The sequence below is a fragment of the Mycolicibacterium iranicum genome (assembly GCF_002101705.1).
Classification (GTDB): Bacteria; Actinomycetota; Actinomycetes; order Mycobacteriales; family Mycobacteriaceae; genus Mycobacterium; species Mycobacterium iranicum.
This window is the reverse complement of record NZ_LQPC01000031.1, coordinates 57,153-113,980: the sequence shown is the minus strand read 5'-3', so window position 1 is coordinate 113,980 and position 56,828 is coordinate 57,153. Positions and strand designations below refer to the sequence as shown.

Annotated in this window: 54 protein-coding genes and 2 tRNA genes (2 of these 56 cut by a window edge); 37 read left to right on the top strand and 19 right to left on the bottom strand. The window is 65.8% G+C overall.

Annotated features, from left to right (window positions below):
* The 4 genes in view from gltB to AWC12_RS16515 are tightly spaced (at most 27 nt apart) and all read left to right on the top strand, a layout consistent with a single transcriptional unit that may run on beyond the window.
* Positions 1-1,856, top strand: partial view of a glutamate synthase large subunit gene (gene gltB, locus AWC12_RS16530; protein WP_110808671.1) — the 3' end only. 2,686 nt of this gene lie to the left of the window's left edge; the window shows 1,856 of its 4,542 coding nt (coding positions 2,687-4,542); the start codon falls outside the window, past its left edge; its stop codon occupies positions 1,854-1,856.
* The gene (locus AWC12_RS16525; protein WP_085175593.1) at positions 1,849-3,357 is read left to right on the top strand and encodes a glutamate synthase subunit beta; all 1,509 of its coding nucleotides are present in this window, start codon (positions 1,849-1,851) and stop codon (positions 3,355-3,357) included. The genes gltB and AWC12_RS16525 overlap by 8 nt, the downstream gene beginning before the upstream one ends.
* Positions 3,358-3,384: 27 nt before the next feature.
* Positions 3,385-4,803, top strand: a complete 1,419-nt coding sequence (gene pyk / locus AWC12_RS16520; protein ID WP_024444318.1) for a pyruvate kinase — start codon at positions 3,385-3,387, stop codon at positions 4,801-4,803.
* A gap of 19 nt (positions 4,804-4,822) precedes the next feature.
* Entirely contained in the window at positions 4,823-5,683 is an 861-nt protein-coding gene (locus AWC12_RS16515) for an acyl-CoA thioesterase (protein ID WP_024444319.1), read from the top strand.
* Positions 5,684-5,689: 6 nt separating this feature from the next.
* Here AWC12_RS16515 and AWC12_RS16510 read toward each other — a convergent pair whose 3' ends face one another.
* The 6 genes from AWC12_RS16510 to AWC12_RS16485 form a co-directional block, all read right to left on the bottom strand.
* Positions 5,690-6,163 (bottom strand): DUF4190 domain-containing protein, encoded by a 474-nt coding sequence (locus AWC12_RS16510; RefSeq protein WP_024444320.1) that lies wholly within the window; start codon positions 6,161-6,163, stop codon positions 5,690-5,692.
* Positions 6,160-7,635 (bottom strand): ATP-binding cassette domain-containing protein, encoded by a 1,476-nt coding sequence (locus AWC12_RS16505; RefSeq protein ID WP_085175756.1) that lies wholly within the window; start codon positions 7,633-7,635, stop codon positions 6,160-6,162. The genes AWC12_RS16510 and AWC12_RS16505 overlap by 4 nt, the downstream gene beginning before the upstream one ends.
* A complete protein-coding gene (gene cydD / locus AWC12_RS16500) occupies positions 7,622-9,184 on the bottom strand; it encodes a thiol reductant ABC exporter subunit CydD (RefSeq protein ID WP_024444322.1) in 1,563 nt (520 codons plus the stop codon). The genes AWC12_RS16505 and cydD overlap by 14 nt, the downstream gene beginning before the upstream one ends.
* A gap of 53 nt (positions 9,185-9,237) precedes the next feature.
* Complete coding sequence (cydB, locus tag AWC12_RS16495) at positions 9,238-10,278, bottom strand: cytochrome d ubiquinol oxidase subunit II (protein WP_085175591.1); 1,041 nt, start codon at positions 10,276-10,278, stop codon at positions 9,238-9,240.
* Positions 10,279-10,287: 9 nt separating this feature from the next.
* Positions 10,288-11,757, bottom strand: coding sequence for a cytochrome ubiquinol oxidase subunit I (locus tag AWC12_RS16490; protein ID WP_085175589.1), 1,470 nt, complete (start codon positions 11,755-11,757; stop codon positions 10,288-10,290).
* Positions 11,758-11,851: 94 nt separating this feature from the next.
* The gene (locus AWC12_RS16485; RefSeq protein ID WP_024444325.1) at positions 11,852-12,427 is read right to left on the bottom strand and encodes an HdeD family acid-resistance protein; all 576 of its coding nucleotides are present in this window, start codon (positions 12,425-12,427) and stop codon (positions 11,852-11,854) included.
* Positions 12,428-12,624: 197 nt separating this feature from the next.
* Between AWC12_RS16485 and AWC12_RS16480 the strand changes: the two genes are divergently transcribed.
* From AWC12_RS16480 to AWC12_RS16450, 7 genes are read left to right on the top strand one after another with little or no spacing between them, the layout of a single operon-like run.
* Entirely contained in the window at positions 12,625-13,545 is a 921-nt protein-coding gene (locus tag AWC12_RS16480) for an ABC transporter substrate-binding protein (protein WP_085175587.1), read from the top strand.
* Positions 13,546-13,561: 16 nt separating this feature from the next.
* Positions 13,562-14,488, top strand: coding sequence for an amino acid ABC transporter permease (locus tag AWC12_RS16475; protein WP_085175585.1), 927 nt, complete (start codon positions 13,562-13,564; stop codon positions 14,486-14,488).
* A gap of 37 nt (positions 14,489-14,525) precedes the next feature.
* The gene (locus tag AWC12_RS16470) at positions 14,526-15,278 is read left to right on the top strand and encodes an amino acid ABC transporter ATP-binding protein (RefSeq protein WP_085175583.1); all 753 of its coding nucleotides are present in this window, start codon (positions 14,526-14,528) and stop codon (positions 15,276-15,278) included.
* Positions 15,275-16,390, top strand: a complete 1,116-nt coding sequence (gene macS / locus AWC12_RS16465) for a MacS family sensor histidine kinase (protein WP_234814050.1) — start codon at positions 15,275-15,277, stop codon at positions 16,388-16,390. The genes AWC12_RS16470 and macS overlap by 4 nt, the downstream gene beginning before the upstream one ends.
* Positions 16,366-17,019 carry a response regulator gene (locus AWC12_RS16460; protein WP_085175581.1) on the top strand — a complete coding sequence of 218 codons (654 nt, stop codon included), beginning with the start codon at positions 16,366-16,368 and terminating at the stop codon, positions 17,017-17,019. The genes macS and AWC12_RS16460 overlap by 25 nt, the downstream gene beginning before the upstream one ends.
* A gap of 44 nt (positions 17,020-17,063) precedes the next feature.
* Complete coding sequence (locus AWC12_RS16455; protein ID WP_085175579.1) at positions 17,064-18,875, top strand: DUF2339 domain-containing protein; 1,812 nt, start codon at positions 17,064-17,066, stop codon at positions 18,873-18,875.
* Between the two features lie 42 nt (positions 18,876-18,917).
* Positions 18,918-19,421: a Dps family protein gene (locus AWC12_RS16450; RefSeq protein ID WP_085175577.1), complete on the top strand. Its 504-nt coding sequence runs from the start codon at positions 18,918-18,920 to the stop codon at positions 19,419-19,421.
* Here AWC12_RS16450 and AWC12_RS16445 read toward each other — a convergent pair.
* Positions 19,396-20,670: an adenylate/guanylate cyclase domain-containing protein gene (locus tag AWC12_RS16445; protein ID WP_085175575.1), complete on the bottom strand. Its 1,275-nt coding sequence runs from the start codon at positions 20,668-20,670 to the stop codon at positions 19,396-19,398. The two genes, AWC12_RS16450 and AWC12_RS16445, sit on opposite strands and share 26 nt — an antisense overlap.
* A gap of 39 nt (positions 20,671-20,709) precedes the next feature.
* On the opposite strand from AWC12_RS16445, the gene AWC12_RS31915 reads away from it, so the two are divergent.
* Both AWC12_RS31915 and AWC12_RS16440 read left to right on the top strand, forming a co-directional pair.
* Positions 20,710-21,069, top strand: a complete 360-nt coding sequence (locus AWC12_RS31915) for a nitrilase-related carbon-nitrogen hydrolase (RefSeq protein ID WP_272937891.1) — start codon at positions 20,710-20,712, stop codon at positions 21,067-21,069.
* Positions 20,967-21,506, top strand: coding sequence for a nitrilase-related carbon-nitrogen hydrolase (locus tag AWC12_RS16440; protein WP_272937890.1), 540 nt, complete (start codon positions 20,967-20,969; stop codon positions 21,504-21,506). The genes AWC12_RS31915 and AWC12_RS16440 overlap by 103 nt, the downstream gene beginning before the upstream one ends.
* A gap of 9 nt (positions 21,507-21,515) precedes the next feature.
* Here the strand turns inward: AWC12_RS16440 and AWC12_RS16435 are convergent, their stop codons facing one another.
* Together AWC12_RS16435 and AWC12_RS16430 are read right to left on the bottom strand one after the other, a co-directional pair.
* Positions 21,516-21,725: a hypothetical protein gene (locus AWC12_RS16435; RefSeq protein ID WP_133057348.1), complete on the bottom strand. Its 210-nt coding sequence runs from the start codon at positions 21,723-21,725 to the stop codon at positions 21,516-21,518.
* Between the two features lie 93 nt (positions 21,726-21,818).
* Positions 21,819-21,895, bottom strand: a tRNA-Leu gene (locus tag AWC12_RS16430).
* Positions 21,896-21,985: 90 nt separating this feature from the next.
* Between AWC12_RS16430 and AWC12_RS16425 the strand changes: the two genes are divergently transcribed.
* The 6 genes from AWC12_RS16425 to AWC12_RS16400 all read left to right on the top strand — a co-directional run bounded on the left by AWC12_RS16425 (position 21,986) and on the right by AWC12_RS16400 (position 27,926).
* Positions 21,986-22,645 (top strand): two-component system response regulator PdtaR, encoded by a 660-nt coding sequence (locus AWC12_RS16425; RefSeq protein ID WP_085175572.1) that lies wholly within the window; start codon positions 21,986-21,988, stop codon positions 22,643-22,645.
* 213 nt (positions 22,646-22,858) lie between these two features.
* Positions 22,859-24,070: a branched-chain amino acid ABC transporter substrate-binding protein gene (locus AWC12_RS16420; protein ID WP_085175570.1), complete on the top strand. Its 1,212-nt coding sequence runs from the start codon at positions 22,859-22,861 to the stop codon at positions 24,068-24,070.
* Between the two features lie 92 nt (positions 24,071-24,162).
* Positions 24,163-25,173 (top strand): branched-chain amino acid ABC transporter permease, encoded by a 1,011-nt coding sequence (locus AWC12_RS16415; RefSeq protein ID WP_085175568.1) that lies wholly within the window; start codon positions 24,163-24,165, stop codon positions 25,171-25,173.
* Positions 25,170-26,327, top strand: a complete 1,158-nt coding sequence (locus AWC12_RS16410) for a branched-chain amino acid ABC transporter permease (RefSeq protein ID WP_085175566.1) — start codon at positions 25,170-25,172, stop codon at positions 26,325-26,327. Before AWC12_RS16415 ends, AWC12_RS16410 begins: the two co-directional genes overlap by 4 nt.
* Complete coding sequence (locus AWC12_RS16405; protein ID WP_085175564.1) at positions 26,324-27,199, top strand: ABC transporter ATP-binding protein; 876 nt, start codon at positions 26,324-26,326, stop codon at positions 27,197-27,199. Before AWC12_RS16410 ends, AWC12_RS16405 begins: the two co-directional genes overlap by 4 nt.
* Positions 27,186-27,926, top strand: coding sequence for an ABC transporter ATP-binding protein (locus AWC12_RS16400; RefSeq protein ID WP_085175562.1), 741 nt, complete (start codon positions 27,186-27,188; stop codon positions 27,924-27,926). Before AWC12_RS16405 ends, AWC12_RS16400 begins: the two co-directional genes overlap by 14 nt.
* A gap of 88 nt (positions 27,927-28,014) precedes the next feature.
* Here the strand turns inward: AWC12_RS16400 and AWC12_RS16395 are convergent, their stop codons facing one another.
* The 3 genes from AWC12_RS16395 to AWC12_RS16385 all read right to left on the bottom strand — a co-directional run bounded on the left by AWC12_RS16395 (position 28,015) and on the right by AWC12_RS16385 (position 29,960).
* Entirely contained in the window at positions 28,015-28,242 is a 228-nt protein-coding gene (locus AWC12_RS16395) for a DUF167 domain-containing protein (protein WP_085175560.1), read from the bottom strand.
* Between the two features lie 87 nt (positions 28,243-28,329).
* Complete coding sequence (locus tag AWC12_RS16390; protein ID WP_085175558.1) at positions 28,330-29,529, bottom strand: lipid-transfer protein; 1,200 nt, start codon at positions 29,527-29,529, stop codon at positions 28,330-28,332.
* Positions 29,526-29,960 (bottom strand): Zn-ribbon domain-containing OB-fold protein, encoded by a 435-nt coding sequence (locus tag AWC12_RS16385; RefSeq protein WP_085175556.1) that lies wholly within the window; start codon positions 29,958-29,960, stop codon positions 29,526-29,528. Before AWC12_RS16385 ends, AWC12_RS16390 begins: the two co-directional genes overlap by 4 nt.
* Before the next feature lie 85 nt (positions 29,961-30,045).
* Between AWC12_RS16385 and AWC12_RS16380 the strand changes: the two genes are divergently transcribed.
* Positions 30,046-30,477, top strand: coding sequence for a hypothetical protein (locus AWC12_RS16380; RefSeq protein WP_234814049.1), 432 nt, complete (start codon positions 30,046-30,048; stop codon positions 30,475-30,477).
* Positions 30,477-30,914 carry a hypothetical protein gene (locus AWC12_RS16375; RefSeq protein WP_085175554.1) on the top strand — a complete coding sequence of 146 codons (438 nt, stop codon included), beginning with the start codon at positions 30,477-30,479 and terminating at the stop codon, positions 30,912-30,914. The genes AWC12_RS16380 and AWC12_RS16375 overlap by 1 nt, the downstream gene beginning before the upstream one ends.
* Position 30,915: 1 nt before the next feature.
* On the opposite strand, the gene AWC12_RS16370 is transcribed toward AWC12_RS16375, so the two are convergent.
* Positions 30,916-31,590: an alpha/beta fold hydrolase gene (locus AWC12_RS16370; protein ID WP_024444347.1), complete on the bottom strand. Its 675-nt coding sequence runs from the start codon at positions 31,588-31,590 to the stop codon at positions 30,916-30,918.
* A gap of 128 nt (positions 31,591-31,718) precedes the next feature.
* On the opposite strand from AWC12_RS16370, the gene AWC12_RS16365 reads away from it, so the two are divergent.
* A complete protein-coding gene (locus tag AWC12_RS16365) occupies positions 31,719-32,600 on the top strand; it encodes a LysR family transcriptional regulator (protein ID WP_024444348.1) in 882 nt (293 codons plus the stop codon).
* A 49-nt stretch (positions 32,601-32,649) separates the two neighbouring features.
* The gene (polA, locus tag AWC12_RS16360; RefSeq protein WP_024444349.1) at positions 32,650-35,379 is read left to right on the top strand and encodes a DNA polymerase I; all 2,730 of its coding nucleotides are present in this window, start codon (positions 32,650-32,652) and stop codon (positions 35,377-35,379) included.
* On the opposite strand, the gene AWC12_RS16355 is transcribed toward polA, so the two are convergent.
* Positions 35,376-36,560 carry a PrsW family intramembrane metalloprotease gene (locus tag AWC12_RS16355; protein ID WP_024444350.1) on the bottom strand — a complete coding sequence of 395 codons (1,185 nt, stop codon included), beginning with the start codon at positions 36,558-36,560 and terminating at the stop codon, positions 35,376-35,378. The genes polA and AWC12_RS16355 overlap by 4 nt on opposite strands.
* A gap of 152 nt (positions 36,561-36,712) precedes the next feature.
* Between AWC12_RS16355 and rpsA the strand changes: the two genes are divergently transcribed.
* Positions 36,713-38,164 (top strand): 30S ribosomal protein S1, encoded by a 1,452-nt coding sequence (gene rpsA, locus AWC12_RS16350; RefSeq protein ID WP_024444351.1) that lies wholly within the window; start codon positions 36,713-36,715, stop codon positions 38,162-38,164.
* 90 nt (positions 38,165-38,254) lie between these two features.
* A complete protein-coding gene (gene coaE, locus AWC12_RS16345) occupies positions 38,255-39,436 on the top strand; it encodes a dephospho-CoA kinase (protein WP_024444352.1) in 1,182 nt (393 codons plus the stop codon).
* On the opposite strand, the gene AWC12_RS16340 is transcribed toward coaE, so the two are convergent.
* Complete coding sequence (locus AWC12_RS16340; protein ID WP_085175552.1) at positions 39,433-39,984, bottom strand: hypothetical protein; 552 nt, start codon at positions 39,982-39,984, stop codon at positions 39,433-39,435. The genes coaE and AWC12_RS16340 overlap by 4 nt on opposite strands.
* 9 nt (positions 39,985-39,993) lie before the next feature.
* The gene (locus AWC12_RS16335; protein ID WP_085175550.1) at positions 39,994-40,500 is read right to left on the bottom strand and encodes a ribonuclease FAU-1 family protein; all 507 of its coding nucleotides are present in this window, start codon (positions 40,498-40,500) and stop codon (positions 39,994-39,996) included.
* Positions 40,501-40,572: 72 nt separating this feature from the next.
* Here AWC12_RS16335 and uvrB point away from each other — a divergent pair, with 72 nt between their 5' ends.
* The 7 genes from uvrB (at position 40,573) to AWC12_RS16300 (ending at position 47,002) form a co-directional block, all read left to right on the top strand.
* Entirely contained in the window at positions 40,573-42,732 is a 2,160-nt protein-coding gene (gene uvrB / locus AWC12_RS16330; RefSeq protein WP_024444355.1) for an excinuclease ABC subunit UvrB, read from the top strand.
* 39 nt (positions 42,733-42,771) lie between these two features.
* The gene (locus AWC12_RS16325; protein ID WP_085175548.1) at positions 42,772-44,184 is read left to right on the top strand and encodes an MFS transporter; all 1,413 of its coding nucleotides are present in this window, start codon (positions 42,772-42,774) and stop codon (positions 44,182-44,184) included.
* Positions 44,185-44,232: 48 nt separating this feature from the next.
* Positions 44,233-44,303, top strand: a tRNA-Cys gene (locus AWC12_RS16320).
* Between the two features lie 173 nt (positions 44,304-44,476).
* Positions 44,477-44,803, top strand: coding sequence for a DMT family transporter (locus AWC12_RS16315; RefSeq protein WP_085175546.1), 327 nt, complete (start codon positions 44,477-44,479; stop codon positions 44,801-44,803).
* On the top strand, positions 44,800-45,123 hold the full coding sequence (locus AWC12_RS16310) for a DMT family transporter (protein WP_036463706.1): 324 nt from the start codon (positions 44,800-44,802) through the stop codon (positions 45,121-45,123). The genes AWC12_RS16315 and AWC12_RS16310 overlap by 4 nt, the downstream gene beginning before the upstream one ends.
* 129 nt (positions 45,124-45,252) lie before the next feature.
* On the top strand, positions 45,253-45,930 hold the full coding sequence (locus AWC12_RS16305; RefSeq protein ID WP_036463709.1) for a cutinase family protein: 678 nt from the start codon (positions 45,253-45,255) through the stop codon (positions 45,928-45,930).
* 628 nt (positions 45,931-46,558) lie between these two features.
* On the top strand, positions 46,559-47,002 hold the full coding sequence (locus tag AWC12_RS16300) for a universal stress protein (RefSeq protein WP_085175544.1): 444 nt from the start codon (positions 46,559-46,561) through the stop codon (positions 47,000-47,002).
* A gap of 58 nt (positions 47,003-47,060) precedes the next feature.
* On the opposite strand, the gene AWC12_RS16295 is transcribed toward AWC12_RS16300, so the two are convergent.
* Both AWC12_RS16295 and AWC12_RS16290 read right to left on the bottom strand, forming a co-directional pair.
* Positions 47,061-47,945 carry a fructose bisphosphate aldolase gene (locus tag AWC12_RS16295; protein WP_085175542.1) on the bottom strand — a complete coding sequence of 295 codons (885 nt, stop codon included), beginning with the start codon at positions 47,943-47,945 and terminating at the stop codon, positions 47,061-47,063.
* 34 nt (positions 47,946-47,979) lie between these two features.
* On the bottom strand, positions 47,980-48,657 hold the full coding sequence (locus tag AWC12_RS16290) for an MBL fold metallo-hydrolase (RefSeq protein ID WP_085175540.1): 678 nt from the start codon (positions 48,655-48,657) through the stop codon (positions 47,980-47,982).
* 131 nt (positions 48,658-48,788) lie between these two features.
* Between AWC12_RS16290 and uvrA the strand changes: the two genes are divergently transcribed.
* Together uvrA and AWC12_RS16280 are read left to right on the top strand one after the other, a co-directional pair.
* On the top strand, positions 48,789-51,695 hold the full coding sequence (gene uvrA, locus AWC12_RS16285) for an excinuclease ABC subunit UvrA (RefSeq protein ID WP_024444377.1): 2,907 nt from the start codon (positions 48,789-48,791) through the stop codon (positions 51,693-51,695).
* A gap of 16 nt (positions 51,696-51,711) precedes the next feature.
* Positions 51,712-52,206 (top strand): GNAT family N-acetyltransferase, encoded by a 495-nt coding sequence (locus AWC12_RS16280; RefSeq protein WP_327084756.1) that lies wholly within the window; start codon positions 51,712-51,714, stop codon positions 52,204-52,206.
* On the opposite strand, the gene AWC12_RS16275 is transcribed toward AWC12_RS16280, so the two are convergent.
* Positions 52,203-53,378 (bottom strand): winged helix DNA-binding domain-containing protein, encoded by a 1,176-nt coding sequence (locus AWC12_RS16275; protein ID WP_085175752.1) that lies wholly within the window; start codon positions 53,376-53,378, stop codon positions 52,203-52,205. The genes AWC12_RS16280 and AWC12_RS16275 overlap by 4 nt on opposite strands.
* Before the next feature lie 155 nt (positions 53,379-53,533).
* Here AWC12_RS16275 and AWC12_RS16270 point away from each other — a divergent pair, with 155 nt between their 5' ends.
* The 3 genes in view from AWC12_RS16270 to AWC12_RS16260 are tightly spaced (at most 4 nt apart) and all read left to right on the top strand, a layout consistent with a single transcriptional unit that may run on beyond the window.
* Positions 53,534-54,034: a lipoprotein LpqH gene (locus AWC12_RS16270; RefSeq protein ID WP_085175536.1), complete on the top strand. Its 501-nt coding sequence runs from the start codon at positions 53,534-53,536 to the stop codon at positions 54,032-54,034.
* Positions 54,035-54,038: 4 nt separating this feature from the next.
* Complete coding sequence (locus AWC12_RS16265; protein ID WP_234814048.1) at positions 54,039-55,739, top strand: hypothetical protein; 1,701 nt, start codon at positions 54,039-54,041, stop codon at positions 55,737-55,739.
* Positions 55,721-56,828: the 5' portion of a CHAT domain-containing protein gene (locus tag AWC12_RS16260; protein WP_085175534.1), read on the top strand. The gene runs 104 nt beyond the window's last position; 1,108 of the gene's 1,212 nt are visible here — the first part of the coding sequence; its start codon is at positions 55,721-55,723; the stop codon falls past the right edge of the window. Before AWC12_RS16265 ends, AWC12_RS16260 begins: the two co-directional genes overlap by 19 nt.

Here is a 56,828-nt window from a genome sequence, read left to right as displayed (position 1 = left end):
CCGCCGAAGCCCACGAGACGATGGCGATCGCCATGAATAATCTGGGCGGGCGATCCAACAGCGGCGAGGGCGGCGAGGACACCGACCGGCTCTACGATCCGAAGCGCCGCAGCGCCGTCAAACAAGTTGCCTCGGGGCGCTTCGGTGTCACCAGCGACTACCTCGTCAACGCCAGCGACATCCAGATCAAGATGGCTCAGGGCGCCAAACCCGGTGAGGGGGGCCAACTTCCGGGCTACAAGGTGTATCCCAACATTGCCAAGACCCGGCATTCCACCCCGGGCGTCGGATTGATCTCGCCGCCGCCGCACCACGACATCTACTCGATCGAGGATCTCGCGCAGCTGATCCACGACCTGAAGAACGCGAACGCCGACGCGCGTATCCATGTCAAGCTCGTCAGCTCGGTCGGCGTCGGCACCGTGGCCGCGGGTGTCTCCAAGGCCCACGCCGACGTCGTGCTGATCTCGGGTTATGACGGCGGCACCGGCGCCGCGCCGCTGACCAGCCTCAAGCACGCAGGCGCGCCGTGGGAGATCGGTCTTGCCGACACCCAGCAGACGCTCGTGCTCAACGGCCTGCGGGACCGCATCACCGTTCAGTGCGACGGCGGTATGCGCACCGCACGCGACGTCATGGTGGCGATGCTGCTCGGCGCCGAGGAATACGGTTTCGCAACCGCGCCCCTGGTGGTGGCGGGCTGCATCATGATGCGTGTCTGCCACCTCGACACGTGCCCGGTCGGCGTCGCCACTCAGAATCCGGAACTGCGAGCACGGTTCAACGGCAAGCCGGAGTTCGTCGAGAACTTCTTCCGCTTCATCGCCGAGGATATTCGTAAGTATCTGGCAGAACTGGGTTTTCGCAGCATCGACGAGGCCGTCGGCCACGCCGAGGTCCTCGACACGGCCAGCGGAGTCGCGCACTGGAAAAGCAAGGGACTCGATCTGAGCCCGATCTTCGCGGTGCCGGCGGTGAACGCGCAGCGCGTCCGCACCCGAGACCAGAACCACGGATTGGATCAGGCTCTGGATCGCACGCTGATCCAACTCGCCGAAGGCGCCCTCGAGGACGCACATCCGGTGCGCCTGGAACTGCCGGTGCGCAATGTCAACCGCACCGTCGGCACCCTGCTCGGCAGCGAGGTGACGCGTCGCTACGGCGCGCAGGGTATGCCGGAGGACACCATCCACGTCACCCTCACGGGATCGGCGGGCCAATCGATCGGTGCCTTTCTACCGCCCGGCATCACGCTCGAACTCATTGGGGATGCGAACGACTATGTGGGCAAGGGACTCTCGGGCGGCAAGATAATCGTCAAGCCCCAGGACGACGTGCTGTTTCTTCCCGAGGACAACGTGATCGCAGGCAACACGCTGCTCTTCGGTGCCACCTCTGGTGAGCTGTACCTGCGCGGTCGGGTGGGGGAGCGGTTCGCGGCACGCAACTCCGGCGCGTTGACCGTCGTCGAGGGCGTCGGGGATCACGCCTGCGAGTACATGACAGGCGGGCGGGTCGTGGTGCTCGGCAAGGTTGGCCGCAACATGGCCGCCGGGATGTCGGGTGGTATCGCGTTCGTGCTCGGCCTGAACCCGCAGCGAGTGAACACCGACATGGTGGAGCTTCAGCGCCTCGAACCCGAGGACCTGCTGTGGCTGCGCGAGGTCGTCGCCCAGCACGCCAAATACACCGGCAGCACTGTGGCCACGTCGTTGCTGTCTGATTGGCCAAGGCGCAGTGCGCAATTCACCAAGGTCATGCCGCGCGACTACGAACGCGTGCTGCAGGCCACCCGGATGGCCAAAGCCGAAGGCCGGGACGTCGACTCAGCGATCATGGAGGCAAGCCGTGGCTGATCCGCATGGATTTCTCGAAGTGGCCAGGGTGGAAGCCACGAAGCGCCCTGTTGACGAACGGGTCGGCGACTGGCGGGAGGTCTACGAACGCCAAGATCCCCATGAACGTGCCGGCGAGGTATCGCAGCAGGCCCGGCGCTGCATGGACTGCGGAATCCCGTTCTGCCACTCCGGCACTGCCGGTTGCCCGCTGGGCAACCTGATTCCCGAGTGGAACGACCTGGTGCGGCGCGGCCGCTGGGATGCCGCCAGTGACCGTCTGCATGCCACCAATAATTTCCCGGAGTTCACCGGCAGGCTCTGTCCTGCCCCGTGCGAGGCGGCGTGCGTGCTGTCCATCGCCGAGGACCACACCGGTGGCAGCGTCACGATCAAGCGGATCGAACAGACCATCGCCGACCAGGCCTGGATGGACGGCATCGTCGAACCTCAGCCCGCCGCGATCTCCACGGGCAAGAAGGTCGCGATCGTCGGCTCGGGCCCGGCGGGACTTGCTGCAGCGCAACAGCTCACCCGCGCCGGTCACGACGTGACGGTCTATGAGCGAGACGACCGTATCGGTGGACTGATGCGATACGGCATCCCCGAGTACAAGTTGGAGAAGTCCTACCTGAACCAGCGACTCGCTCAGATGCGCGCGGAGGGAACGCGTTTCGTCACTGAAACCGAGGTGGGCGTCGACCTTCCCGTCGAGCAGTTGAGGGCTCAGCACGACGCGGTCGTGCTGGCGGTCGGTGCGCTGCGGGCGCGGGACAACGACGTGCCCGGCCGCGACCTCAAGGGCGTCTATCTGGCGATGGAACACCTCGTGCCGGCCAACAAGGAATGCGAAGGTGACGGCGCCAGCGACATCTCGGCCGCAGGCAAACACGTCGTGATCATCGGCGGCGGCGACACCGGTGCGGACTGCCTCGGCACCGCGCACCGGCAGGGTGCTGCCTCGGTGACCCAGCTGGACTACAACCCTGAGCCGCCCGAGTACCGCGACGACTCCCGCTCGCCGTGGCCGATGTGGCCGGTGGTGTTACGTACCCGGCTCTCACCTGCCCACGCCGAGGGTGGCCAGCGCCGGTACGAGGTTGCTGTGCAGAGCTTCCTCGGGGACGAGCAAGGGAATCTGCGGGCCATGGTGATCGCCGAGGTTCAGGTCGAACGCGACGACGCCGGGCGCAGACGTATCGTGCCCGTCGGGCAGTCGCTGGAGATCCCGTGCGATCTTGCCCTGCTCGCGATCGGCTTCGAGGGCGTCGAGCACATGGCGCTGCTCGACAAGTTGGGCCTGACACTGAATCGGCGCGGCACCGTGTCGTGCGGCTCGGACTGGCAGACCGACGCGCCCGGGGTCTTCGTGTGTGGAGACGCACATCGCGGCGCCTCGCTGATCGTGTGGGCGATCGCAGAAGGCCGCAGCGCTGCGCACGCCGTCGACACGTACCTGATGGGTGAATCCGATCTCCCGGCCCCGGTGCGGCCGGGAGCCCTACCGCTGGCCGTCGTCTGAATCGATTAACGACTATGCTCAGGAGTCGTGACTAGACGCGGAAAAATCGTCTGTACGCTTGGCCCCGCAACCGCCTCGGACAACGCTGTCAAGCAGCTGGTGGAGTCCGGAATGGACGTTGCCCGGCTGAACTTCAGCCATGGGGACTACCCCGACCACGAAGCGAACTACAAGCGCGTCCGCTCGGCGTCCGACGCGACCGGAAGGGCCGTCGGGATCCTCGCCGACCTGCAGGGACCGAAGATCCGGCTTGGTCGCTTCGCCGACGGTCCCACCGAGTGGGTCAATGGTGAGACGGTGCGGATCACCGTCGAAGACTTCGAGGGCACCCACGACCGCGTGTCGACCACCTACAAGCGGTTGGCCCAGGACGCCAAGCCCGGTGACCGCGTCCTCGTCGACGACGGCAACGTCGGCCTGGTGGTCGAGCACATCGACGGCAGCGACGTGGTCTGCACCGTCACCGAGGGCGGCAAGGTCAGCAACAACAAAGGCATGTCGCTGCCCGGCATGAACGTCTCGGCGCCTGCGCTCTCGGAGAAGGACATCGACGATCTCGAGTTTGCGCTGCGCCTCGGCGTCGACCTGGTTGCGCTGTCCTTCGTGCGGTCACCCGCCGACGTCGAGCTGGTGCACGAGGTGATGGACCGGGTGGGACGACGGGTGCCCGTCATCGCGAAGCTGGAGAAGCCGGAGGCGATCGACAATCTGGAGGCCATCGTGCTGGCCTTCGACGCGATCATGGTCGCTCGCGGCGATCTCGGCGTCGAGCTACCGCTCGAAGAGGTGCCGCTGGTGCAGAAGCGTGCCATCCAAATGGCAAGGGAGAACGCCAAACCCGTCATCGTCGCGACTCAGATGCTGGAGTCGATGATCGAGAATTCCCGCCCGACCCGCGCCGAGGCGTCCGACGTCGCCAACGCGGTGCTCGACGGCGCCGATGCGGTGATGCTGTCGGGGGAGACCTCGGTCGGCAAGTTTCCGTTCGAGACGGTGCGGACCATGGCCCGCATCGTCAGCGCGGTCGAAGAGAACTCGGTGGCCGCGCCGCCGTTGACGCACACCCCGCGGACCAAGCGCGGTGTCATCTCCTACGCCGCACGCGACATCGGCGAGCGTCTCGATGCCAAGGCGCTGGTCGCGTTCACCCAATCCGGCGACACGGTCCGCCGTCTGGCCCGGCTGCATACGCCGCTGCCGGTGCTGGCGTTCACGTCGCTGCCCGAGGTGCGCAGCCAGCTCGCGTTGACCTGGGGGACCGAGACGTTCATCGTGCCGCACATCGAGACCACGGACGGCATGATCCGGCAGGTCGACAAGTCGATGCTCGAGCTCGGTCGTTACAAGCGCGGAGACCTGGTGGTCATCGTCGCAGGCGCCCCGCCGGGCACAGTAGGGTCGACGAATCTGATCCACGTCCACCGCATCGGGGAGGACGACGTCTAGACCTCAGGAGGGGCCGCAGTTGCCAGGGCACGCAGATTTCGACGAGCTCCTGGCGATCCTCGACCTGGAACGTGTCGACGACCGCACCTTCATCGGAGTTCATCCGAGCAAGAACCCGGTCAGAACCTTCGGCGGGCAGATGATGGCCCAGGCGTTCGTGGCGGCCAGCCGCAGCCTGAACCACCCCACGGCGCCGAGCGCGCTGTCGGTGCATTTCATCGCGGGCGGCGACCCAGAGCAGGACCTTGAGTTCCACGTGGTGCGGCTGCGCGACGAACGCCGGTTTGCCAATCGTCGTGTCGACGTCGTGCAGAACGGTCAGCTCCTGACGACTGCGTTGGTCTCGTACCTGTCCGGCGGTGCAGGACTCGAACACGGCGTCGAGCCGCCCATGATCGACGACCCGGAGGCCGTGCCACCGATCGATCATCTGCTGCGCGGGTACGAGGAGATCGTTCCGCTCTTCGTCAACGCGCTGCGGCCGATCGAATGGCGCTACACCAACGATCCGGCATGGATCATGCGCGACAAGGGCGGCAAGCTCACCCACAACCGGGTATGGATGACGGCCCAGGGCGTCATGCCCGACGACCAGGTGCTCCACGCCGCCGCACTGGTCTACTCGTCGGACACCACGATCCTGGATTCGATCATCACCACCCACGGTCTGTCGTGGGGCCATGACCGGATCTTTGCGGTCACCACCAATCACACGGTGTGGTTCCACCGCCCGATCAGGTTCGACGACTGGGTGCTCTACTCGACCACGTCACCGGTCGCCGCGGAATCTCGTGGCCTCGGCACAGGTCACTTCTTCGACCGGGCCGGTCAGCCGCTGGCCACCGTCGTGCAAGAGGGGATCGTCAAGCACTTCCCGTGACAGGGCCTAAGGTGTCGGCGTGACGGTGATGGAGAACTCGTCCTCCACCCGCTGGGTGAACTCTTCAGCGCACTGCTGCACGGCAGCCTGGTCGGAACCGGCCCTGTTGACGCAGTCGATGTAATCGGTGCCGCCGACTTCTTTGAAGAGCGCGACACCGAAAACGCCGACGACGACGAACGCGGCGATCGAGACGATGATGCTGAGGAATCCGAGCACGATGCCGGCCATCGCGACGCCACCATTGGTGGCTTCGCCGCGCTTGACGCGGCCCCGCCCCAAGAAGCCGAGGACGACGGCGACGATGCCGAGGACCACGCCGCCGAACAAAGTGAACAGCGAAATGATGGCGACGACAAGCGAAGCCGTCCCCAGTCCGTTCTTCGGGGCGACCGGGACGGGGGGCGGGTAACCGCCGTACGGCTGCGGCGGATAGCCGCCCGGATAAGTGCCAGGAGGAGGGGGCGGCGGTTCGCTCATGCCGGTGAGATTACCTCTACGGACACGTTTTCCGGCGGGTGATGAGTCGCAACGACGACAGTTCGTTCCGTTCCGAACAACGCACCGGGCGTCAGTAGCTGGGCCATGATCTCGTCGGCGTCGGAGGCATCGAGATGCTCGGTCGGTTCGTCGAGAAGCACCGTTTGGGCGGTCGAGGTCAACGCGCGTGCAAGCAGTAGCCGTCGTCGCTGACCGGCTGACACCGCGGCGGCCCCACCGACGAGCACCGTCGACAGTCCCTCAGGCTGCTGGTCGAGCCATTCCCCGAGGCCGGCGCGCTGCAAAGCGTCCACGAGTTCGTCGTCGGTGGCGTCACCGCGGGCTACCAGCAGGTTGTCGCGGACCGTGGTGGAGAACAGATGTGCGTCTTCGGCGAAGAAGACTCCCGGGGTGCGCATGAGCAGTGTGGTCTTGCCGCAGCCGGAGGGTCCGACGACGGCGACGCGGTCGCCGGGTTGCAGGTTCAGCGGTGTGACGGCGGGCCTGCGGTCGTCGTCGACAGGCTCGGTCAGTGTGAGCAGACGCTGTGCGGCGATGCGGCCGCGGATCAGCGCGATCGCGGCGCCGGGCAACGCGGAGGTGGCTTCGAAGGCGGCGAGCGGCACCAGCATCAGGATCGCGACCGTAGTGGGGGCGACGCTGTCGGACAGCGCGATTCCGGCCAGCGCTGCGCCGAGGACGCTCACCCCGATCGCCGCGGTGGGCGCTGCCGCCGCGATAGCCGCCGGCGCGGCGGCCCGGTCGATCGCGCGGCCCCAGCGGCGTTGCTCGTCGGCTGCGGCGGCGATGACGCCGGACAGGCGCCCGCTGACACGAAGCTCGGGCGCGTGCTCGAGGGCGAGCAGCGCAGCGGCGTCACGGCGCGAATGATGTTCAACCGCAACATTTTCAGCAGCCAGCGCAGCCCGCGCGGCCATTGCGGGTGCGGCGACGCCGGCGACCGTCATGCACAGCGCCAGCACGGCCCCCGCCGCGGGGGAGATGACGGCGACCGTCGCGACGGCGCACACTCCGAGGGCCGCCGCGACGCCGATCGGCACCACGGCACGCACGAGAACGTCGGCGAGTTCGTCGACGCCGTTGCCTACCCGTGCGACGAGATCGCCGCTGCTGCGCCACATCACGGCATCGTCTGATCCGGTGGCCAGCCGGGTGAAGAGTCGTTCGCGCGCACCGGCTGCTGCACGCAGCGCCGTGTCGTGGGAGACCAGCCGTTCGCAGTAGCCGAGAAGTCCGCGTGAGATTCCCAGAGCACGCACGGTGACGGCGGCGACGGTCAGGGTCAATACGGGCGGCATCTCCCATGCGCGGGTGATCAGCCAGGCCGACACCGCGGTCAGGGCGAGTGCGCTGCCGAGCGACAGCGCGCCGAGTGCGACGGCGAGTGCGACACGCGAAACCTTCGGCCGCATAAGCGACCACGCCAGCAGGAGCGGATCACGGCGCGACACGGACACCCCCCATGTCCACAACTGTGTCGCCGATCGCCAGCACCCGGTCGCGGTGACCGACGACAAGTACGGTGTCCCCGCGGTCGGCGCGCCTGGCGATGGCGTCGAGCACCCGCGCCTCGGTGGGCCCGTCGAGATGGGCGGTGGGCTCGTCGAGCAGCAGGAGTGACGCCGTGGAGCCCAGTACGCGGGCGAGGCCGAGCCGTTGCCGCTGTCCCAGGGACAGCCCGACGCCGCCGCGGCCGATCGTTGTCTGCAGGCCGTCTGGCAAGGTGGCCAGCACCTCGTCGAAGCATGCGGCGCGGCAGGCATCTTCGAGGTCTGACAGGGGGCCGAACAGTTCCAGGTTCTCCTGCACCGTGCCGGGAATGAGCACCGGCCGCTGAGCCAGCCACGCGACCCTGGTCCACCATTGCCGAGGGTCCAATTCCGACACGTCGACCCCGTTGACCGCGACATTGCCCGAAACGGGGGGACCGAGGCCCAGGATTGCCTGCAGCAGAGTCGACTTGCCGACCCCGTTGGGTCCGGTGAGCACCGTGACCCGGCCGGGTGAGGCCGTCAGTGACGGATCGTCGACACGAACGGTCAGCGGGCCATCCGGCGCGGGACGGGTCCCTGCCGGGGCTGGCTCCTGCGTGTCGATGAACCGGAAAGCCGCCTGCACGGCGGTCTTTCCGTCCTGAGCGGAATGGAATGCGGCGCCGACCCTGCGCAGCGGCCAGAACACCTCGGGAGCCAGGAGCAGGGCGGTGAGCCCAGCGGCCAGCGTCATATCGCCGTAGACCAACCGCATTCCCACGCCGACGGCGACAAGGGCCACCCCGAGGGTTGCCAGAAGCTCGAGCACCAGCGCGGACAGGAAGGCGATACGCATTGTCGCCATCGCAGAACGGCGATGTGCTGCACCGAGTTCGGCGATGCGGGCGGCGGCGCCCTCGGTGCGGCCGAGGGCCCGCAGGGTCGGCAATCCGGCCACGAGATCGAGCAACCGGGACTGCAGCGTGGCCATCGCGGTCAGCGCCGCTGCGGACCGGTCCGCGGTGGCCATCCCGATCAGGATCATGAAGATCGGGATGAGGGGCAGTGCGATGGCGACGATGACGGCGGATCGCCAGTCGTAGAGCGCGATGACCACCGCTGTTGCCGGGGTGAGGATCGCGGCCAGCGACAGCGACGGTAGGTAGGTGGTGAAGTAGACCCGAAGGCCGTCGAGCCCGCGAGTGACGACGACGGCAGCGTCGTCGCGTTGCGCGGCGAGCTCGCGGGGCGGCAGCGATGTCGCCGTGGTCAGCACCTGGTCGGTGAGGTCGGCGATGACCGCGCTGGCTCCGCGCTGCGCGAGCGTGCCCTGCTTCCAGTGCACCAGGGTGCGGACCGTCCAGAGCGCCAGCAGGATCACCAGGGATCCGCCGAGTGCAGCGACGCTGCGCGAAGCCGGGTCGGTCACGACGCGAGCGACGACGGACGCGAGCACCACCGCCGCGGCGATCGTGCATGCCGCGATCAGGACGCCGCAGGCCGTCGTGGCGACGAGAAACCGACGCATCGCCGTCGAGGCCCGCCACAACCGCGGGTCGATCGGGGCGTTCGTGCGGTCTGTCAGGGCACTCGCCTCGACAAACCGATCGATGCGGGAATGGCATCCGCGCTGACGCGCTTACGGAACACCCAGTACGACCACGCCTGGTAGCCGAGCACCAGCGGAAGCAACGCCAGCGACGCCCACGTCATGATCTTGAGGGTGTACGGCGTGGACGACCCGTTGTAGATGGTCACGCTCCAGTCGGGATTCAACGTCGAGGGCAGGAGATTCGGGTACATCGAACCGAAGATCAGCACGGCGACGGCGGCGATGACGACGACCATCGACACGAACGCGATTCCCTCACGGGTCTCGCGCCACATCAGCGCTACCGCAACCAGCAGCGCGACAACCGCCGCGGCGAGCGCCAGCCACGTCCATGTCTGGCCGTAGGCGAGCTGGGTCCACAGGCCGAATCCTCCTGCCAGGGCGATCACGGGGACCGAGAGCAGCCGGCCGACGCGGAAAGAGTCCCCGTGCAGGGCGCCGGAGGTCTTGAGCGCCAGATAGACCGAACCGTAGAACAGGAACAGCGAGGCCGTGGCCAGCCCGCCGAGCAGTGTGTAGGGGCTCAGCACGTCGCCGATACCCGGGTGGGCGATGCCGTCGGCGTCGATCGGCAAGCCCCGCAACAGGATTGCGAAGGCCACGCCCCACAGGATCGCGGGAAGCCAGGAGCCCAACGCGATGCCGATGTCGGCCCAGCGGCGCCACTGCGGATCGTTGATCTTGCCGCGCCACTCGATGCCGACGATGCGCAGGATCATGCCGAAAAGGATTGCCAGCAGCGGCAGATACAGCGCGGAGAACAACGTGGCGTACCAGTTCGGAAATGCCGCGAACATGGCGGCGCCGGCGGTGATCAGCCACACCTCGTTGGCGTCCCACACCGGGCCGATGGTGTTGAGCACCGCGCGGCGCCGGTTGTCAGGATCGCCAGGGCCGCGCGACCCCATCGGCGCCATCAGCATGCCGACGCCGAAATCGAATCCTTCCAACACCAGAAAGCCGAGGAACAGCACGGCGATCAGGAGAAACCAGATTTCCTGGAGTGCCATGACGATCTCCTAGTACGCGAACGAAAGTGGGGCGACATCGTCCTTGTCGGGCGGTGCCGGCGGTGCTGGTTCGGAGTCGTGCTCCAGCGGGCCTTCGACGACGTAGCGCCGCATCAGGTACAACCACACAACTGCAAGGGCTCCGTAAAGGAGGGTGAACACCGCCAGCGAGAACATCACCGTGCCCGCCGCATGGTTGGACACGCCTTCCTGCACGGTCATCCGCACCATCGGGTCGCCTGTCGGGTTGGGTACGACCACCCAGGGCTGGCGCCCCATCTCGGTGAAGATCCAGCCCGCGGAGTTCGCGAGGAACGGCGTCGGGATGGCGAGGATGCCGGCCAGCCCGTACCACCGGTGGTCGGGGATGCGGCCCCGGCGGGTCAGCCACAGCGTGACGAGTGCGAAAGCTACCGGGACGAGCAGCAATCCAATCATGGCGCGGAACGCCCAGTATGTGACGAACAGGTTGGGCCGGTAGTCGCCGGGACCGAACTTCTGCTCGTACTCCCGCTGAAGGTCCTGCACGCCCTGTAATGTGACGCCGCTGAACTTGCTCTCGGCGAGAAACGGCAGCACGTAGGGCACTTCGATGAGGTGGGTGACGCTGTCGCAATTGTTGTGCGTGCCGACAGTCAGGATCGAAAAATCGGGGTCGGTTTCGGTGTGGCACAACGATTCTGCAGAGGCCATCTTCATCGGCTGCTGGACGAACATCAGCTTGCCCTGGATGTCGCCGGTGAAGAACAGGCCGCCGGCGGCGACGAGTGCGACGAGGCTGCCCAGGACAGCGGCGGGCCGGTACATCGATGTCGCGTCGGGCGGCGCGGCGTCGCCGGGGTTGCGGCGACGCTCGCGCACCATCAGCCAGGCCGAGATGCCGGCCACGAACGCCCCCGCGGTGAGCAGTGCTCCGGCGATCGCGTGGAAAAAGGCCCACACGGCAGTGTTGTTCGTCAGCAGGGCGCCGAAGTCGACGAGTTCGGCGCGGCCGGTCTCCGGGTTGTACCTGGCTCCGACCGGGTGCTGCATGAACGAGTTGGCTGCGATGATGAAGTAAGCCGAAGCATTCACGCCGAACGCGACGATCCAGATACAAGCCAGGTGCACCGCCCTGGGCAACCGGCTCCAGCCGAAGATCCACAAGCCGATGAACGTGGATTCGAAGAAGAACGCGATCAGTCCTTCGAAGGCCAGGGGGGCGCCGAAGATGTCGCCGACGAACTTGGAGTATTCGCTCCAGTTCATCCCGAACTGAAATTCCTGGACGATGCCGGTGGCCACGCCGATCGCGAAGTTGATCAGGAAGAGCTTGCCGAAGAATTTGGTCAGCCGATACCAGGCGGTGTTGCCGGTGACATGCCAGATCGTCTGCATGACGGCGATCAACGGCGCCAGTCCGATGGTCAGCGGGACGAAGATGAAGTGGTAGACGGTGGTGATTCCGAACTGCCACCGAGACACATCCAGTGCGTCCATGTGTCACTCCCAGGCGTTGACGAAGCGATCTCCTCCGCTTCTACGACACAGTGTAGTAGCTTTCTGGGCGCCCATCGCTAGAGACTTTGGACACTTACTCAGGCGCCGGTGTGCGCCGGAGGTCTTTGCTCGCAGAACGGATACCGAACGCGGAGATGACCTCGAAGATGCCGAGGACGACCAGCCAGATGCCGACGACCATGGTCAAAGTCTCGATCGAGTCGAAGGGTGAGGCCAGCATGATCACGCCGGCGATCAGGCTGATCACGCCGATGAAGATCTCCCAGGCGCGCCCCGGCAGGTTCGGATCGCTGATGGCCGAGACCGCGGTTGCGACACCCCGGAAGATGAAGCCGATCCCAATCCAAATGGCCAATAGGAGAATGGCATTTCCGAAATTGCGGAAGCACATCACGGCCAGAATGAGCGCTGCGGCTCCGCTGAGGAACAACAGCACCCGCCCGCCCGCCGATACGTGGAGGGCGAACGCGAAGATCACCTGCGAGATCCCGGTGATCAACAGGTATGCGGCGAAGAAGATGGCCGCGACGAAGACGCTGATGGCGGGCCAGAACCACACCATCGCACCGAGAATGATCGCGAGTATCCCGGACAGCAGTGCTGACTTCCAGAGATGCTGCAACATGGTTGGGGGAGCAGCGGTTTCCATGCGCGAAGTCTGACATACCCGCGACACGCCCCGGCAGATTTCGCAGTACGGCTGTGGGGTCTCAATCGTGTCGTTAATGTCTCGTTACCGGCGCTGCGCGCCGGATCATCGGTCGTTAACGTTCCTGGCTGGGATACCTGGTTTGGGGAACTCAGCCGGAAGCGCGGACGACCCGAGAAGAAAGTAGAGGCAAAGCAGTGTTGGGTGGAATCCAAGACCGTCGGACGAAGGTCTGGCGCATTGTTGCGGTCTTCGCCGCCACAGGTGCCATGGCGCTGTCCGGCTGTTCGAGCAGCTCGGAAGCACCGAGCGAAGAGGGATCCCCGACCGCGGCAGCACCCGCGGAGAAGGTCGACGAGATTGCGAACACCGTTCCGGAGGCAATCAAGTCCACAGGCACGCTCGTCGTCGGCGTCAACGTGCCCTACGCCCCGAACGAGTTCAAGGATCCGTCGGGCAAGCTCGTCGGCTTCGACGTCGATCTGATGAACGCCGTCGCCGGAACGCTCGGTCTGACCGCCGAATACCGCGAGGCCGACTTCGCCAAGATCATCCCGTCGATCCAAGGTGGCACGTTCAACGTCGGTATGTCGTCGTTCACCGACACCAAGGAGCGCGAGGAGCAGGTCGACTTCGTCACCTACTTCTCGGCAGGCACCCTGTGGGCTCAACCTGCGGGAGGCGACATCAACCCCGAGGACGCCTGCGGCAAGAAGGTCGCCGTCCAGGCGACGACCTACCAGGAGACCGACGAGCTTCCCGCGCGCAGCAAGAAGTGCACCGACGAGGGCAAGCCCGCCATCGAGATCGTTCCCTTCGACAGCCAGGACGCGGCCACCAACGCGGTGGTACTGGGTCAGGCCGATGCGATGTCCGCGGATTCGCCGGTCACGCTGTATGCGATCAAACAGACCAACGGCAAGCTCGCTCAGGCTGGTGAGACGTTCGACGCCGCACCCTACGGGTGGCCGGTGCAGAAGGGTTCACCGCTGGCGCAGTCGCTGCTGCAGGCGCTGGAGCACTTGATCGAGACCGGCAAGTACAAAGAGATCGCGGCCAACTGGGGCCTCGAAGAAGGCATGATCGACAAGCCGGTGATCAACGGCGCGATCTCCTAGAGCGACGTCGACCCTCATGAGTGATGCCGGTACGCCGCCACCGTCCGATCCGCCGCAGTCCATCGACGCTGTCCCGCTGCGCCATCCGTGGCGGTGGGTGGCGGCGACCGTCATCATCGTCCTCGTCGGGCTGTTCCTCTACGGGGCGGCCACCAACCCGGCCTACGGGTGGTCCACATTCGGCGAGTACCTCTTCAACGAGCGAATCTTGTTGGGAGTCTTCAACACACTTCAGCTGACGATCTACTCGATGATCATCGGCATCGTGCTGGGCGTCGTTCTCACCGTGATGCGGCTGTCCGACAACCCGGTGCTCAGTTCCGTGGCGTGGGTTTTCCTCTGGATTTTCCGCGGCACGCCGATCTACGTGCAGCTGGCGTTCTGGGGCCTGTTTCCGACGATCTACCAGAACATTCAGCTGGGTGTGCCGTTCGGCCCGTCGTTCTTCCACCTCGATCTGCAGGACTTTTCGATTCCTTTCGTGCTCGCGGTGATCGGCCTGGGCCTCAACGAGGCGGCCTACATGGCCGAGATCGTGCGTGCCGGCATCATGTCGGTCCCCGAAGGCCAGATGGAAGCCTCGACGGCGCTGGGCATGTCGTGGGGCAAGGCGATGCGCCGAACCGTCTTGCCGCAGGCGATGCGCGTGATCATCCCGCCGACGGGCAACGAGCTGATCAGCCTGTTGAAGACGACGTCACTGGTCACGGCCGTGCCCTACGCATTCGACGTGTACAGCATCGCCACCCGCGAGATAGCGGCACGTATCTTCGAACCTGTGCCGCTGCTCCTGGTCGCCGCGACCTGGTATCTGATCATCACGAGCATCCTGATGGTCGGGCAGTTCTATCTGGAGCGGTACTTCTCGCGGGGCGCCTCACGCAAGCTGACATCCAAGCAACTAGAAGCGCTGGCGCTGGCACAGAAACCCGCGGCAGGGTGAAAGGGCGCACACGGTGAGCGATACCAACGGGCGGCCGATGGTCAAGGCAGAGCTGGTCTGCAAGGACTTCGGTGCGTTGAAGGTGCTCAAGGGCATCACGCTGGAGGTACAGCAGGGGCAGGTGCTGGTGCTGGTCGGGCCTTCGGGCTCCGGCAAATCCACGTTCCTGCGGTGCATCAACCATCTCGAGACCGTCAGCGCCGGTCGGCTCTATGTCGACGGATCCCTTGTCGGCTACCAAGAGCGCGGCACCAAGCTTCACGAGATGAAGCCGCGTGACGTCGCCAGGCAGCGCCGCGATGTCGGCATGGTGTTCCAGCACTTCAACCTGTTTCCGCACCGCACCGCGTTGGGCAATGTCATCGAAGCTCCGGTCCAGGTGAAGGGGATCAAAAAAGCCAAGGCCATTGAGCAAGGCAAGGAGTTGCTGGCTCAGGTTGGGTTGGCGGACAAGGCGGAGGCCTATCCCGCGCAGCTTTCGGGTGGCCAGCAGCAGCGCGTCGCAATCGCCCGCGCGCTGGCGATGGAGCCGAAGCTGATGCTGTTCGACGAGCCGACGTCCGCGCTGGATCCCGAACTCGTCGGAGAAGTGCTGGCCGTCATGAAAAAGCTTGCCTCCCAGGGCATGACGATGGTCGTCGTCACGCACGAGATGGGTTTCGCGCGCGAAGTCGCCGACGAGCTGGTGTTCATGGACGGAGGCGTCGTGGTCGAGCGGGGCAACCCTCGCGAGATCATGGCCAATCCTCAACACGAACGGACGAAGGCGTTTCTCTCCAAGGTGATGTGACACCTGATCCGGTCACGCCGCTGTGGCGGGCCGCTCAGGTGTTCCGTCTGCTCAGCTGTGTCTACGCCTTCGGATTCCATCTGGCGATCAACCCGGACCTGGAGTCCCCGGTGGCCGGATGGCTGTTGTTCGGGGTGCTGATCGCGTGGAGTGCGGCGTGCGCGGTGGCTTACCTGCGGGGTTTCGGGCGCAGGCCCGGCTGGGTGCTTGCCGAGATAAGCGTCGTCGTGGCCCTGATGCTGTCAACCGAGTTCGTCGCATCCGATCAGTGGGCGCTCGACAACCAGTCCTGGCCCACGACGCTGTGGGCGACCAACGCCACGATCTCGGCGGCGATCCTGTCGGGTCCCGTCACAGGAATGCTGGCGGGTCTGGTCATCGTCGCCGCCAGTGCCGTACTCAAGGGGTACGTCAGCATCGACCTCGGGCGCAACGCCACGGTGGTGATCGAGCTGGCCGTGGGTCTCGCCGTCGGGATGGCCGCGCAGACCGCGCGCCGCGCACACGCCGAGCTCGAGCGCGCCGCTCGGTTGTCGGCGTCGATGGAGGAACGCGAGCGGCTTTCCCGTCAGGTGCACGACGGCGCAATCCAGGTGCTGGCGCTGGTGGCCCGCCGCGGACGCGAGATCGGCGGCGACACCGCGCAACTGGCCGAGCTGGCCGGCCAGCAGGAGCGAGCACTGCGTCGTCTCGTCAGCGCCGCCGATGCGACGCCGAGGGGCGATACGACGTCGGACATCGGTGCGATGTTGCGGCGCCGTGCGTCCGACCGGGTGTCGGTGAGCGTTCCTGCCGAGCCGGTGCTGCTGAACGCCGCGGTTGCCGAGGAGTTCTTCGCCGCGGTGACCAACGCCCTCGACAACGCGGAGGCGCATGCCGGGCCGGACGCCCACGCGTATGTTCTCCTCGAGGATCTCGGTGACTCCGTGACGGTGAGCGTGCGTGACGACGGTGTCGGCATCCCCGAGGGACGGCTGGAGGCTGCCGTGCGCGAGGGTCGGGTGGGCGTGGCGAAATCGATTGTCGGACGGATGAATTGGTTGGGCGGCCGGGCTGAGCTGAGCACCGGGCCGGGAATGGGGACGGAATGGGAGCTGACCGTACCTCGGTGATGGTCGTCGACGACCATCCGATCTGGCGTGATGCGGTGGCGCGCGACCTCGCCGACGACGGGTTCGATGTGGTCGCCACCGCCGACGGCGTCGCTTCGGCCAAACGGCGGGCGGCGGTGGTCAAACCCGACGTGGTGCTGATGGACATGCGGTTGGGCGACGGGGACGGCGCGCAGGCGACCACCGAGGTGCTCGCGGTGTCCCCGTCGTCACGCATCCTGGTGCTGTCGGCGTCCGACGAGCGCGACGACGTCCTCGAAGCAGTCAAAGCCGGCGCGACCGGATACCTGGTGAAGAGCGCGTCGAAGCAAGAACTCGGCGACGCGGTGCGGGCGACCGCGCAGGGCCGTGCCGTGTTCACGCCGGGGCTGGCGGGGCTCGTGCTGGGGGAGTTCCGCCGCATCGAGCGCGACGCTCCGGCCGGTTCGGAGGGGCCGACCCTGACCGAGCGGGAGACGGAGATCCTGCGCTACGTCGCGAAAGGCCTCACAGCCAAGCAGATCGCGTCGCGGCTGTCGCTGAGCCATCGCACCGTCGAGAACCATGTACAGGCCACGTTCCGCAAACTGCAGATCGGCAATCGGGTGGAGCTGGCCCGCTACGCCATCGAACACGGACTGGACGAGTAGTAGTACTCATCCGTTTGCCGCAGATCTGCTGCGACGATGCTGGTATGACCGAACCGCACACTGCCGTCATCACCCGGCTCTCCGCGGACTTCGCCGCGATCTCGCAACAGCTCGCACGGGTGTCCGCGGATCTGGTCGAGCTCGACCGCATCCTCGCGGACCGACCCCCGGCCGCACCTGTGGCACCGCCGGTGCAGGTGCCACAACCGGTGCGCCCGCCCGTCATGCCGTACTGGCCGCAGCAGTACGCACCGCAACCTGCACCGTTCCGGCCCTACCCGACGCCGCCCGTGCCGAAGCCGCCCAAGGAGCGATCGGAGGGCTGGATCGGCAAGCTGCTGGCCGTCGCCGGTGTGGCCGTCACACTCATCGGCGTCGTCCTGCTGCTGGTGCTGGCCGCCCAGGCCGGAATCCTGCGGCCGGAGTTCCGGGTCGCCGCGGGTGCAGTGCTCGCCGGGGCGCTGGTGGCCGCGGGATGGTGGCTCAACAGTCGTCCGGGCGGACGGGTCGGCGCTATCGCTCTGGTCGCCACAGGCATCGCCGCGGCCTATATGGACGTCATCGCCGTCACCACCATTTACGAATGGGTGTCCGCACCGGTCGGCCTGATCGTCGCCGCCGTGATCGCCGGTGCGGGCCTGACATTGGCGCGCCGCTGGGACTCCCAGCATCTCGGCCTGTTGGTGCTGGTGCCGCTGATCGGTTTGGCTCCCATTGTCGCCGACGGAATCACGCTGCTGCTCATCGGTTTCATGCTGGCGCTGGCGGCGGTGTCGATGCCCGTACAGCTCGGCAAGGACTGGATCTGGCTGCACGCCGCGCGCATCTGCGCAGCGGTCCTGCCACTGATGGTGGCTCTGGCGGCTCGGTACTTCGACAACCGCGACGACCTGCTGCTGGCCGGAGCCTGCGCGATCGCGGCCGTCATTGCTGTTGTTGCGGCGTTGATCCTGTTGCCGGGCACCAAGAATCGCGTTGCCATGGCGCTGCTGACCGCCTTCGGCATGGTGCCGGTGCTGTCGGTGAACCTGGCGGTCGACCGTGTCGTCGCGTCGTTGATGGCCGCGACGGTGGCCGCAGCGCTGCTGGCGATCGTGCTCGTCGGTGACAGGCTGCCGGGTGTGCCCGGCGCGGTGCGGCACGTCTTTGCGGCGACATCGGCGGTGGCGGCGCTGATCGCTGTGACAGCCGCGTTCGACGGCCGGATCGCAGGGCCGATGTTGCTGGCCATGGCGGTGGTGGTTGCGGTGGCCGGCCGCCACGACGTCGTCGCGCGGTGGGCTGCGATCGGCTTCGGACTCGTCGGTGCCGCGGCGCACCTGACCTACTCGCCGCCGGGGGCGTTGCTCGAGGCCACCCGCACCGGTACTGCCGCCGGCATCTCGACGCTGGTGTCGAGCGTCCTGCTCGCCGCTGCGGCCGTGGCCATCGTGTGGGCGTGGGACCGCACCGAGAGTGCGCTGTGGGTGGGAGCCGCCGTGGTGATCGTCTACGCCGTGACATCGTTCACGGTTACTGCCGGGATGTTGATCAGCGCGGAATCTGGAGGTTCGGACGGCGGCTTCTACGCCGGACACATGGCCGCGACCATCATCTGGATTGCGATGGCGGCTGCGCTGTTCGTCTATGCCGCGCGACGGCCACGCGACGACCGCTCCGTGCCGATCGGTGGTGGGCTGGGGCTGGTGGCAGCGGCGATGGCCAAGCTGTTCCTGTTCGATCTCGGCACCCTCGACGGCATCTTCCGGGTCGCGGTGTTCATCGTCGTCGGACTGATCCTGCTGGGCATGGGCGCCGGATATGCGCGACTGCTGGACAAGCAGGACAAGCAGGCTGTGACTAGCCACATGGAATAGCCTGGCGTAATCTGGACTCAATCCAGATTAGGAGGCGTTGACATGAGCATGGCAACCACAACGAATGCACGACGCGCAGAAGCAGAGGTCGCAGGATTCCAGGCCTCACCGGAACTCAGCGGAGCACTCCAGCGGGTGCTGGTCGATCTGATCGAACTGCACATCCAGGGCAAGCAGGCGCATTGGAACGTCGTCGGAACGAACTTCCGGGACCTGCACCTGCAACTCGACGAGGTCGTGGACTTCGCCCGAGAGGCCAGTGACACCGTCGCCGAACGGATGCGGGCGCTCGACGCTGTCCCGGATGGCCGCTCGGACACCGTCGCCGCCACCACGTCGCTGCCGCAGTTCCCCGCCTACGAGCACAGCACCAGTGACGTCGTCGACCTGATCACCGTTCGCATCTACGCCACCGTGGACACCTTGCGGACCGTCCACGACTCGGTCGACGCCGAGGATCCGAGCACCGCGGACATCTTGCACCAGCTGATCGACGGGCTGGAGAAGCTGGCCTGGCTCCTCAAGTCGGAGAACCGAAAGGTGTGATCGCCTCGGCCCGTTGCCCCACGAGGTACCAGGTGTGCATCGGGCCCTTGCCCTTGACGTCGACCACGCCTCGCTCCTCGAACTCGAAAGCATGGCGAAGACGTTCATACACGTTGTCCGGCACCTGAATTCGGCCTTCGACGTCCGTCGTCTCCATCCTCGCCGCGACGTTGACGGCGTCACCCCAGACGTCGTAGAAGAACTTCTTCGCGCCGACGACACCGGCGACGACGGGGCCGGTGGCCATGCCGATGCGCAGTGGAACATCGCGCCCCTGAGGATCTTTCAGGCCTGCGACCGCCTCGGCCATGTCGAGAGCCAGCCGCGCGAGGGCCTCGATGTGGTCGGCGCGGGGGATCGGCACACCGCTGACGACCATGTACGAGTCGCCGCTGGTCTTCACCTTTTCCAGCCCGTGCCGGTCCACCAGCGCGTCCAGGTCGGTGTAGAGCCGATCCAGGAACCGGACCAGTTCGGCGGGGGCGGTATCGCTGGCACGCTTGGTGTAGCCCGCGATGTCGGCGAACAGGATCGACGCGTCCTCGTACTTGTCGGCGATGACGGTGCGGGTCGGTTCCTTGAGTCGGTCGGCGATGGTAGCCGGAAGGATGTTGGCCAGCAGGCGTTCTGAGCGTTCGTACTCTGCCTCCATGGCCGCCTCGGCGCGGTCGATCTCGCGAAGCGTGTACCAGATCGTCAGAACCAGCATCGTCGCCGACGAGACCACGGCGCTGATGAAGCCTGCGGTCAGCGTCCAGGGCGGGCCGAGGCCTCGGTCCTCGGGAACGGTCACCTCGAGAAGGATGGTGATCACCACACCGATCGCTGCAATGGATGCGGCCAGGGCGATGCGCTCGATACCGAGCACCAGGACCGCGAGCGATGACGCGACGATGAAGTAGAACTGCAGTCCGGACCCGGTGCCGATGGTGTAGCAGATGAACGTCACCGACACATAGGCGAACGTCACGAAGGTCAGCGGAGCGACGAGTTCACCCAGCGGGCACAGCCGAGGGATCCATAGAAACACCAGGCCGCACATGATGTTGACGGCGCCGAGCCACCACAACTGGCCTCCGAGTGTCAGCTGAAAAGCGCCGAACGCCGCGGAGACGGCGGCCGCGATCCAGCTGGCGATCATCAGCACGCGCAGTCGACGGCCGACACGGTCGTCGCGGTGCCGGTCTGGTGACCATGTCTGACCGTCCGCGGTCACCTCGGGAACGCAGGCGGGCCGAACGTTGAGCACGCCCGAGCCTATCGCCGAAGGCCCGACTAGCCTGGTCGAATGACACGTATCGCGTGCTGCCAGCTCGATCCGGTGCTGGGCGATCTCGATGCCAACAGCGGGCTCATCGAGTCTGCTGTTGCCGATGCGGTGGGCGCAGGCGCCGACATTGTGGTGTTGCCGGAGCTGGCGACGTCGGGCTACATGTTCGCCGACGGCGACGAGGCCCGCGTGGCATCCTTGCCCGCGACTGATCCGCGGTTCGCGAAATGGTCTGGTGCGGTGAGTGATTCGTTGGCCGTCTTAGGCTTCAGCGAATGGGTGAGGATGGAAACCTGTACAACAGTGCGGCGGTCATCGATTCCGGCGGACCGATTGCGATCTACCGCAAGACACACCTGTGGGATCGGGAGAGATTGATCTTCACGCCGGGATCGCAGCGCCCGCCCGTGCTGAACACACGTCACGGTGTGATCGCCGTGATGGTCTGCTACGACCTCGAGTTCGGCGAGTTGACCCGGCAGGTCGCCGTAGGCGGTGCCGAGTTGATCGTGGCGCCGGTGAACTGGCCGCTGTTCCCGCGACCGGAGGGCGAGCGGCCCGGCGAGGTGATCACCGCGATGTCGACGGCGCGATTGAACCGGGTGGCCATCGCGGCATGTGACCGCTCAGGTGTCGAGCGCGGGCAGGAATGGACGGGCGGCACGGCGATCGTGGATCAGAACGGGTGGGTCGTCGCGTCCGTGGGTTCAGGTGTCGGGATGGCCGTGGCCGATGTCGACCTCGCGCTCAGTCGCGACAAGAAGCTCACCGAGCACGTCGATCTGCTGGCCGACCGCAGGCTCGACCTGTACTAGATCGGGCGCTCAGGGTTGGCACTCCAGAATGCTGGCTTCGATCACCTGCATCGCAGGCTCCCGGGCCTCGGCCACCGTCTCCGTGCGGATGCAGTCGACAAGTTCCTGCCGGTCATTCGAGTGCTCAAATTCCAAGTAGAGCCAGGACCCCAGAATCGCGCCGGAAACGACGACGACGAGTGCCATCGCGAAAATCGCCATCTTGAGCTGATACGTCACCGTCTCGCCCTCCTCCCTGGTGGAGACCGTAGCTCCGGGGAGAATGCTATTGCTGAGGAGAAACTGAGCGTTGCGCGTCAAAGCGATGAGATGTGGTGCCCTCGGTGAGATTCGAACTCACACTGGACGGGTTTTGAATCCGTTTCCTCTGCCAGTTGGGATACGAGGGCGTTCGCGGCAACCTTAGGTGGCGCGGCCTATCACCATAGAGGATGGCCCCGCGCTCGCCCCTATCGCCTGCTGCCTTCACAATGTCTTCCATGTCTTCCGCGTCTTCCGGGTCTTCTGCTCCCGCGTCGCCGTCCGACGCCGCTGCCACGCCGCATCGCGTCCTCATCGCCGAGGACGAGGCCCTCATCCGGCTCGATCTGGCCGAGATGCTGCGCGAGGAGGGCTACGAGATCGTCGGCGAGGCCGGGGACGGCCAGGAGGCGGTCGACCTCGCCGAGTCGCTGCGCCCCGACCTGGTGATCATGGACGTCAAGATGCCGCGTCGCGACGGCATCGACGCCGCCTCGGAGATCGCGAGCAAGCGGATCGCGCCGATCGTCATCCTCACCGCGTTCAGTCAGCGCGAACTGGTGGAGAAAGCCCGCGACGCCGGCGCGATGGCCTACCTGGTCAAACCGTTCAGCATCACCGATCTCATTCCAGCGATCGAGGTCGCCGTCAGCCGCTTCAGTGAGATCGCCGAGCTGGAGAGAGAGGTCGCATCGCTGTCCGACCGCCTGGAGACCCGCAAGCTCGTCGAGCGCGCCAAGGGTTTGCTGCAGTCGAAGCAGAACATGTCAGAACCCGAGGCGTTCAAATGGATCCAGCGCGCCGCGATGGACCGCCGCACCACGATGAAGCGGGTGGCCGAGGTCGTCCTCGAGACCCTTGACCCGCCGGCCGGCACGCCCGACGCCGCGCCGAAATAACGGCGCTTTGCGGCACCGCCCGTTAAGTCTGCGTTTCCGCAGCCGACTTTTGACCGGCTCAGCTCGCTCAACCACGCGACGCGTGTTCCAACACCACGCGATCAGCCTGTGGGTTGGCTATGGTCGTCGGCGAAGCATCGGCGATGTGGTCGCACTCGGACCCCGGACGGACACCCGACGATGCCGAGCAAAACACTGAACCGGAGGTGGGACGTGCGCAGTCGTGTGGCTCGCAAGGCATTTGCTCTCGGTGGTGCTGGTCTGATTGCGCTGGCTGTTGCCGGCTGCAATCAGGGCGCGCCCGAAGAGGAAGCAGCGCAGAGCAATCTCAGCATCGTCGAGAAAGTACAGATCGACGAGAACGGCGCCGAAGTCGCCGCGAGCACGGGTGCAGCACCCGCAGACCCCGCCGGCGACGGCAAGGCCACCTGCCCGCCGGTGTCCATCGCCATGGCCGGCGCGCTCAACGGACCGGACGCAGCGCTCGGCATCAACATCAAGAACGGCGTGCAGCTGGCGATCGACAAGCACAACGACAACAACCCGGGCTGCCAGGTGCAGCTCAAGCCGTTCGACACCGAAGGCGACCCGCAGAAGGCCACCGCGATCGCTCCGCAGATCGTCGACGACCAGTACACGATCGGTCTCGTCGGCCCGGCATTCTCGGGTGAGACCAAGGCCACCGGCGGCGTCTTCGACCAGGCCGGCCTCGTGTCGACCACCGCGTCGGCCACCAACGTCACGCTGTCGGAGAACGGCTGGAAGACCTTCTTCCGCGGTCTCGCCAACGACGGCGTCCAGGGCCCGTCGGTCGCGAACTACCTCAAGAACACGCTGCAGCACAAGAAGGTCTGCGTCGTGGACGACAGCACCGACTACGGCCTGGGCCTGGCGCAAGCCGTCCGCGACACCCTCGGTCCCGTCGCCGACTCGGCCTGCAACATCTCGGTGAAGAAGGGTGACAAGGACTTCTCCGCCGCGGTGACGCAGATCAAGGGAGCGGCACCGGATTCGGTGTTCTTCGGCGGCTACTACGCCGAGGCCGCGCCGCTCGTCCAGCAGCTGCGCGACGGCGGCTACGAAGGCACCTTCGCAAGTGCGGACGGCACCAAGGACCCCGAGTTCGTCAAGCAGGCCGGCGAGTCCTCCAAGGGCGCTGTGCTGGCCTGCCCCTGCGGGCCCGCCACCGGCACGTTCGCCGAGGAGTACAAGGAGAAGTTCGGCCAGGACGCCGGCACGTACAGCGCCGAGGGCTATGACCTGGGCACCATCCTGCTCAAGGGCATCGACTCCGGCGCCATCACCCGCCCGGCCCTGCTCGACTTCGTCCGCAACTACAAGGGCCAGGGTGTGGCTCGCGAGTACCAGTGGACACCGGAAGGCGAGCTGACCACGACGTTGATCTGGATCTACGACGTTCAGTGACATCTGATGCGAAACGCGTCCGAGAGTGTTGGCTCGGACGCGTTTCGTTTCTCCCCTCAACCCCGCCCCACCCCTGAGGAGCTCTCCACCGGATGAATCTGGCCGCAAACATCAACTTCAACGTCGGGGCGCTGGTCGACAGCTTCTGGCAGTTGACGATCGACGGCCTGTCGTGGGGAGCGATCTACGCGCTGGTCGCTGTCGGGTACACCCTCGTGTTCGGTGTGCTGCGGCTGATCAACTTCGCGCACTCCGAGATCTTCATGCTCGGCATGTTCGGTGCGTATTTCGCGCTCGACATGATCCTGGGCTTCACCCCGAGCGGCAATGCCTACAACAAAGGTGTCGCGCTGACGATCCTGTACCTGGGTATAGCGATGCTTTTCGCGATGCTTGTGTCGGGCAGCGCAGCCGTCGGACTTGAGTTCATCGCCTACCGGCCGCTGCGCAAACGCAATGCACGTGCACTGACCTTTCTCATCACCGCGATCGGCATGTCGTTCGTGCTGCAGCAGTTCGTGCTCTTCATCCTGCCGAAGATCATTTCCGGCTACGGCGGACCCAACGCCCAACAACCAATCGTGCTGGTGCAGCCCAAGACCCAGTTCGAAATCTTCGGGGTCGCGATCTCCAACATCACCATCGTCATCGTGGCCTCGGCTCTGGTACTCGCGGTGCTGACGGATCTCGCGATCAACCGCACCAAGTTCGGACGCGGAATCCGCGCCGTCGCCCAGGATCCGACGACGGCGACGCTGATGGGCGTCTCGCGGGAACGAATCATCATGACGACGTTCCTGATCGGCGGTCTGCTGGCCGGTGCCGCGGCGCTGCTGTACACGCTCAAGGTGCCGCAGGGAATCATCTACTCGGGCGGATTCCTGTTGGGAATCAAGGCGTTTTCGGCGGCGGTGCTCGGTGGCATCGGAAACCTACGCGGCGCTCTGCTCGGCGGACTGTTGCTCGGCGTGATGGAAAACTACGGGCAGGCGGTCTTCGGCACCCAGTGGCGTGACGTGGTCGCTTTCGTCCTGCTGGTGCTAGTCCTGCTGATCCGTCCGACCGGCATCCTCGGTGAGAGCCTCGGGAAGGCACGCGCATGACGGCCACGTGGAACAAAGTGATGGCGTGGTGGGACGGGCTGAGCCGTCCCCAGAAGTGGGTGTTCGGGGTCATCCTGTTCACCGGTGTGGCGCTGTCGCCGCTGTTCACCCCCGGCTTCATCGACACCCCCGGCATCAGCTTCGGCGGCACGATGGCGCAGTTCGCGATGATTGCGATCATCGCGATCGGGCTGAATGTCGTTGTGGGGCAGGCCGGCCTGCTGGACCTGGGTTACGTCGGGTTCTATGCCGTGGGTGCCTACACGGTCGCGCTGCTCACCAGTCCGGAGAGTCCGTGGAATCAGATGAGCCCCAGCGGCTTCTTCAGCACGCCGTGGGCGTGGCTGTCGTGTGTGCCGCTTGCCATGGCCTTCACGGCGCTGACCGGCCTCATTCTCGGCTTCCCGACGCTGCGGTTGCGCGGTGACTATCTGGCCATCGTCACCTTGGGCTTCGGCGAGATCATCCGGCTCATGGCCGACAATCTCGCCGACATCACCAACGGCCCCCGCGGGCTCAACGAGGTCGCTTTCCCGCACTTCCGGGAGGACGCCACGCACCCCGAAGGGGTGTTCTCGGTATCGAATTCGAGCGGCGACGCGAACTACGGGACATGGTGGTTCTGGCTCGGGCTGATTCTGATCGTCGTCATCCTTCTGTTCGTCGGGAACCTGGAGCGCAGCCGCGTCGGGCGTGCCTGGATAGCCGTCCGTGAGGACGAGGACGCCGCAGAAGTCATGGGCGTCAACACGTTCAAGTTCAAGCTGTGGGCCTTCACCATCGGTGCGGCGATCGGAGGCCTGTCCGGCGCGCTGTACGCCGGACAGGTGCAGTACGTTGCCCCACCGACGTTCAACATCATCAACTCGATGCTGTTCCTCTGTGCGGTCGTCCTCGGCGGACAGGGCAACAAGCTGGGCGTGATCCTGGGCGCGTTCATCATCGTCTATCTGCCGAATCGCCTTCTCGGGGTTCACTTCCTCGGCATCGACATGGGCAATTTGAAGTACCTGTTCTTCGGTCTTGCCCTTGTGGTGCTGATGATCTTCCGGCCGCAGGGGCTCTTCCCGGTCCGTCAACAGCTGCTCACCTACGGCAAGGCGGCGCGCGATCTGTTGAGAGCCAAGCCCACTGATACGGAGCCCGCGAAATGACCGCGCCGGAGAACGAGACGGTGGAGGCCGCGGAGGACTTCGAGCACAACGTCGCCGAGATCGCCGGCGTGCATCGCGAGATCCACGCCGACGAGGGCGAGGTTCTGCTCCAGACCACCGATCTGACCGTGAAGTTCGGCGGGCTCACCGCGCTGGATGCCGTCACGTTCAATATCCGGCGCGGCGAGATCCTCGGTCTCATCGGGCCCAACGGGGCCGGGAAGACGACGTGCTTCAACGCCATCACCGGCGTGTACCGGCCCACCTCGGGTTCGGTGACGTTCGACGGTGCACCGATCGGGCGCATCAAGCGCCACCAGATCACCCGTCTCGGGATTGCGCGCACCTTCCAGAACATTCGCCTGTTCGGCGAGATGACCGCACTGGAGAACGTGATGGTCGGTACCGATGCCCGGCACCGAACATCGGTGCCCGGGGCGCTGATTCGCTCACCGCGGCACCGCCGCGAAGAGAAGTCGGCGATCGAGAGATCGGCTGCACTGCTGCATTTTGTGGGGATCGCCCATCGCGGCGAAGAGAAGGCGAAAAACCTTCCCTACGGAGACCAGCGCCGGCTGGAGATCGCCCGCGCGCTGGCCACCGAGCCGAAACTGCTGTGCCTCGACGAACCGGCCGCCGGCTTCAACCCGAGCGAGAAGTCGGCGTTGATCGACCTGATCCGCAAGATCCGCGACGACGGATACACGGTGCTGCTCATCGAACACGACATGCGGTTGGTGATGGGTGTGACCGACCGGATCGTTGTGCTGGAATTCGGGCGCAAGATCGCCGACGGGCTGCCCGCCGAAATCCGCGAGGACCCGAAGGTCATCGCCGCCTACCTGGGGGTGCCAGACGATGACGTCAGCTGAGGCTCGACCCGTCCTGCTGGAGGTGCGCGACATCGTCGTGCACTACGGGCGGATCAAGGCATTGCATTCGGTGTCGCTGACAGTGCACGAGGGCGAGCTCGTCACACTGCTCGGCTCCAACGGAGCGGGCAAGACCACGATGATGCGCGCGATTTCCGGCCTGCTTCCGCTGACGTCGGGCTCGGTGTGGTTCGACGGCAAGGACATCAGCAAAGTCAAGGCGCACAACCGGGTTGCCCTGGGCCTGATACAGGCGCCCGAGGGGCGTGGAGTCTTCCCGGGCATGACCATCCTCGAGAATCTCGAAATGGGTTGCTACGGAAGGAAGTTTGCGAGCAAGGCCGAGCATGAGGAGCGGCTGGACTGGGTGTTGGAGACATTCCCCAGACTTGCCGAACGCAGAAGCCAGGTAGGCGGCACGCTGTCCGGCGGCGAGCAGCAGATGCTGGCCATCGGGCGTTCGCTGATGGCGCGACCCAAGGTGCTGCTGCTCGACGAACCGTCGATGGGCTTGGCGCCGATGGTGATTTCGCAGATCTTCAAGATCATCGCCGAGATCAATGCCAGCGGCACCACCGTCCTGCTGGTTGAGCAGAATGCGCAGCAGGCGCTGAGCCGTTCGGATCGTGCCTACATACTCGAGACCGGTGAAGTCACAAGGACCGGAAACGCGCGAGAGTTGCTGGCGGACGACAGTATTCGTGCGGCCTACCTCGGAGTGGCCTGACACCCGATTCGCGTTTGCACCGCGAGCGCGCGTGTCTGCACGCCGACGCGCCGCGGTATGACGGCATTTAGCGCGCGCTCGTCGCCCATCACGCGATGCGGAAGCGCTTCTGCCGCGCCGTCCCGCCGGAGACCAGTTCCACGCGACTCGGTGGCACGCCGAAATGCTCGGCGAGCAGCCGGATGACGGCCGTGTTGGCCTTGCCGTCGACAGCGGGCTCGCGCACGTAGACGGTCAGGGTGCCGTCGTCGCGGCGTTCCACCAATGGACCTTTGCGGCTCCCCGGCTTCACCCGAATTGAAACAAGTTCAGCCACAGCGCTATCGAACTCCGCGACGGCGCTCAAAATGCCAGTTTCCGCGGCGTGTCGGCGTGCAAACACGCGCGTTCGCGGTGCGGATTGTTACCGCGCGACGATGACGGAGGAGCCGTGGCCGAAGAGGCCTTGGTTGGCGGTGATGCCGACGGTGGCGCCCTCGACCTGGCGGCCGGTGGCTTGGCCTTTGAGTTGCCAGGTGAGTTCGCAGACTTGGGCGATGGCTTGGGCGGGGATGGCTTCGCCGAAGGAGGCCAGTCCGCCGGAGGCGTTGACGGGGATGCGGCCGCCGATCGTGGTGGCCCCGGAGCGCAGCAGGTGTTCGGCGTCGCCCTTGTTGCATAGCCCGAGGTGTTCGTACCAGTCGAGCTCCAGCGCGGTGGACAGGTCGTAGACCTCGGCCAGGGAGAGGTCCTCGGGGCCGATGCCGGCTTCGGCGTAGGCGGCGTCGAGGATCTGGTCTTTGAACACCCGCTCCGGCGCGGGGACCACGGCGGTGGAGTCGGTGGCGATGTCGGGCAGTTCGGGGAGGTGTTGGGGGTATTGCGGGGATTGCAGGCTGATCGCGCGCACCGACGGGACACCGTTGACCGAACCCAAGTGCTTCTCGGCGAAGGCTTTGGAGGCCACGATGAGGGCGGCCGCACCGTCGGAGGTGGCGCAGATGTCGAGCAGGCGCAGCGGGTCGGACACGACGGGGGAGGCCAGCACGTCATCGACGGTGGCTTCTTTGCGGTAGCGGGCGTTGGGGTTGTTGAGGCCGTGGCGGGCGTTTTTGACTTTCACCTGGGCGAAGTCGTCGACGGTGGCGCCGTAGAGGTCCATGCGGCGCCGTGCCAGCAGGGCGAAGTAGACGGTGTTGGTGGCGCCGATGAGGTGGAAGCGCTGCCAGTCGGGGTCGTTGCGGCGTTCCCCGCCCACGGGGGCGAAGAATCCTTTGGGGGTGGTGTCGGCGCCGATGACCAGGGCGACGTCGCACAGTCCGGCCAGGATCTGGGCCCGGGCGCTTTGGAGGGCTTGGGAGCCGCTGGCACACGCGGCGTAGCTGGAGGTGACGGGGATGCCGTTCCAGCCGAGCTTTTGGGCGAAGGTCGCCCCGGCGACGAAGCCGGGGTAGCCGTTGCGGATGGTGTCGGCACCGGCGACGAGTTGGATCTGGCGCCAGTCCAGGCTGGCCTCGGCCAGGGCGGCCCGTGCTGCCACGACGCCGTATTCGGTGAAGTCGCGGCCCCATTTGCCCCAGGGGTGCATGCCGGCGCCGAGGATGTAGACGGGCTCAGGGCTCATGCGATCCTCCAGGCGTGGGTGGTGCGCTCGATGCCGTCGTCGTCGACGTAGAGCGCCATGGTGGTCAGTTCCATCTCCATGCCGATGGTCAGGTCCGCGGCCAGGGTGCCTTCAACGACCTTGCCGAGCACGATCAGGCCCTCGTCGGCCAGTTCGACCGCCGCGACGGCGAAGGGTTCGAAGGGGTCCGGCGAGGGGTAGGGCGGCGGTGGGGCGTAGCGGTTCTCGGTGTAGCTCCACAGCCGTCCGCGCCGCGACAGCGGCACCTGGGCGAGCTCGTCGCCCGCGCAGCCGGGATTGGGGCAGTTGGTGGCCCGCGGCGGGAACACATAGGTCCCGCACTCCACACACTTACCGCCGATCAGGTGCGCATCACCGGACCCGTCGAGCGCGAACCAACCATCGATCGCAGGTTGAGCAGAAGCTGACACGCGGGTCAGCGTACCGAGTCCGCGGCCAAATACTGAAACATGTTCCAGTTTTCTCGGAGTTGGGATCGGTAGTAGGGGCCGAGGTGTGGACTCAACGCAAGCCACCAGGGCGACGACGAAGGAGACCACGATGGGTTTTTTCAAGAAGGCAAAGGAAGCCGCACAGCAGGCGCAGCAGGCGTTCAACCAGCCGCAGGGCTACCAGCAGCCGGGAACCGTACACGTTCAGGGCGCCGGACCGATCGACCCCGCGGCATTTGGCGGGCCCTCCACCCGGTCGGTTGCAGGCGATGATCCGATCTGGGAGCCCATCAACGGCATCTCGCTGCAGGACTACGCCGACCTGGCTCGCGAGGCGCAGGCCCGCGGCATCAATGACGAGGCCGGCATGATCCGGCTGGCCCAGGAGCGCGGCTGGAATCCCGCCGATACGAAGGCCGCACTTGACGGCTGGGTGCAGAGGATGGGTCAGTCGATGGCTGTGGGCCAGCAGTTCCGCAAGTTTCTGGGCTACTGATGCCCAACCCGTTCAAGGACTGGGCGCGAATGTACGGCGCCAACAAGCGGTATCTGGAGTCCCAGGGACGCCCGTCCTCATTCTTCGGTCAGATCGCCGACATCCCCCATCAAATCCACGAGGCGGCTGATGCCAGCGAGATCGGCATGACGATGGTGCGGCATTCCCAGCTGACGAATGGAGGTGGCCTGTCGGCCACCGCCACCGTCGAGGCCGTCTGGTCCGTCGGCTCGTACATGAACATGTCGCCGGTTCTCCGGATCCAGGCGAACGTGTCACGCGACGACGGAACACCGCCCTACGGCGCGGTTTTCGACGAAGTCGTCGCTGCGATGCATCTCGCCCGGGTGCAGCCCGGCGCAACGCTCGCCGTGTCCGTCGACCCGCAGAACCAGGCGGACATGGCGATCGACTGGATTCGCACAAGCCGAATCTGAGTCAGGCCGCCGTGTCGAGCAGGATGCGCAGAAGATCGCCGGGGCTGTCGCGCATCAGATTGTGCTTGCCGTCGAGCTCGTGAGTGATCCAGGCCGGATCGTCGCGGACACGGTCGTAGGACGGTTCCAGCGGCGACTCTCCCGGCCAGTTCAGCGCGTAGACGAACACACGTTTGCGGTGGCGGTTCAGGTTGCCGGTGAGGCGCAGCGGCTGCAGCACCGTGGCCAACGGGTGCGAGGTCGTGCGCGAGTCGAAGAACGGCATGGGCGGGACGCCGAACCCGGTGTTGTCCACCTTCACATACCACTGGCGCTCCTCGTCGTTGACGAGGTCCCAGCAGGCCTCGCCGTCACGCGGAACCACGGCATCGACGAAGATCAGGGAGTCGACAAGGTCAGGGATGCGGTCGGCGACACCGGTGATGACCATGCCGCCGTAGCTGTGCCCGACCAGGATCAGCTTGTCGGCGGCGCCCGTGCGGGCGTGGATCTCGGCCAGAACGTCGGTGATGTGGGTGTCGAGGTTGACGCCCCCGGGTATCAGGTGCGACCGCTCGGCGACACCGGTCAGAGTGACGGCCAACACGTGATGGCCGGCGTCTCGCAAGGAGTCGGCGAGGTCGTCGAAACACCAAGCGCCATGGCACATTCCGGGAACGAGTACGTACGTGGTCATGTCGAATTCCTCTCTGTGCCTACGCCGTCGCCGGTGGTGACACGGGCGATCTGCCTTTAGTTCCACCGTGCCTACGCTGGTTCTATAAGTCCAATAGGATCCTGCACTAATTCTTATAATCAACGCTTATGGAGCTACGTCAGCTCGAATATTTCGTTGCAGTCGTCGAGGAGCGAAGTTTCACCCGCGCCGCCGAGCGAGAGCGCGTCGCCCAGCCCGCCGTCAGCGCGCAGATCCGTCGCCTTGAACGGCTGGTGGGTCAGCCGCTGCTCGTACGGTCCAGCCGCGACGTGCGGCTCACCCAGGCCGGCTCCGCGTTGCTGCCCCATGCGCGGACGGCGCTGGCCGCAGTCCGCGCAGCGCAGGCTGCGGTCGACGATGTCGCCCAGTTGGTGCGCGGTTCCGTGACGATCGGCACGGTCACCCTGCATCCGGTGGACGTCGCCCGATTGATAACCGACTTTCATGCCGACTATCCCGACGTCGAGATCACGCTGGGCACCGACAACTCCGATGCGCTGCTGGCCAAGCTTTCCGACGGCCGTCTGGATGTCGCGATCGTGTCCATCGGCGTCGACGAAGAGGTCGAGGGACTGGACTTCACGGTGATCACCGACGAGGCGCTGGAGGCTGCGGTCGCGACGCAGCATCCGCTTGCGCGGCGCAAGACGTTGCCGCTACAGGCCCTCTGCGATCACCCGCTGATCTCGTTGCCTCCAGGCACCGGTCTGCGTGCCCGCCTCGACAAGGCTTGTGCCGCTGCGGGACTACGCCCTCGGATCGCATTCGAGGCGACCAACCCGCTGGAGCTCGCCAACCTCGCCCGCCACGGGCTCGGGGTGGCAATTCTGCCGCAGTCGATGGCGCGCAACAGCTCCGATCTGCACTCCCTGCGATTGGTACCCGAACTGCGCGGCAGGTTGGTGTGGGCCTTGCGCAGCGACATGACGAGCCCCGCCGCGCGCCTCCTCAGCGAGCGAGCGCGGCGGATGATTGCCGGGTCACGATGACCCCGCCCAGGGTGGGCCGGCTGTCGGACCGGGTGCCTAGAGTGAAGCCGTGAGCCCAGCCAAGACCGCAGCGGCGTCCAACGCCGGTAAGCAAGCCGCCGACGACAAGCCGACGCTGATGCTGCTGGATGGCAACTCCTTGGCTTTCCGGGCCTTCTACGCGCTCCCCGCGGAGAACTTCAAGACCCAGGGCGGTTTGACCACGAACGCGGTCTACGGCTTCACGGCGATGCTGATCAACCTGCTGCGCGACGAGCAGCCGAGCCATATCGCGGCCGCATTCGACGTCTCGCGTCAGACGTTCCGCAAAGAGAAGTACCCGGAGTACAAAGAAGGCCGGTCGGCCACACCCGACGAGTTCCGCGGCCAGATCGACATCACCAAGGAGGTCCTCGGCGCCCTCGGCATCACCGTGCTGGCCGAAGCCGGATACGAAGCCGACGACATCATCGCCACGCTCGCGACCCAAGCGCAGAGCGAGGGGCACCGAGTGTTGATCGTCACCGGAGATCGCGACTCGCTGCAGCTGGTCAGCGACGACGTCACGGTGCTCTACCCGCGCAAGGGTGTCAGCGAGCTGACCCGGTTCACACCCGAGGCGGTCCAGGAGAAATACGGGCTGAGCCCCAATCAGTACCCGGATTTCGCAGCGCTGCGCGGAGACCCGAGCGACAACCTGCCCGGCATTCCGGGCGTCGGGGAGAAAACCGCCACCAAGTGGATCGCCGAGTACGGGTCACTGCAGTCTCTGGTCGACAATGTCGACAAGGTCAAAGGCAAGGTCGGTGACGCGCTGCGCGCCAATCTGTCCAGCGTGCTGCTCAATCGGCAGCTGACCGACCTGGTCAAGGACGTGCCGCTGGCGCAGACGCCCGACACGTTGCGGATGCAGCCGTGGGATCGCGACCACATCCATCGGCTCTTCGACGACCTCGAGTTCCGGGTGCTGCGCGATCGGCTGTTCGACACACTCGCCTCGGTGGACCCCGAGGTCGACGAAGGATTCGACGTTCGGGGAGGTGCACTCGAACCGGGGACGCTGGCTGGCTGGCTGGCTGAGCACAGCAACGGTGAGCGTTTCGGCGTGGCGGTCGTCGGCAACCACCTTGCTTTCGACAGCGATGCCACCGCGGTCGCGATCGTTGCGTCCGACGGTGACGGCCGGTACATCGACACCACCCATCTGGATCCTGAGGACGAGGCCGCGTTGGCGTCGTGGCTCGCCGATGCGACTGTGCCGAAGGCGCTCCACGAGGCGAAACTCGCCACGCACGATCTGCTGGGTAGGGGCTGGATGCTGGCCGGCGTCACCTCCGACACCGCGATGGCCGCGTATCTGGTTCGCCCCGGCCAGCGAAGCTTCGCACTCGACGATCTGTCGTTGCGCTATCTCAAGCGCGAGCTGCGGGCGGATAATCCTGAGCAGCAACAACTTTCGTTGCTGGACGACGGTGAGGGCGTCGACGAGCAAGCCGTGCAGACATTGCTTCTGCGCGCGAACGCCGTGAAAGATCTCGCCGACGCGCTCGACGAGGAACTGGACCGCATCGATTCGTCGGCGCTGCTGGGCAACATGGAACTCCCTGTCCAGCGCGTGCTGGCCGAGCTTGAGACCGCAGGCATTGCCGTCGACCTGCCGAAGCTCTCGGAGCTGCAGAGCGAGTTCGCCGGCCAGATCCGCGACGCGGCCGAGGCGGCGTACGCCGTGATCGGCAAGCAGATCAACCTCGGTTCGCCCAAGCAGCTGCAGGTCGTGCTGTTCGACGAGCTGGAGATGCCGAAGACCAAGCGCACCAAGACCGGCTACACCACCGACGCCGACGCCCTGCAGTCCCTGTTCGACAAGACGGGGCATCCTTTCCTGCAGCACCTGCTGGCTCACCGCGACGCCACCCGGTTGAAGGTCACCGTCGACGGGCTGCTGAACGCCGTGGCGTCCGACGGCAGAATTCACACCACGTTCAATCAGACGATCGCGGCGACCGGCAGGCTCTCGTCCACCGAACCGAACCTGCAGAACATTCCGATTCGCACCGAGGCCGGACGCCGCATCCGCGACGCGTTCGTGGTCGGCAACGGCTACGCCGAGCTGATGACGGCCGACTACAGCCAGATCGAGATGCGCATCATGGCACATCTGTCGAAGGACGAGGGGCTCATCGAGGCGTTCAACACCGGCGAGGACTTGCATTCGTTTGTCGCGTCCCGGGCGTTCTCGGTGCCGATCGACGAAGTAACCCCCGAACTGAGGCGCCGCGTCAAAGCGATGTCGTACGGCTTGGCGTACGGCCTCAGTGCCTACGGGCTGTCTCAGCAGCTCAAGATCTCCACCGAAGAAGCCAAGGAACAGATGGAGCAGTACTTCGCCCGGTTCGGCGGAGTCCGCGATTACTTGCGCGATGTTGTCGACCAGGCCCGCAAGGACGGCTACACGTCGACCGTGTTCGGCCGCCGGCGGTATCTCCCCGAACTCGACAGCAGCAACCGGCAGGTGCGCGAGGCCGCCGAGCGGGCGGCGCTCAACGCGCCGATCCAGGGGAGCGCGGCTGACATCATCAAGGTCGCGATGATCAATGTGGACCAGGCCATCAAGGACGCCGGGCTGTCGTCACGCACCTTGCTGCAGGTCCACGACGAACTGCTCTTCGAGGTCGCCGACGGGGAGCGGGACACACTCGATGCGCTGGTCCGTGAGCACATGGGCAGTGCCTATTCACTGGACGTGCCGTTGGAGGTGTCGGTGGGCTACGGGCGCAGTTGGGACGCCGCGGCGCACTAGCCTCTTGGAGGGCGGTACCCGGCCATCTGCTGCAGCGCAGGCGAAGCCGCCCGGGCCGCGTACACCGCGTAGGCCTCTTCGTTGAGCAGCGCTGTCACCCGCGGATCGCCGAAACCGCGGTCGATCCGGTCGCGCACGAAGGCCAGCTCGACCACCTGCTGCGCGAATCGCTTCACGGATTCGCCTGCCTGTTTGCCACCGAACCGGGTCGCCTCGGCGACCGCCTGCTTACGGGTCGCCAGCGACCCCAGCCAGGTGGCTTCACTGGGCGTGATGATGGCGGCCGCCACCATTCCCGGCAGCTTCTCTGCGACGATGCGCTGCTCTATGCGCCGGCTGCGCACCGCCAGCACGATCGCGAGCGCGAACACCGGCATCATCCAGAAGACGTAGGTGGCGAAGTACGCGCCGGTGCCCAGGAACGACGAGCCGTTCCACATCGCGTGCAGGATCACCGCCCCGAGGTACCCCAGCAGGATGCACCCGGCCTTGGCGAGCGCACCGCGCTTGTGCAACGCGAACCACACGCCGAGGGCGAACATCGTGGTGAAAAGCGAATGCGCGAACGGTCCCATGATGAGCCGCAGCGCCGCGGTGAACAGCGACTCGGCCAGCGATTCGCCGTTGGCGATGTAGAGAATGTCTTCCAGCCAGGCGAATCCGGCTCCGACGAGACCCGCGTAGACCAGGCAGTCGGTGAGTGAGTTCATCTCGTTGCGGCGTGCACCGGTCATCATCAGCAGCAGGAACAGGCCTTTGGCAGCTTCCTCGGTCACCGGAGCCCCGATGATCAGGGTGAATGCGCTGACGCCGGTCTCGGCCGCGTCGACAGCGGGGTTGAGCCAGGCGTCGAGGACGATCTGCAGGATTGCCGACACGATGACCGCAACCGACGTGCCCCAGATGAAGGCGAAGATCAGCAACCGGGGCGGTTCGGGTTCCCACCGATCGAGCCACAGGTAGGCCACGACGACCGCGGTCATGGTGACGCTCGACAGCACGAATCCGACGGCTGCGCCGACCGGGTTGGCCAGGGTCAGGAAGATGACGATCAGACCCGCCAATGTCCCGAGGGCGATGAGTACACCCAGCGGAGCTCCGACCTTGCGAATTCGGCGCGCGAAAGGCGCGCCGTACTGTTGAAATTGGTGTGGCCCCCCGGGAGCGCCTGCATTAGACACGAGTGCAGGTTAACCGCTGCGGGGAGGTGGGTTTGTCCTGCATGGACCCAGTCGAGTAGCCTTGACTCGTATCTGTGTGCGCCATTCGCAGGTGCAGCCAACAAAACAATTTTCTGTCCCTACGATTAAACCTGTCCGGAGCAACCCACCACATGCCAAGTCCCTCCGTCACATCTCCGCAAGTAGCCCTCAACGACATCGGCTCAGCGGAGGATTTCCTCGCCGCCATCGACAAGACGATCAAATACTTCAACGATGGCGACATCGTCGAAGGGACCATCGTCAAGGTTGACCGCGACGAAGTCTTGCTCGACATCGGCTACAAGACCGAAGGCGTCATCCCTTCCCGCGAACTCTCGATCAAGCACGACGTCGACCCCAATGAGGTTGTGTCCGTCGGCGACGAAGTCGAAGCGCTGGTCCTCACGAAAGAGGACAAAGAAGGCCGTCTCATCCTGTCCAAGAAGCGCGCGCAGTACGAGCGCGCCTGGGGCACCATCGAAGAGCTCAAGGAGAAGGACGAGGCCGTCAAGGGCACCGTCATCGAGGTCGTCAAGGGTGGCCTGATCCTCGACATCGGTCTGCGCGGCTTCCTGCCCGCATCACTGGTGGAGATGCGCCGTGTCCGCGATCTGCAGCCGTACATCGGCAAGGAGATCGAGGCCAAGATCATCGAGCTCGACAAGAACCGCAACAACGTGGTCCTGTCCCGCCGTGCCTGGCTGGAGCAGACCCAGAGCGAGGTTCGCAGCGAGTTCCTCAACCAGCTCACCAAGGGCGCGATCCGCAAGGGTGTCGTGTCGTCGATCGTCAACTTCGGCGCGTTCGTCGATCTCGGCGGCGTCGACGGCCTGGTGCACGTCTCCGAGCTGTCCTGGAAGCACATCGACCACCCGTCCGAGGTCGTCCAGGTGGGCGACGAGGTCACCGTCGAGGTGCTCGACGTCGACATGGATCGCGAGCGGGTTTCGTTGTCGCTCAAGGCGACTCAGGAAGATCCGTGGCGTCACTTCGCCCGGACCCATGCGATCGGTCAGATCGTGCCGGGCAAGGTCACCAAGCTCGTTCCGTTCGGCGCGTTCGTTCGCGTCGAAGAGGGCATCGAGGGCCTGGTGCACATCTCCGAGCTGTCCGAGCGCCACGTCGAGGTCCCCGACCAGGTGGTCCAGGTCGGCGACGACGCGATGGTCAAGGTCATCGACATCGACCTGGAGCGTCGCCGGATCTCGCTGAGCCTCAAGCAGGCCAACGAGGATTACTCCGACGAGTTCGAGGCCTGGAAGTACGGCATGGCCGACAGCTACGACGACCAGGGCAACTACATCTTCCCCGAGGGCTTCGACGCCGACACCAACGAGTGGCTCGAAGGCTTCGAGAAGCAGCGTGACGAGTGGGAGGCGCGCTACGCCGAGGCCGAGCGTCGTCACAAGATGCACACTGCGCAGATGGAGAAGTTCGCCGCCGCCGAAGCAGCTGCGGTCGCGGAATCGGCAACTCGTCCGTCCAATGGTTCGTCGCGCTCCGAGGAGTCGTCGGCCGGAGGGTCGCTCGCCAGCGACGCCCAGTTGGCCGCCCTTCGCGAGAAGCTCGCAGGCAACGCCTGATTCGTTTCGACGGACGGAAGCCCCGGCTCTTCACAGAGCCGGGGCTTCCCCCTTTCTCGACCGGGCCTGCCGAGCTGACACACTGGTGCGGTGCTGCGCATTGGATTGACCGGAGGTATCGGAGCAGGCAAGTCGACGGTGTCCGCCACGTTCAGCGAACTGGGCGCGATCGTGGTCGACGGAGACGTGATCGCCCGCGAGGTCGTCGAACCGGGCACCCCCGGCCTGAAGAAGTTGGTGGAGGCGTTCGGGGACGAGATCCTGCATCCCGACGGCGCGCTGAACCGGCCGGCGTTGGCGGCGATCGCGTTCAGCGACGACGAGAAGCGCCAGACGCTGAATGGGATCGTGCATCCCCTTGTCGCGCATCGTCGTTCAGAGCTCATCGATGAGGCGCACGAAGATGCCGTGATTGTCGAGGACATCCCGCTACTGGTGGAATCGCAGATGGCTTCGATGTTCCCGCTGGTGATCATCGTCAACGCGGACCCAGAGCTCAGGGTCAGGCGATTGATCGAATACCGGAACTTCACTGAGGAGGACGCGCGGGCCCGCATCGCCGCGCAGGCCAGCGAAGAGCAGCGCCGGGCAGTGGCCGACGTGTGGTTGGACAATTCGGGAAGCGCCGGCGAGCTCGTCGCGAAGGCACGGGCGTTGTGGCACGAGCGGATTCAGCCGTTCGCACACAACATCAAGACCGGGCAGCCCGCCCGCTCGGCACCGGACCTGGTACCCGCCGACGCCGGCTGGGCGGCCGACGCGCAGCGGATACTGGCCCGTCTGCGTACCGCGTGCGGACACCGCGCCATGCGGATCGACCACATCGGATCAACCGCGATTCCCGGTCTGGATGCCAAGAACGTCATCGACGTTCAGGTCACCGTGGCCTCCCTGGACGTCGCCGACGAACTCTCCGAACCCCTGTTGGCCGCGGGATATGTACGGACTCCGATCACCCAGGACACCGTCCACACCGACGATCCCGCGCTCTGGCAGAAGCGGCTGTTCTGCTCGGCAGATCCCGGGCGGCCGACCAATGTGCATGTGCGCGTAAACGGTTGGCCGGGTCAGCAGTTCGCGCTGCTGTTCGTAGACTGGCTGAAGGCCAACCCGTCGGTGCGCGACGAGTACCTGAGCCTGAAGCGGCGGGTCGCCGCGCAAGGGCACGAAACGACGTCAGATTACGCCGACGCCAAGGAGCCGTGGTTCCTGGACGCCTACCGCAGGGCACGGGTCTGGGCGGACACCACGCGCTGGAGTCCCGCCGGCTAGGCCGGCGGCACGACGGGCAGGGGCTCGACGGGTTGGTCGGGCGGCAATGCGTCCGGTGCGGGTGCGAGCGGAGCTGCATTCGGCTGACCCCCGACAGGCGCCTCGCACGTGAGTGCTCCGTAATCGGGGTCGTCGCGCTGAGGCAGGACCCGCGGCGCGATGAAGTCATCGGCTTGAGCGACGAGCGCGTCGTCGACCAGGATCTCGCAGTGCAGATTCGCCGAGTACGGCCACTCGATCGATACCCGCATGTTCGCGATCCCTGATTCGGGCAGGACCGTCATCACCTCGAACACGCGGCCGGGCACCATCGTCGGGTTGGCGAACAGGATCTGGTCACCTTCTGCCTTGTAGGTGATCGCCGCTCCCCGGGAGACCCCGTCCACGCGGGCGCGGTAGGTGATGTTGTGAAGCAACTCGGGAGCTTGTGCCTCGACCTCGGCCTGGGGGTCAGGCTGGGCCGTCGCCGCGGCGGGAAAGAGCAGCAGACCCGCCAGGGAAACCGCGGCGGCGCCGACCACCGCGGTACGTGTCCGTCTCGCACTCACATCCAGAGTCTATGCGTCGCGCCACGTCAAGATCATGCCGTTGGCCGCAAGCCAGCGGTTGAGGTCGTAGTCGTGCCTGGCCAGAGCGTCGACGGTGTCCACCGCAGTGTGGATCGCCCGCTCGCCTGCAGCGGGGCTGAGCACACCCGAAGCGACCGCGGCGAGCAGTTCGTCGACGTCAGTGACATGGACGTCCCTGCCGGTCCGGATGACCAGGTCCAGGTAGTGGTCGACACTGTGCCAGCGGTCGCCGTCGCGGGTGTACTCGCCGACGTCGAGGTAGTAGTCCTGGTCGCGTTCGTGCCCGGGGTTGAAGTGGAACACCGTGGCACGCAGGCGCAGCGACGGCAGCAGCCACGACTCGATGTAGTGAAACTGGGCCCGGCCAGGCGTGGGACGGGCCATGTAGAGCCCCCACGGGTGGACGGTGTACACGTCGACCGCGCGGACGATGCCCTTCGGATCGGTGTTGGTCGCGGCCGCGACGTCGAAGATCTCGTGCTTGGGAGGATGAATGGGCCCAGGATAGAGGGCCCGCGTCCCGTCCAGGAACAGAACATGTCAGCCCCGGGTTCTAACCTGGTGAACATGGCCTTTGCGACCGAACACCCCGTGCTTGCGCACTCGGAGTACCGCCCCGTCGACGAAATCGTCCGGTCCGGCGCGCGCTTCGAGGTGGTCAGTGAATACGAGCCCGCCGGTGACCAGCCCGCCGCGATCGAGGAGCTGGAGCGCCGGATCCGTGCCGGCGAGAAAGACGTCGTCCTCCTCGGCGCCACCGGAACCGGCAAGTCGGCGACCACCGCCTGGCTGATCGAACGGCTCCAGCGGCCGACCCTCGTGATGGCGCCGAACAAGACCCTGGCCGCGCAGTTGGCGAACGAGCTTCGCGAGATGTTGCCCAACAACGCCGTCGAGTACTTCGTGTCGTATTACGACTACTACCAACCCGAGGCCTATATCGCCCAGACCGACACCTACATCGAGAAGGACAGCTCGATCAACGACGACGTCGAGCGGTTGCGGCACTCGGCGACGTCGAATCTGCTGTCCCGCCGTGACGTCGTCGTGGTGGCATCGGTGTCGTGCATCTACGGCCTCGGCACACCGCAGTCGTACATGGATCGCTCGGTGGAGCTCAAGGTCGGCGACGAGGTGCCCCGCGACGCCCTGCTGCGGCTGCTCGTCGACGTCCAGTACACCCGCAACGACATGTCGTTCACCCGCGGGACGTTCCGCGTGCGCGGCGACACCGTCGAGATCATCCCGTCCTACGAAGAACTGGCGGTGCGCATCGAGTTCTTCGGCGACGAGATCGAAGAGCTCTACTACCTGCACCCGCTGACCGGTGACATCATCCGCAAGGTCGACTCACTGCGGATCTTCCCCGCGACCCACTATGTCGCCGGGCCCGAGCGGATGGCCCACGCGATTTCGACCATCGAGGCCGAACTCGAAGAGCGCCTCGCCGAGTTGGAGGGGCAGGGCAAGCTGCTGGAGGCCCAGCGGCTGCGTATGCGCACCAACTACGACATCGAGATGATGCGGCAGGTCGGCTTCTGCTCGGGCATCGAGAACTACTCGCGCCACATCGACGGGCGTCCGGCAGGGTCGGCCCCGGCGACATTGCTGGACTATTTCCCGGAGGACTTCCTCCTCGTCATCGACGAGTCGCACGTCACAGTGCCCCAGATCGGCGGCATGTACGAAGGTGACATGTCGCGTAAGCGGAACCTGGTCGACTTCGGCTTCCGGCTTCCGTCCGCCGTCGACAACCGGCCGCTGACGTGGGAGGAGTTCGCTGACCGCATCGGTCAGACGGTGTATCTGTCGGCGACGCCGGGCAGCTACGAATTGAGCCAGACCGGAGGCGAATTCGTCGAGCAGGTGATCCGGCCGACCGGCCTGGTCGACCCGCAGGTCATCGTCAAGCCGACGAAGGGACAGATCGACGACCTGATCGGCGAGATCCGCAAGCGCACCGAACGCGACGAGCGTGTGCTCGTGACGACGCTGACCAAGAAGATGGCCGAGGACCTGACCGACTATCTGCTGGAGATGGGCATCCGGGTCCGGTACCTGCATTCCGAGGTCGATACGTTGCGCCGCGTCGAGCTGCTGCGTCAGCTACGGCTGGGGGAGTACGACGTGCTCATCGGCATCAACCTGTTGCGGGAGGGCCTCGACCTGCCGGAGGTGTCGTTGGTGGCGATCCTCGACGCCGACAAGGAAGGCTTCCTGCGTTCCCCGCGCAGCCTGATCCAGACGATCGGGCGTGCAGCGCGAAACGTCTCCGGCGAGGTGCACATGTACGCCGACACGATGACGGATTCGATGAAGCAGGCGATCGACGAGACGGAACGGCGTCGGGCCAAGCAGATCGCCTATAACGAAGAGCACGGCATCGATCCGAAACCGTTGCGCAAGAAGATCGCTGACATTCTCGATCAGGTTTACCGCGAGGCTGACGACACCGAGTCGGTGGAGGTGGGCGGTTCGGGTCGCAACGCGTCCCGCGGCAGGCGTGCGCAGGGCGAACCGGGCCGGGCGGTCAGCGCCGGGGTGTTCGAGGGTCGGGACACGTCGAACATGCCTCGCGCCGAGCTGGCCGATCTGATCAAGGATCTGACCGCGCAGATGATGGCCGCCGCGCGCGATCTGCAGTTCGAGCTGGCGGCACGGATCCGTGACGAGATCCAAGATCTGAAGAAGGAGCTGCGGGGCATGGATGCCGCCGGGATCAAATGACTTGATCTCAAGCGCAGTTGAGGTTCTACGGTCATCGTCGTGACCAACACTGTGGCCGATACCGTCATCGGAACGTGGCGTGCGCTGCTCGGCCCGAAGAACCTCGGTGCCTCGCTGGTATTGGCCGGCGGGGTGGCGTTGTACGCGACCAACGAGTTTCTGACGATCAGCCTGATGCCCAGCGCCGTCGCTGACATCGGCGGCCACCGGTTCTACGCGTGGGTGACGACGGTGTACCTCGTTGGGTCGGTGATGGCAGCGACCACAGTGCACGCGGTGTTGATGCGACTGGGGCCGAGGTGGGCATACCTGTTGGGGCTCAGTGTGTTCGGGCTGGGCAGCTTGGGGTGTGCAATCGCGCCGAGCATGGAGATCCTCTTGGTCGGGCGCAGCGTCCAGGGCCTTGCGGGCGGGCTGTTGGCGGGTCTCGGCTACGCGGTGATCAACACCGCGCTGCCGAGCGTGTTGTGGACGAAGGCATCCGCGCTGGTGTCGGCGATGTGGGGCGTCGGCACCCTGGTCGGCCCCGCCGCGGGTGGTCTCTTCGCTCAATATGGTTCGTGGCGTTGGGCTTTCAGGATTCTCGTGGTGATGACCACGGCGATGTCGGTGTTGGTGCCCGTCGCCCTGCCCGCGCGCAACAATGCCGAAGTGCCCCGGAGTCGGGCCCGGATTCCGGTGTGGTCGCTGCTGCTGCTCGGAGTGGCCGCCCTGGCGGTCAGCGTGGCGGGTATTCCGCACAACCGGTGGGCCACCGCCGGGCTGATGGCGCTCGGCGCCGCGCTCGTGATGCTCTTCCTGTTCGTCGATAGGCGGAGTCGGGTAACTGTGCTGCCGCCCAGCGCATTCGGGCCCGGACCCCTGAAATGGATCTACCTGACATTGGGCGCTTTGATGGCCGCGACGATGGTCGACATGTTCGTCCCGCTTTTCGGCCAGCGCCTTGCGCATCTGACTCCGGTGGCAGCGGGGTTTCTGGGGGCAGGCCTGGCGATCGGGTGGACTGTGGGGGAGATCAGCAGCGCCTCATTGCGACGCGAACATGTGATCGTGCGGACGGTGGCGTTGGCACCGTTGGTGATGGCGACCGGCCTGATCATCGGGGCGCTGTCGCTGCGCGACGACGCATCGCCGGTATGGGTGGCGCTATGGGCGGCCGGTCTGGTGACCAGCGGCGCTGGTATCGGCATGGCGTGGCCGCACCTTTCGGCGTGGGCGATGAGCAAGGTCGACGACCCCACCGAAGGCCCGGCTGCGGCGGCCGCGATCAACACGGTGCAAGTCATCTGTGGAGCGTTCGGGGCGGCCCTGGCGGGCGTCATCGTCAATGTGACCGACACCGGAGACGCTGCGGCCGCCCGCTGGCTCTTCGCGTGCTTCGGGATAGTGGCGGCCTTGGCCGCGGTGGCGTCCGTTCGAAGCGGACGTCCGACTGTCAGACGATCACGGTGAGCCGAACTGTGGGCACCCGGCGACGAGGATGGCAGCCTGCACAGCAGTGCGGGTGTGGCTGAGTGGCTAGGCACCGGCCTGCAAAGCCGTCTACACGGGTTCGAATCCCGTCATCCGCTCGCAGGGAGAGGCCGCCCCACCCGGAAAGGATGGGGCGGCTTACCCCGATGCTGGCTTGCGCGCGGACGAGCACGGCAACGCAAAAGCCGGGGTCGTCACGGCTTTGCCGCGCAGAGGTAGAGTGCGCGCGTGTCTGCCTTCGTCGGGAAGTGAGCATGGGGGACAGGGCGTGATGACATGGCTGCTGCTCGTGCTCGCCATCACCAGTGAAGTCGCGGCCACCCTTTCGTTGAAGGGCTCGGCAAGCGTGCCCTCGCTCTATGGCGTCGTGGTGCTCGGTTATCTGGCCTCGTTCGTCTTCCTCGCTCTCGTGCTCCGACGCGGCATGGGACTCGGGGTGGCATACGGGATCTGGGGTGCCGCAGGCGTGGCGCTGACCGCGGTGCTCTCGGCAGTGATCTTCGGCGAGGCGTTGACTGCGCTGATGTTCGTCGGGTTGGTCTGCATCATGGGCGGGGTCATGCTGGTGGAATCCGGATCGCACGTGGGTGAGGAATGATTCAGTACCTGCTCCTGGCAGCGGCCATCGGTTGCGAGGTGACGGGAACGTTGGCTCTGCGGGTGGCCGCGCGGGGCCGCGTGGCCTTTTATGGGGTGGTCGTCGTCGGCTACGTGCTGGCCTTCACGCTGCTGTGGGGCTCGCTCAGGCATGGAATGCCGCTGGGCGTCGCGTACGGCGTCTGGGCGGCGTCCGGAGTAGCTCTGACCGCGATCCTGTCTCGGTTGCTGTTCGGCGAGCCGCTGACTCGGAAGATGCTCGGCGGAATCGCTCTCATCGTGGTCGGGGTGCTCCTGGTCGAACTCGGTGCAGCCCAGTGACCGGCCGCGCACGATTATCCACACGGCCGCGACGGCACACCTCTTGATGCAACACAGATCTGCATCTGTTGAATCACCATTGCATCGCGGCGCGGTTCATCTTTGCTGAAACTGTGTCAGCGTTGTCGGGTGTTCGCACGCCAGGTGGCTCGTGTCTTAGCGATTGCAGTGGTGACAGCGTCGGCGCTGTCGTATTCCACAGCGACCGCTTCCGTTGCTGTCGCTGCAGAATGCCCGGACGTCGAGGTGGTTTTCGCGCGCGGAACCTCCGATGCGCCGGGAATCGGTTTCACTGGTAGACAGTTCGTCACCGCGCTCAAGAAGCTGCTGCCCAAGAAAACTGTCAATGTCTACGCCGTGAACTACCCGGCCAGCTGGAACTTTTCGAAGTCCACGAGCGCAGGCGCCCTCGATGCCAACAAACAGGTTCAGTACATCGCGGGGATGTGTCCGAGGACCAAGATCGTCCTCGGCGGAATGTCCCAAGGCGCCGGTGTTATCGATCTGATCACCATCGGCAAGCGGACGATCTGGTTCTTCACGCCGGCGCCGTTGCCGGACACGATGGTCAACCATGTCGCGGCGATTGCCGTGTTCGGCAATCCATCCCGGGATATCGCCACCCTCGGCCCCCTGACGAAAATCAGCCCGCTCTACGGCAGCAAGGCCATCGACCTGTGCGCTGACGGTGATCCGTATTGCTCGAAGGGGAACAACTTTTTCGCCCATTTCGCCTACCCGTGGAATGGCATGGTCACCGAAGCGGCCACATTTGCCGCCGGCAAGGTGCTCGGAACTCTGAGCTGAGTTCGGCTGCCGTTGCGGTCGACGAGCGACGCACACTGCTCGGTGTTCAGCAGAAGGCAATGCCCTTGCAGCCATTGGCTTTCCGGGATCCCTCTACACGGCTGACGGTTGAGAGCGCAGGAGGTGGCCCTAGTCCCCTCAAAGCTGTTGCACTGCAGCCGATAACGATGCCGCGCAGAGCCCTCGGCAACCTCGGCCGCCGGTTTCCCGTGGTCACCACCCCCTTGGTTGCGACCCGCGCCGACTGTTCTGTGCAGGCATATGTCCCCGCGATGCCAGTGGTCCTTCCCGCGTCGTAGGTTGCTTCGGTCGCGCAGCGCCGTCGAGCGACGCGCTGGTCGAGATGCCGCGTCAAATTCTCCCCGACAAGCACTGGGGTGTTGCCTGACGCGACGTCACACCGCCAGTGAGGCGAACCACACTCGGCGCAGGTGCCATTCCCTTTGGCGCAGCGCGTGATTGCGCGAGATGTACCCGTCGTCACGTCGAGAGGTCATGCGTGATCCTGCCTTCGCCTGAAGTCCTGTCCTGGGTAGATGCGACGCGTGTGTGGTGAATCGCACCCACATTCGCCGCTGGGCGGGTTACTGTCTCGGTTGGCGTTGCAACCGACACTGGGAGGATATTGATGACCGGCTATCAAACGGTGGTGGTTGGTACGGACGGATCTGATTCGTCGTTGCGTGCCGTGGACCGCGCCGGTCAGATCGCGGCTGGCGCCCACGCGAGGCTCGTCGTCGCGACGGCCTATTTCCCGCAGAGCGAGGACGCGCGGGCCGCCGACGTCCTCAAGGACGAGGGCTACAAGATGTCGGGCAACGCGCCGATCTACGCGATCCTTCGCGAGGCGAGAGACCGTGCCAAGGCTGCCGGAGCTGAGAACATCGAAGAGAAGGCCGTCGTCGGAGCACCCGTTGACGCACTTGTCGAATTGGCCGAAGAGGTGAACGCGGATCTGCTCGTGGTCGGCAACGTCGGCTTGAGCACGATCGCCGGCCGCTTGCTCGGATCGGTGCCCGCAAACGTGGCGCGACGGTCCAAGACCGACGTGCTCATCGTGCACACTTCCTGACTGAGACCGAGAACGAGAAACCCTGAGCCGGCGCAGCCGACCCAGGGTTTCTCTGTGGTCAGGAGTTGGACGCCTTCGCGATCGCAGTGATCGCGGAGTCCAGGGCGGCGTTGAACTCTTCGTCGGTCTGCTGGGCCGTCAAGCCCTCGGTCAACGCCCGCGAGAAGCTCGCAATGACGCCATGGTTGGCGGCAAGCTTTTCGCAGGCCTCCTCGCGGTTGTAACCACCCGAGAGCGCGACCACCCGCAGCACCTTCGGATGCTCGACAAGCTCGCGGTAATGGTTGTCGACGTCGGGCAGGGTCAACTTGAGCATCACGTGCTGATCGTCGCCGAGCTTGTCCAGTTCGGACAGGATCGCGGCCTTCAGCTGATCCTCGGCCTTCGCCTTCTCGGGGCTGTGGATGTCGACCTCGGGCTCGATGATCGGAACCAGGCCTGCGGCGAGGATCTGCTTGCCGACCTCGAACTGTTGGGCGACGACCTCGTCGAGGCCCGACCCGGGCAGCTTGATCACCGAACGCATCTTCGTGCCGAAGACGCCCTTGTCCCGTGCGCGCGCCAGAAGGTCGTCGAGACCGGGGATCGGCTTCATGACCTGGGCGCCGTCCTTCTCCTCGGCGAGGCCCTTGTCGACCTTGAGGAACGGGACGATCTGCTTGACGTTCCACAGGTAGTCGGCGGTGTCGCGGCCTTCGATCTGCCGATCCATCGTGTCCTCGAAGAGAATCGCGCCGAGGATGCGGTCGCCGTCGAAGCTGGGGCTGGTGATGATGCGGGTACGCATCTCGTGCACCAGGTTGAACATCTCCTCGTCGCCGGAGTAGGCGTCCTCCGCGATGCCGTACAGCTTCAACGCTTTGGGGGTGCTGCCACCGCTTTGGTCCAGTGCCGCAATGAAGCCGGCGCCACGCTGCGCCTTGTTGAACTGATCGCTGTTCATGATCCCTTTCTGACTTTCTTCAACTGACCGCGGTTCACCAACCGCGCTCACGCCATTCGCCCAGGTGAGGGCGCTCGGTCCCGAGCGTCGTATCGTCGCCGTGTCCTGGATAGACAACGGTCGAATCGGAGTAGACGTCGAACACCCGGCTGCTCACGTCGCCGAGCAATTGTTCGAAGTCGCCGTCTTTCCAGGTCTTGCCGACACCGCCGGGGAAAAGGCAGTCACCGGTGAACAGGTGCACCCTGCCGTCGGTGGCCGGCCCGCCGAGAGCCAGTGCCACTGAGCCGGGTGTGTGTCCGCGCAGGTGGATCACGTCGAAGCTCAGATCGCCGATCGAGATGGTGTCGCCATCGGAGAGCACCCTGTCCGGTACCACCGGCAGCGGCCCGGCGTCGAGACTGTGGGCAGCCGTCGGTGCGTTGGTGGCTGCTGCCACCTGCTCGAGAGCGATCCAGTGGTCCTGATGTTGGTGGCTGGTGACGATCAGAGACAGCTTCGGGGCGTAGCGTTCGATCAGTTCGAGGAGGATGTCGGCATCGTTGGCGGCATCGATGAGTAGCGTCTGACCGGTCTGGGAACAGGTCACGAGGTACGCGTTGTTGTCCATCGGGCCCACCGACACCTTGACGATCGACGCGCCGGGAAGTTCGCGCCGGGCAGCTGTTCGCGGTTCGACGTGACCGGTGTAGTTGTCGTCGACGAGCGTCATGGTGACTCACGTTACTTCCCGGTCGACGAGCTCTCGTCCGGGGCTTGTCGGTGGGCAGACCTAGCATGGGGTCTGTAGTGCGCCCAGCGGACGGAACGCGGGCGTATTCCAGCGGAACAGAAGGGGCATCGGTGGCTGACCGCCTAGTTGTCAAGGGTGCCCGGGAGCACAATCTGCGTGGCGTCGATCTCGACCTGCCACGCGACGCGATGATCGTGTTCACCGGGCTGTCGGGGTCGGGGAAGTCGTCGCTGGCATTCGACACGATCTTCGCCGAGGGGCAGCGCCGCTACGTGGAGTCGCTGTCGGCGTACGCGCGGCAGTTCCTCGGCCAGATGGACAAACCCGATGTCGACTTCATCGAGGGCCTCTCCCCGGCGGTCTCGATCGACCAGAAGTCGACCAACCGCAACCCGCGGTCGACGGTGGGCACGATCACCGAGGTCTACGACTATCTGCGTCTGCTCTACGCGCGGGCGGGCACGCCGCACTGCCCCGTCTGTGGTGAACGGATCGCGAAGCAGACGCCGCAGCAGATCGTCGACCAGGTCCTCGCAATGGACGAGGGACTGCGCTTCCAGGTGCTCGCCCCGGTGGTGCGCACCCGCAAAGGCGAGTTCGTCGATCTTTTCGACAAGCTCAACACGCAGGGGTACAGCAGGGTCCGGGTCGACGGCGTGGTCTATCCGCTCACCGACCCGCCGAAGCTGAAGAAGCAGGAAAAGCACGACATCGAAGTCGTCGTGGACCGGTTGACGGTCAAGACGTCTGCCAAGCAGCGGCTCACGGACTCGGTGGAGACGGCGCTGAACCTCGCCGACGGCATCCTCGTGCTCGAATTCGTCGACCGCGAAGACGATCACCCCCACCGCGAACAGCGTTTCTCCGAGAAACTCGCCTGCCCGAACGGTCATCCGCTGGCCGTCGACGACCTTGAACCGAGGTCGTTCTCGTTCAACTCGCCCTACGGAGCCTGCCCGGAATGCGTCGGTCTGGGCATCAAGAAGGAGGTCGATCCCGACCTCGTGGTGCCGGACCCTGACCTCACGCTCGCCGAGGGGGCCATCGCACCATGGTCCATGGGTCACACCGCCGAGTACTTCACCCGGATGCTGTCGGGCCTCGGCGATCAGCTCGGGTTCGATGTCGACACCCCCTGGAAGAAGCTTCCTGCCAAGGCGCGCAAGGCGATTCTGGAGGGCTGCGACGAACAGGTCCACGTGCGGTACAAGAACCGCTACGGACGCACCCGGTCCTATTACGCCGACTTCGAAGGCGTCATGGCGTTCTTGCAACGTCGCATGGAGCAGACCGACTCCGAGCAGATGAAGGAGCGGCTCGAAGGCTTCATGCGCGACGTACCGTGTCCTGAATGCGACGGCACGCGCCTCAAGCCGGAGATCCTCGCCGTGACGATGTCCGCGGGGGACTTCGGAGCGAAGTCGATCGCGCAGGTGTCCGAGCTCTCGATCGCCGACTGCGCCGCGTTCCTCAACGCGCTGACGCTGGGCGCCAGGGAAGCGGCGATCGCCGGCCAGGTGCTCAAGGAGATCCAGTCACGCCTAGGCTTCCTCCTCGACGTCGGCCTCGATTACCTGTCCCTGTCCCGCGCCGCAGGCACGCTCTCCGGTGGTGAAGCGCAACGTATTCGATTGGCCACACAGATCGGTTCCGGGCTCGTCGGCGTTCTCTACGTGCTCGATGAGCCGTCGATCGGGCTCCATCAGCGCGACAACCGCCGCCTGATCGACACCCTGGTGCGGCTGCGCGACCTCGGCAACACGCTGATCGTCGTCGAGCACGACCTCGACACCATCGCCCACGCCGACTGGGTGGTCGACATCGGTCCCGCGGCGGGCGAGCACGGTGGCCAGATCGTGCACAGCGGCACCTACCAGGATCTGCTCAAGAATCCCGAATCCATCACCGGCGCCTACCTTTCCGGCAAGGAGGAGATCGAGGTGCCGGCGATGCGACGCGTCGTCGACAAGAAGCGCCAGCTCACCGTCGTGGGGGCCAGGGAACACAATCTTCGGGAAATAGACGTGGCCTTCCCGCTCGGGGTCCTGACGTCGGTGACGGGCGTGTCCGGCTCGGGCAAGTCGACGTTGGTCAACGACATCCTGGCGTCGGTGTTGGCCAACAAGCTCAACGGAGCCCGGCTGGTGCCCGGCAGGCACACCCGGATCAACGGCCTCGACCACCTCGACAAGCTGGTGCGTGTCGACCAGTCACCGATCGGACGCACCCCGCGGTCCAATCCGGCCACCTACACCGGCGTCTTCGACAAGATCCGGACGCTGTTCGCGGCGACCACCGAGGCCAAGGTTCGCGGCTATCAACCCGGCCGGTTCTCGTTCAACGTCAAGGGCGGACGCTGTGAGGCGTGCTCGGGTGACGGCACCATCAAGATCGAGATGAACTTCCTGCCGGACGTGTACGTGCCGTGCGAGGTGTGTCAGGGTGCGCGATACAACCGCGAGACCCTCGAGGTGCACTACAAGGGCAAGACCATCGCCGAGGTGCTCGACATGTCGATCGAGGAGGCGGCGGAGTTCTTCGCGCCGATCAGCTCGATCCACCGCTACCTGAAGACGCTCGTCGACGTCGGCCTCGGTTACGTGCGGCTCGGACAACCGGCGCCGACGTTGTCCGGCGGCGAAGCGCAGCGCGTCAAGCTGGCCTCGGAGCTGCAAAAGCGTTCGACGGGCCGGACGATCTACATTCTCGACGAGCCGACCACCGGTCTGCACTTCGAAGACATCCGCAAGCTGCTCGGCGTCATCAACGGCCTTGTGGATAAGGGCAATACGGTGATCGTCATCGAGCACAACCTCGACGTCATCAAGACCTCGGACTGGATCGTCGACATGGGGCCCGAGGGTGGTTCCGGCGGCGGCACCGTGGTGGCAACGGGCACGCCGGAGGATGTCGCCGCCAATCCCGACAGCTACACAGGACACTTCCTGGCCGAGACGCTCGGGGTGGCGCGGCCAAAGCCGAAGCCGCGAAGCAGGCGCGCAAAGGTCAGCGCTTAGTCGGATGCCGCCGCCGGTGACGGTACGTCCTGCCACGGCGGCCGACATCGATGCCGTCCGCGACATCTATGCGCATTACGTGCGCACGAGCGTCGCCACGTTCGAGGTGGAGCCGCCGTCGCGCGAGGAGTTGTTGGCGCGGCTCGGCGCCGCGCGATCGGCGGGATTGCCGTACCTGGTGGCCGCCGTCGACGGCAGGATCACCGGCTATGCGTATTGCGCCCCGTGGAAGACCAGACCGGCATACCGCTACACGGTCGAGGACTCCGTCTACGTTGCGCCCGACGCCGTCGGGATGGGCGTTGGAGGTCGGCTTCTCGATGCTCTTCTCGAAGACTGCGCCGCGGCGGGCATCCGCGAGGTGATCGCCGTGATCGTCGACGCCGACGCGAATGGCTCTTTGACGTTGCACCGCCGGCGCGGCTTCGTCGAGGCGGGCCGGCTCGAGCGCGTCGGATTCAAACACGGCCGCTGGCTGGACACCGTCCTGCTGCAGAAGAGTTTGGCCTAGCCGGCAGAACCCTTGCTGAGCGGTGACGGAAACCTGGGGTTGATCCGTACGCCGTCGAGCCACGCTGTCAGCTCTTCGGCTTTGGCCCGCAGCGCTTTTGCGGCTTTGCGGCCGACGTCTTCGAGCAGCGCCACTTCGACACGACCGTCGGTGTCGTGACGCCACGCCCCGACAACCCGGCCGTCCACCCAGACCGTCGGGCCGGCGTTGCCGTTGCGGTCGAATACCTGGTTCCGGTGCTCGCCGAGGTACCACCCACGGTCGGACCACCCCATCGTCGTCACATCGAGGCCGGGAAGCAGCGCGCACCATGGCTCGACGGCGGGCTCTGGTTCGTCGTCGCCCGGAAGCACAAAGCCCGGGGTGCCGTCCAGATCCACGGCGACCGCATCGAGGTCGGCAAGTGCCTGGCGCGCCCACCCGAGCGTGTTGCCGAACCACCACTTGATGTCAGTGACTGTGGCCGGGCCGAACACCGATAGCCACCGTCGCACCATCTCGGTGCGCGCCTGCTCTGGCGTGAGCGCACCGGAGGGCTCCAGCCACTGCGAGGCCGCGACCCAGCGTGGTCGGGAGGTGGTCCAGCCGCCGTCGTTCGGACCACGAACGATGTGGCCACGGGCGGACAGTACCGTCAGTACCCGCGGGGCGAGGTGGCCTTCACCGCCGTACGGCTTGCCGGGGGCTGGGTCGTATGTCCCGGTCAACTCGGGCAGCGCTTCGCGTAATTCTCGCGCCGTGCACGGCCCGCGGGAACGCAGATGACGCACTACCGCCGCGCAGGCAGTCTCCAACCATGCGGCCCCGTCCGGCGCCACCCCGGAATTCTGCGCGTCGGCCGCCAGCCTGCGGGTCTCGTTGGCGGCGACCCGGTCGCTGGCCGCCGCCTGGACCGCAGGCAAGTCCTCCGCATGCACCACCCACAGCGTGCGCCGCATCGCGAGGTGTTTGACGACCGAGTGTTCCTCGTGCAGAGCGGAATTGAGGTCCGCGGCGGTGAAACCGGGCAGCCGTGCCCATAAGGACAGATGAGGCGTAGTCGGATCGGTGGCGTGTAGTCCCACCAGCTGCGCGGCCAGCGCGCTGACCGTATCGGCGGCGCCGGGACCGACGACCAGCTGGTGGCGTCTGGCCAACCGCGCACGCCGTTCTTCGACGGTGAAGGTCCTCATCTGACCCTGCTGCTCTTCGCGCACGCACTCATCGACATCGAACCGTACCGCCGCTCACCGACACCGCCGCGAAAATTGGGATCGGTAGCCGATATCTGCGGATTGACTTCATCCCGACGACGCCACTGGGGCGAAGCACGACGAAGGGAAACATCATGAAGCGAGTTGTCGCAGGCGTGATCGGTCTGGCCGCGGGTGCCGCGATGCTGGTCGGCTGCTCGGACGACAAGGGCACGACCGCCGAGAGCTCCTCCTCGCAGAGCTCTGCGGCCTCACAGACCTCCGCGGCCGCCGACGGCGGAAAGACCGAGGTCAAGGTCGACGGCGCCGATCTGGCAGGCCTGGATCTGAACTCGGTGACCTGCGTCAAGCAGGGCGGAAAGATCACCGTCGCCAGCGGCGCGATCGGAGGCCAGCAGGGTCTGGGCATCGTCATGACCGACGAGGCGACCCCGGTTGTCGAGTCGCTCGGCATGGTGGTCGACGGCAACGCACTCGCCGTCGCGAACGCGATGGGAGCCAAGTCCGGCAGCGCCGAGGTCAAGGTCGACGGCGACAGCTACACGATCACCGGCGAGGCGGTCGGCGCCGACATGAGCAATCCGATGGCGGGCATGATCACCAAGCCGTTCACCGTCACAGTGACCTGCAGCTGATCGCATGCCACAGCCCGGAGCGGCGGGCGTGCCCGACACGCCCGCCGCTTCCTATGATTGCGCGGTGACCCCGCTTCCCGGTCATCCCGACATCGAGCACGATCTCGATCGGGCACGTCGCCTGGCCTTCGCCGCGGACGAATTCGCGGCCAAAGACTTCTTGCTGTCGCTGATGCCCCGCATCGAGGAAGTGGACCGCGACGACCTCATGCTTGAGGTCTACGCCCAATTGGGCGAGCTCTACCTGGTCCGCACGGCCTACGACGGGGTGACCGAATGCGCGAAACGTATCGAGGACTGCCTGCAGATCTATCGAGAGATACGAGCAGGCCAGCGTCCGGAGGACGCCGCGAAAGTCATCTTCTCGCCGGCCGACGTCGACCACATGATCTGCCGGTACAGCCGACGGGCGCTGTTCCTGCGCACCGGGATGGCAGCCGCGCACGGCGACCACGAGACGGCGGCGACGCAGCTGCAGGCCCTGATCGAGGAGCCCGGCATGTTCGATGACCTATACGCCGAACACGCCTACCTGATCACCCATGCGCGGATCCTGTGCGCGGTGGGACTGTGCGACGACGATCTGCATGTGCAGTCACTTCCCCTGTGGGAGAGGGTGTTCGACGCCATCGAAGGGCCCGGGGACGGGAGCGAGTTCGACGACAACCTCCGCGTGCTCGCCGGCACGGGATACGGCCGATTCTGCGTGGAGACCGGGCGGCTCAACGAAGCCGAACCATGGCTGCGGCGCGCCGGGGCCCGAGCGCAGGCGCGTGGCTGGCGACTCGCCACCGCCCGCACCCAACTCGAACGCGCGACCGCGGCATGGTCAGCCGGTGACCGGGCCCGAGCGCAGGACTTGGTCCACGAGGCCTACCCGGCGATCGCCGAGGGCAATCGCGCACACGACGTGTCGCGCAGCTGGCTCTATTTCGGCTTGATCGCTATATCGGTGGGGGAGCTCGACGATGCCGACGAACGACTCAGCCACGCCGAGCGGCACTGGCGCGAAATCAACAATCCGCTGCACATACACCGAATCCTGTTGCAGCGCAGCTGGGTCGACATCTTGCGTGGCGACTTCGCTGCCGCCACCGACCGTACAGCGGCGGCGCGCGAACTCCTCGACAGCTGGCCCCGACACAGCTGGCTGCAATATGCCAGGCTCGACGACCACCTCGGCTCGATTCTGCGGGCCGAGGCGATGGCAAACCCCTCGTCGGCCCACGAGAAGTTCGAGCAGGCGGCCGACCTGAAAGTGCCTGCCGCCCTTGCCGTCGACTCGGTGCGCTACGCCATCGGCGACGCCGATGCCAGGATGCGATGGGCCACCCACGTCTCGTCGCGGGTGCTCGCGGGGGCCTTCGCGGTGGCCTGGGAATGGGGTAACACGGCCCTGGTCAGCGAGCTCATCGAATATCACAGCGCCCGAGGGACTTTCAGCATCCCGCAGTCGCCTCAGACTGCAGACTGGGCCGACACGGCAACGGCCGCGGTTCCTGTCGACGATGCCGACGAGTACGCCCTGGTCGCCTCCGGACCCGGGACGGTCGGTGGCGCCATGCTGACCAAACTCGGCGCCCTGCCGCCTCTTCGAATGAATCCGAACACCGAACCGGTGCTGAAGTATTACCGCGAATTGGCGCAGCTGCGATACGGCCGCACCGTGACCTCCGCCGAACCCGAATGGAGCACCTGGCCATGACTGCGCCGACACTGGTGCTGCGCTTCGCCGACGTCGGCGTTGCCACCTACGCCAGTCTGCGCGCTGTCGGTCGGCCCGAAACCACCGTGACGTGGGTGGTGGAGGAATCAGCGCTCGCGACGGTGCGGGACCTGCTCGCCGACGCACTGCCCGATCCGCGCCCGTCGGAAGATGTGCGTCAGGCCCTCGAACGTGCGCTCACCGCAGGCTTTTTCGCAGATCCCGCCGCCGAACATCACCTCGCCGCCATGCTCGGAGAGCAATTGATTCCCGCCGCGGGCTGGCAGCTGATCGGAGAACACCACCATCCGACGCTGTTCGTCGCACCGACCGGCAGGCTCGCGCAGGTTCCGTGGTCGCTGCTTGCGCGCCCGGCAGCGCCGGGGGACCGGCTCATCGAACTCGCTGACGTCCTTCTCGCGGCGCCGCCGAACATCGCCAATGCTCCGCGCGCGTCGATGAACTGGGAGGGACGCCGCGACAACGCTGCCCTGCTGATCCTGGACCCGCGCGTACCGGGGCAGCGACCTGATTCGGCGCTGGGCTCCGTGCTCGGCCGACCCGACCCCAACGGCCGTCTTACGCAGCATTTCGCTCAGGTCAGAGCCCAGCGCGACGTGTTGCCCGAGGTTGCCGCCACCGTCGAGCTGTTCCGGTCCACCCAGGCCGACCGCGGCTGGCTGGCGGCCCAGCTGATGCGGTCGCCGAGCCGGTTGCTGTTCGTCGGCCATGCCACCGCGGCCGACGGCGATGTGGGGCACGCCGACCGTGCCGCGGTGCACCTGGCCGACGAACATCCGCTGGCGGCCGGAGACCTGATGGCAGCGCAGTTGCCGATCCCGCCGCGCTCGGCGCTGCTGGCCTGCTCCTCAGGCGGCGATTACCGATTCGACGAGGCGACGGGACTCGTGGCCGCGTTGATCCTCGGCGGTGCCCAGCTCGTCACCGCCACGCTGTGGTCGCTTCCCACGACGGCCGGCTACCGCCAGTTCTGCCGAACCGCAACCGATTCGTCGGATCCGATGGCCGAGGCGGTCATCGCCGTCGACATCGCCCACGAGGCCCAGGACGCGGGTCGCGCGGTCAACG

Excerpts from the sequence above, each read along its gene's own strand:
- AWC12_RS16510 (WP_024444320.1), bottom strand. The coding sequence starts at position 6,163 with ATGAGCGAACCGCCGCCCCCTCCTCCTGGCACTTATCCGGGCGGCTAT.
- cydD (WP_024444322.1), bottom strand. The coding sequence starts at position 9,184 with ATGCGTCGGTTTCTCGTCGCCACGACGGCCTGCGGCGTCCTGATCGCG.
- cydB (WP_085175591.1), bottom strand. The coding sequence starts at position 10,278 with ATGGCACTCCAGGAAATCTGGTTTCTCCTGATCGCCGTGCTGTTCCTC.
- AWC12_RS16490 (WP_085175589.1), bottom strand. The coding sequence starts at position 11,757 with ATGGACGCACTGGATGTGTCTCGGTGGCAGTTCGGAATCACCACCGTC.
- AWC12_RS16485 (WP_024444325.1), bottom strand. The coding sequence starts at position 12,427 with ATGGAAACCGCTGCTCCCCCAACCATGTTGCAGCATCTCTGGAAGTCA.
- AWC12_RS16475 (WP_085175585.1), top strand. The coding sequence starts at position 13,562 with ATGAGTGATGCCGGTACGCCGCCACCGTCCGATCCGCCGCAGTCCATC.
- AWC12_RS16470 (WP_085175583.1), top strand. The coding sequence starts at position 14,526 with ATGGTCAAGGCAGAGCTGGTCTGCAAGGACTTCGGTGCGTTGAAGGTG.
- AWC12_RS16460 (WP_085175581.1), top strand. The coding sequence starts at position 16,366 with ATGGGAGCTGACCGTACCTCGGTGATGGTCGTCGACGACCATCCGATC.
- AWC12_RS16455 (WP_085175579.1), top strand. The coding sequence starts at position 17,064 with ATGACCGAACCGCACACTGCCGTCATCACCCGGCTCTCCGCGGACTTC.
- AWC12_RS16450 (WP_085175577.1), top strand. The coding sequence starts at position 18,918 with ATGAGCATGGCAACCACAACGAATGCACGACGCGCAGAAGCAGAGGTC.
- AWC12_RS31915 (WP_272937891.1), top strand. The coding sequence starts at position 20,710 with ATGACACGTATCGCGTGCTGCCAGCTCGATCCGGTGCTGGGCGATCTC.
- AWC12_RS16440 (WP_272937890.1), top strand. The coding sequence starts at position 20,967 with ATGGGTGAGGATGGAAACCTGTACAACAGTGCGGCGGTCATCGATTCC.
- AWC12_RS16425 (WP_085175572.1), top strand. The coding sequence starts at position 21,986 with ATGTCTTCCGCGTCTTCCGGGTCTTCTGCTCCCGCGTCGCCGTCCGAC.
- AWC12_RS16415 (WP_085175568.1), top strand. The coding sequence starts at position 24,163 with ATGAATCTGGCCGCAAACATCAACTTCAACGTCGGGGCGCTGGTCGAC.
- AWC12_RS16410 (WP_085175566.1), top strand. The coding sequence starts at position 25,170 with ATGACGGCCACGTGGAACAAAGTGATGGCGTGGTGGGACGGGCTGAGC.
- AWC12_RS16405 (WP_085175564.1), top strand. The coding sequence starts at position 26,324 with ATGACCGCGCCGGAGAACGAGACGGTGGAGGCCGCGGAGGACTTCGAG.
- AWC12_RS16400 (WP_085175562.1), top strand. The coding sequence starts at position 27,186 with ATGACGTCAGCTGAGGCTCGACCCGTCCTGCTGGAGGTGCGCGACATC.
- AWC12_RS16390 (WP_085175558.1), bottom strand. The coding sequence starts at position 29,529 with ATGAGCCCTGAGCCCGTCTACATCCTCGGCGCCGGCATGCACCCCTGG.
- AWC12_RS16375 (WP_085175554.1), top strand. The coding sequence starts at position 30,477 with ATGCCCAACCCGTTCAAGGACTGGGCGCGAATGTACGGCGCCAACAAG.
- AWC12_RS16370 (WP_024444347.1), bottom strand. The coding sequence starts at position 31,590 with ATGACCACGTACGTACTCGTTCCCGGAATGTGCCATGGCGCTTGGTGT.
- AWC12_RS16365 (WP_024444348.1), top strand. The coding sequence starts at position 31,719 with ATGGAGCTACGTCAGCTCGAATATTTCGTTGCAGTCGTCGAGGAGCGA.
- rpsA (WP_024444351.1), top strand. The coding sequence starts at position 36,713 with ATGCCAAGTCCCTCCGTCACATCTCCGCAAGTAGCCCTCAACGACATC.
- uvrB (WP_024444355.1), top strand. The coding sequence starts at position 40,573 with ATGGCCTTTGCGACCGAACACCCCGTGCTTGCGCACTCGGAGTACCGC.
- AWC12_RS16315 (WP_085175546.1), top strand. The coding sequence starts at position 44,477 with ATGACATGGCTGCTGCTCGTGCTCGCCATCACCAGTGAAGTCGCGGCC.
- AWC12_RS16310 (WP_036463706.1), top strand. The coding sequence starts at position 44,800 with ATGATTCAGTACCTGCTCCTGGCAGCGGCCATCGGTTGCGAGGTGACG.
- AWC12_RS16300 (WP_085175544.1), top strand. The coding sequence starts at position 46,559 with ATGACCGGCTATCAAACGGTGGTGGTTGGTACGGACGGATCTGATTCG.
- AWC12_RS16295 (WP_085175542.1), bottom strand. The coding sequence starts at position 47,945 with ATGAACAGCGATCAGTTCAACAAGGCGCAGCGTGGCGCCGGCTTCATT.
- AWC12_RS16290 (WP_085175540.1), bottom strand. The coding sequence starts at position 48,657 with ATGACGCTCGTCGACGACAACTACACCGGTCACGTCGAACCGCGAACA.
- AWC12_RS16275 (WP_085175752.1), bottom strand. The coding sequence starts at position 53,378 with ATGAGGACCTTCACCGTCGAAGAACGGCGTGCGCGGTTGGCCAGACGC.
- AWC12_RS16270 (WP_085175536.1), top strand. The coding sequence starts at position 53,534 with ATGAAGCGAGTTGTCGCAGGCGTGATCGGTCTGGCCGCGGGTGCCGCG.
- AWC12_RS16265 (WP_234814048.1), top strand. The coding sequence starts at position 54,039 with ATGCCACAGCCCGGAGCGGCGGGCGTGCCCGACACGCCCGCCGCTTCC.